Here is a 56,549-nt window from a genome sequence, read left to right on the forward strand (position 1 = left end):
TCCGGGCCGTCCTGCAGAAACTGAACCTGCGCGACCGCGTGCACGCGGTGATCCACGCGTACGAGAACGGGCTTGTGGGTCGCAACGATCTGCCTAACTGAATTCCATCCTGCCGGGTGGTCCCGTCTCACCCCTTAGGGTGATGTCGGCCGGTGACGCCCGGCCTAGGTTCGACGTCGTGTCCTTTCCACGTCTGTGCCTTCCGCTTGTGATCTCCCTGCTCGCGCTCGCCGTGCTGCTCGGCTGGACGGCACCGACCCTTGCCGGTGGCGAACGGCTGGTCGACGACTACCGCTCCGTCTACGGCACGCCGGGCGTCGCGGCGGCTGTCATCAACGGGTCGTCGGTCGAGAAGATCGTCCGCGGCCGGGACGGGGACGGCAACGCGGTGACGGCGGGACCCGGTTCCGGATCGCGTCTATGAGCAAGTCGATGACGGCGACGGCGATCATGCTGCTGACGGACCGATTCTCCGTGGACGACCCGGTCGTCAAGGTTCTCCCCGAGTTCAAGATGGCCGATCCGCGCTACACCAAGATCACCGTACGCTCATCGAGCTAGATCCTCGCGCCCGCACGAAACGAGGTCATCATGACTGCGTCCCCCACGCGCTCCAGTTCTGCCAGATCAACTATTATCGATGTCACGTGGTTTTTCGCGATCGCCGTCCTGCTGTGTTTCGCGCTGTCCGTTCCGATGGTCTTCCGGCTCGTCCCGACGGACTTCTACAACCTGATCACTCCGATCCTGCAACTGACCCCGCTGCTCGCAGCGATCATCATGTGGCTTGCCCGACGACCCGGAACGTTCCGAGAGACGTTCGCCACCAGGTGGCGCGGCACACCCAAGTGGGCCAGCATCGGCATCGGCCTCATCGCCGCGATCGCCGCGATCCAAACCGCCATCGCACTGGCATTGGGAATCTGGCAGCTCAACCCGCTTGACCAGATCTTCGCGGCGACCATGTGGATCGTTCCGGTCTTCCTCATGCAGTCGGTCTTCGCCATCGGCGAAGAGTTCGGCTGGCGCGGCTGGCTGGCGACGCGTGCCGCGTCATGGGGATTCTGGCCGCTGACCCTTGTCAGCGGTCTGGTCTGGATCGTCTGGCACCTGCCGGTCCTCGCCGTCATCGGTGATCGACCACCCTGGGACATCGTTATCTACTTCGCGGGCATGCTGCCATGGGCGCCGCTGTTGCTCGCACTTCGCTGGCAGTCGGGGAGTGTCTGGCCCGCGGTTTTGACGCACGGAGCGATCAACAGCGTCCGGGTGTACCTGCTGCAATCCGTCCCCAACGCAACGGATCACCTGCTCATCGAAGTGATCGGCTGGGTGCTCACGCTCGCCGCTGCCGTGTGGCTGATGCGCCCGAGCCAGGCGCAGTTCGTCCGCCGCGGAAGGCCTCGGGGGTGAGGCCGCCCTTCTCCATCAGGTTCGCGAGGTGCAGGCGTTCGGCCAGCTCGCGCGGCGGCGTGCGGTTGACCACCCTGGCGGCGCCGCTCTGGCTGTCGGCCACGTAGCGCGACAGCTCCTCGACGGCCACCCGTGCCGCACTCTCGAACTCCTCGATATCCCACATATGGCCATAATCAGGTCAGCGTGCGACGGCTGGCCAGCGTGCCCGAAACGTCAATTTCGGCCGCCCACCAGCTGGCTCGTCGATCCGCCGCGCGTGTTCGCCCTGGAGCTCCATGTGAAGATGTCCGCCATGACCCTTCGGATCAGCACCCTGGCCGAGCGGCCGGACCTCGCGGACACCCTGTGGGACATGCCGAACCCGTGGCCCGAGTTCATGCTCAACGACCTCCTCGCAGGGCTCTACTACACGGTCGCCACGAGCGACTTCGCCGACCACGTGCTCGTCGCGGTCGACGAGGACGAGCCAGGCACCATCGTGGCCAGGGCGTTCGCCGTGCCGTTCGAGCGGCCCGACGGCGACCTGCCCGACGGCGGTTGGGACACGGCGGTCCGCTGGGGAACGACCACCCGCAGGAGGGGAGCCACTCCCAACGCGATCTCCGCGCTCGAGATCACGATCAGGGAGGACCTCCAGGGCGGCGGCCTGTCCAAGCAGATGCTGGCCGCCATGCGGGCCAACGCGGCCAGGCTCGGGTTCACCGAGCTGCTCGCGCCGGTCAGGCCCAACCAGAAGCATCTCGAACCGCGCACGCCGATGGCGGAGTACGCCTTCCGCACCCGCGAGGACGGCCTGCCGTACGACGCGTGGCTACGGGTCCACGTGCGGGCCGGAGCGAAGATCGTGAAGGTGGCGCCCAGGTCGATGGTGGTGCCCGGCACGCTCGCCGAGTGGCGCGAGTGGACCGGGCTGCCCTTCGACCGCAGTGGTCCCGTCGAGGTGCCGAGGGCGCTCGCGCCCGTCCACGTCGACCTCGACCAGGACCACGCCGTCTACGTGGAGCCGAACGTCTGGGTCAGCCACCCACTGTGATCTGCTCGCCCGGCTTCAGCAGGCGCAGCCGGTCGGACAGGCCCGCCCGCTCGAAGGCCTCCACGAGGGTGTCGGGCCCCTGGGTGAAGTGCTGCCAGTGCTCGAAGTGCAGCGGCACCACGTCACGGGCGCCGAGGATGCGCGCGGCCTCGGCCGCGTCGGCGCTCGGCAGGGTCAGGTAGGCGTCGCCGAGGAGCGGCGTCCGCGCGCCTCCCACGAACAACACCGCCACGTCGATCGCGCCGACGCGGGCGCTGATGGCCCTGACCACGTCGAGCGAGGCGTTGTCGCCGCTGATGTACACGGTGGGGAGGCCGTCGCCCGACAGCACGAACCCGGTGACCTCGCCCACCAGGTGCTCGGTGCCGTCCGGCCCGTGCTGGGCCGGGACACCGGTGACGCGCAGCGCGCCGACTTCGACGCTCTCCCAGTTCGGCAGGGCCCTGACGGCGCCGCCGAGCCGTCCGGCGGCCTGTCCCGTCGACAGCACCAGCGGGACGGTCCCGAGGTAGGCCCTGCCCGCCGTGTCGAGGTTGTCGGGATGCTGGTCGTGTGAGAGCAGCACCAGGTCGGCGGGCTCGGGCCCGAAGGCGGGTCCCGCCGTCTTGGTGAGCACCCGCTCACCGATCGGGTACTCACCCGGCGGATCGAATGTCGGATCGACGACCAGCCGCACGCCGCCCAGCTCGATGACGGCGGTCGGGCCGCCCACGTAACGCATCTCCATGGCCTACAACGACATTCACCGGCTGGCGGCTATTCCCCCGAGCACGGTCACGATGAAACGATCCTCAGTCGCAGCGCTCCAGGAGCCGCCTCCGGTACGGCGGGCCGCTTCGGCGCGATCGGTGTGATCTTCACGTAGGCCGACCCCGCGGCCGGCCGCGGATCGGGCTCGCCGGCGTTCGGCCAGAACGCCATGGCGCGCTCGGCCTGCGCGGTGATGGTGAGCGAGGGGTTGACGCCGAGGTTGGCCGAGATCGCCGAGCCGTCCACGACGTGCAGCCCCTCGTAGCCGTAGACCCTGTGGTAGGGGTCGATGACCCCGCTCTCGCGGGAGTCGCCGATGGCGCAGCCGCCGAGGAAGTGCGCGGTCGCGGGGGTGTCGAACAGGTCCAGCCACGACCCGCCCGGCACGCCGCCGATCTCCTTCGCCGCGTGCCGTACCGCCTCGTGGCCCGCGGGGATCCACGTCGGGTTCCTGCCGCCCTCGCTGCGCAGGCCGAACAGCGACCTGCGGGTGGTGATGGCGTTGTGGTTGGCCTGCATGACCAGCGCGATGATCGTGCGCTCGGACCAGCGACGGAGGTTGAGCAGGCGCAGCGCGGTCAGCGGATCCTCGGCGACCTGGCGCAGGAACCCCCGCCACCTGGAGCGGTCGCCGTCGACGAGCAGGGTGCGCAGCAGGCCCATGGCGTTGGAGCCGTCGCCGTAGCGGACGGGCTCGATGTGGGTCTCGGCGTCGGGATGGATCGAGGAGGTGATCGCGACACCGCGGTTGAGCTTGTCGCCGCCGGTGGCCAGCCGCTCGAAGCCGAGCAGCGCCTCGGAGTTGGTGCGGGTCAGCGCGCCGAGCCTGGGCGAGAGCCGCGGCAGCGCGCCGGCCCTGAGCCGGTGCAGGAGCCGCTGCGTGCCGTAGGCGCCGGCCGCGAAGATCACCTGCTTCGCCCGGAACGTACGGCGCTGCCACGGGGCGCCCGTCCGGTGCGCGGTGACCAGGTAGCCGTCACCGTCGGGCCTGACCGAGACCGCCGTGCACTCGGGGTAGACCTTCGCGCCCGCCCGCTCGGCCAGGTAGAGGTAGTTCTTGGTCAGCATGTTCTTGGCGCCGTGGCGGCAGCCCGTCATGCATTCGCCGCACTCGACGCAGCCCTGGCGGACGGGGCCCGCGCCGCCGAAGTACGGATCCCGCCCCGAGGGCCCGAAGTAGACGCCGACGGGGGCCAGGCGGAACGTCTCCTCGACGCCCATCCTGGCCGCGACCTTCCTCATGACCTCGTCGGCGCGGGTGAGCGTCGGGTTCACGACCACGCCGAGCATGCGTTTGGCCTGGTCGTAGTAGGGAGCGAGCTCCGCCTTCCAGTCGGTGATCGCCGCCCACTGCGGATCGGCGAAGAACGGCTCGAGCGGCTCGTAGAGGGTGTTGGCGTAGACGAGCGAGCCGCCGCCGACCCCCGCGCCCGCCAACACCATGACCCGGGTGCCCTTCGCGCCGCCCAGCACGTGGATGCGCTGGATGCCCTTGAACCCGAGCCATGGCGCCCAGAGGAAGTCGCGCGCCCGCCAGGAGGTCTTCGGCAGCGTCGACTCGTCGAACCTGCGGCCCGCCTCCAGGACGCCGACCTTGTATCCCTTCTCGGTCAGGCGCAGGGCGGACACGCTGCCGCCGAAGCCCGAACCGATCACCACGACGTCGAAGCTCACTTCAGCCGCAGCCTCTTCATCGTCTTGAGCAGGCCCGACAGCAGGTCGGCGTACTTGTCGTACGGCATGCCCATCGGCGGGTCGAAGCCCAGCCACGAGGCCTGGCTGGCGACGTTCTGCACCTCGGTGAACTTCAGCAGCCCCTCGACCCCGTGCCTGCGGCCAAGGCCCGAGGCCTTCATGCCGCCCATCGGCGCGTCGTAGGAGGCGTAGGCCGAGCCGTACCCCTCGTTGATGTTGACGGTGCCCGCCTTCACCCGCGCGGCCAGCGCCCGCCCGCGCGCGGGGTTTCCCGTCCAGATGGAGGCGTTGAGCCCGTAGATGGTGTCGTTGGCCAGCGCCAGCACCTCCTCCTCCGAGGAGTACGGGTACAGGCTGACGACAGGGCCGAACGTCTCGTCGCGGCAGAGCGCCATGTCCTCGGTGACGCCCGTCAGCACGGTCGGCTCGTAGAACAGCGGGCCGAGGTCGGGGCGGGCCCTGCCGCCGGTCAGCACTTTGGCGCCCTTGTCCACCGCGTCGGTGACGTGCGCGACCACGCCGTCGAGCTGCCGCCGCGAGGTCAGCGAGCCCATCTGGATCGACCAGTCGCGGCCCGCGCCGAGCTTCATGCCCTCGACCTGGCGCACCAGGCGGTCGGCGAAGGCGTCGAAGATCGACTCGTGCACGTAGAGGCGCTCGATGGAGATGCACAGCTGGCCCGCGTTGGTGAAGCAGGCGCGGATCGCGCCCTGGGCCGCGACGTCGAGGTCGGCGTCGTCCAGCACGATCATCGGGTTCTTGCCGCCGAGCTCGAGCGAGCAGCCGATGAGCCGCTTGGCCGACTCCTCGGCGATCTTGCGTCCGCCGCGCGTCGACCCCGTGAAGGCGACGTAGTCGGCGCCGTCCATGAACGCGTCGCCGATGTCGGCGGGCTCGCCCAGCACGACCTGCCAGATCTCGCGCGGCATGCCGAGCTCGGTCAGCAGGTCGATGGTCCACAGCGTCGACTGCGAGGTCTGCGTGTCGGGCTTGTGCACGACCGCGTTCCCCGCCAGCAGCGCGGGCACCACGTCGCCGACGCCGAGCGAGAGCGGGTAGTTCCACGGCGAGATCAGCGCGACCACGCCCTTGGGGTGGCGCAGCTCGACCACGCGCGTGGCCATGGGGAAGATCCCCTTGCGGGCCTTCGGCGCGAGCAGCCCCGCGGCGCGGCGGGCGTAGTAGAGCGAGCAGCCCGCGACGTCGAGCACCTCCTCGAAGGCGTGCCTGCGGGCCTTGCCCGTCTCCTGCTGGACCACGTCGAGGATCTCGGCGCGCCGGTCGAGGATCGCGTCGTGCAGCCGCAGGAACGGCCTGGCGCGTTCGGCCGCGGGCAGCGCGGCCCATGCCTCCTGCGCGGCGCGGGCCCTTTCGTAGGCCGCGCGGACGTCGTCGGGGGTGGAGATCGGCATCGCGGCCAGTGGTTCGCCGGTGAACGGGACGTTGATCTCCTGCGTCCTTCCGCTGGAGACCACGTGGCTGAGGCTTTGCGGCATACCTGGAAGAATATTCGGTAGCGCAACCGTTATGGCGGCGCGAGAGAATTTCAGATGTGCCGTCCTTCGATCCGCTCAGGTCAGGAGACCCGGCCAGTCTCGGTGACTACACGATCGTCGGCAGGCTCGGCGACGGCAGCCAGGGCGTCGTCTACCTCGCCGCCGACCGCGCGGGCGCGCGTGTCGCGATCAAGTGGCTGCGTTTCGGCGACGCCGTCAGCACCGAGAGGTTCCTGCGCGAGGTCCGGGTCGCCCAGCAGGTCGCGCCCTTCTGCACCGCCCAGGCGCTGGCCACGGGCGCCGAGCACGACAGGCCCTACATCGTCAGCGAGTACATCGAAGGCCCCACCCTGCACGACGTCGTCAGGGAGCAGGGTCCACGCACCGGGCCGGCCCTGTACCGCCTCGCGATCGGCACCGCCACCGCGCTGGCCGCCATCCACCAGGCGGGCATCGTGCACCGCGACTTCAAACCGGCCAACGTCATCATCGCCCCCGACGGGCCCCGAGTGATCGACTTCGGCATCGCCAAGGCCCTCGACGCCACCTCCACGATCAGCACCTCGCCGGTGGGGACACCGTCGTTCATGGCGCCCGAGCAGTTCCTCGGCCACCAGGTGGGGCCCGCCGCCGACCTGTTCGCCTGGGCCTGCACGATCGCCTACGCCGCCTCTGGCAGGGCCCCGTTCGGCAGCGACACGATGCCCGCGGTCATCAACAGGATCCTCAACGCGCGACCCGACGTCTCGGATCTCGACGAGCCGCTGTCCGGGGTCGTGCACGCCTGCCTGTCCAAGGACCCCGCCCAGCGGCCCGACGCCGAGCAGGTCATCATGCGGCTGCTGCGGCACCCGGTGGCCCCCGGCGGCATGCTGCGGGAGGCCGCCGCCGCCTCCATGGTGGGCTCCACCTGCGCCTTCCCCGGCCGCGACCCTCCGCGCTCCCAGAGCTCAGGTGTGGGAGGACCTCCGCCGCGAGGCCCCGCCGAACCGCCATGGGGAACCGGGCACGGATGGGCGCCGCCCGCCGCCCATCCCCCGATGACCCGTCCGACGCCGCTCAGGAAGAGCAGGAAAAGGCTGGTCGCCGGGTTCGCCGCGGCGCTCACCGCACTGCTCCTCGTCGTGGTGGCCGTCGCCGTACCGTGGGGGCGGATCTTCGGCCGGGTCACGCCCTCGGCTTCGCCTGCCGTACCCACCCGCCCGGCCGTGCCCACGCGGGGGCTGGCCGAGCAGCGGCTGCCCGGCACGCAGGCCACCCTCTTCGAGCACCCCGACGATCCGATCATGCTCACGTCGTACGACCTCTACGACAAGAGCACCAAGGAGTGGGTGAACTACGCCAGGGACACGCTGACGAGCCCGTTCCGCCTCTACGGCGGTTACGCGGAGACCATGCTCTCCCCCGACGGCCGCTACCTCGCCAGACGCAGCAAGAACTACACCTCCGACCGCTACGACTCCATCGAGATCGTCGACGCGAGGACCCGCGGGAAGAAGGCCGCCGTCAAGACCGTCAAGGAGCCGCTGGTGAGCAGCATCAGCGCCTGGTCGAAGGACGGCTCGAAGATCCTGCTCAACGTCGAGCAGGTGAAGGGCGAGAACACGCTCAGCCTGGGCTTCGCCATCGTCGACGTGGCGGCGCGGAAGGCGAGCGTGGTCACGATGGCGGGCAAGGACGACAGCTCGTTCGGATGGGATGGCCAGACCCGGGGCGTGGTCCGCCTCTACGGCTCCGACCTGCGCTTCTTCGACGCCGCGGGCAACAAGCTGCGCGACGCCCTCGACGTCGGCGAACTTCCCATCGGCACGCAGGACATCTTCTCCCCCTCGGGAAGGTCGTTCGCCACGAAATGCCCCGGAGGCGATGACGGCGAACTGTGCCTGTGGGACAGCGAGTCGGGCAAGAGGCTGCGCAGTCTCACCACCTTCTGCGACAAGTTCCTCGGCTGGTACGACGAGACCCATCTGTACTGCTGGGAGCAGGACAACGCCCCCAAGCACCGCGTCCAGGTCGTCGACTTCGCCGGCAGCGAGGTCCGCACCCTGCTCGACATCCCGGACGGCGACGGCTTCAGCCCCAACTTCGTCAGGACCACATGAACCGTTCGGCGTCCTTCCGCCGGAGACCGCCTGGCTGAGGGCTTCACGACACTCCTGGAAGAATATTCGGTGGCTCAACCGTTATGGCGACCCGGGAGAATTCCCTCTATGCCGCCCTACGATCAGCTCAGATCTGGAGACCCGGCCAGACTCGGCGACTACACGCTCCTCGGCAGGCTCGGCGAAGGCGGCCAGGGCGTCGTCTACCTCGCCGCCGACAGGACGGGCGCGCGTGTCGCGATCAAATGGCTGCGTCCGGGCGACACGGTCAGCGCCGAGAGGTTCCTGCGCGAGGTCCAGGTCGCCCAGCAGGTGGCGCCCTTCTGCACGGCGCAGGTCCTGGCCACGGGCGCCGAGCACGACAGGCCCTACATCGTCAGCGAGTACATCGAGGGCCCCTCCCTGCAGCGCGTGGTGCAGGAGCAGGGCCCGCGCACCGGGCCCGCCCTCCATCGCCTCGCGATCGGCACCGCGACCGCGCTCGCCGCGATCCACCAGGCGGGCATCGTGCACCGCGACTTCAAGCCCGCCAACGTCATCATCGCCCCCGACGGGCCCCGTGTGATCGACTTCGGCATCGCCAGGGCGCTGAACGCCACCTCCACGATCAGCTCCTCGCCCGTGGGCACGCCGTCGTTCATGGCTCCCGAGCAGCTGCTCGGCCACCAGGTGGGGCCCGCGGCCGACCTGTTCACCTGGGCCAGCACAATCGCCTACGCCGCCTCTGGCAGGGCCCCGTTCGGCAGCGACACGATGCCCGCGGTGATCAACAGGGTGCTCAACGCGCCGCCCGACGTGTCGGGCCTCGACGAGCCGCTGCGCGGGGTGGTGCACGCCTGCCTGTCGAAGGACCCGTCCCAGCGGCCCACGGCCGAGCAGGTCATCATGCGGTTGCTGCAGCACCCGGTGACCCCCGGCGGCATGCTGCAGGAGGCCGCGGCGGCCGCCTCCATGGCGGTCCCGCCGCACGCCTTCTCCGCCCCCGGTGCGCCGCACCCGCAGGTGTCTCATCCCGGCTTCGCCCCGCACGGCCACACAGGCCCGCCGCCTCCCCCGGCGCAGTGGGCGCCGCAGGGCCCGCAACAGGGATGGGCGCAACCCCCGACCCATCCGGCGGGCGCCTACCCTCCTCCGCCGAAGAAGAGCAGAACGGGGCTGGTCGTCGGGCTCGCGGCGGGCGCCGCCGCGCTGCTCGTCGTCATCGCGGTCATCGCGGTGCCTTGGGGGAGGCTGTCCGGGCGCGCCACGCCCTCGCCGTCGTCAGCCGCGCAGACGCGCGCGTCCACCCCTTCGGTCACGCCCTCGCCCACGGGCGTGCCCACGCAGGGGCTGGCCAAGCAGCGGCTGCTCGGCACGCAGGCCACGGCCTACGAACACCCCGACGACCCGATCACGCTCACCTCCTACGAGGTCTACAACAAGAACTCCAAGGAGTGGGTCAACTACGCCAGAGGGGCGCTGAAGGGCCCGTTCAGCCGTTACGGCGGCAACTGGGAGACCCTGCTGTCCCCCGACGGCCGCTACCTCGCGGGACGCAGCAAGAACTACACCTCCGACCGCTACGACTCCGTCGAGATCACCGACCGGGAGACCGGCAAGAAGACCTCGATCAAGACCGTCAAGGAGCCGCTGATCAGCAGCGTCCGCGCCTGGTCGAGCGACGGCTCGAAGATCCTGCTCAACGTCGAGCAGTCCAAGGGCGACGACTGGCTCTACCTGGGATTCGCCATCGTCGACGTGGCCGCGAAGAAGGCGGATGTGGTCAAGGTGACGGGCAAGAGCTCCTACGGCTGGGACGGCGAGAACGAGGGCGTGGTCAACCTCTTCGGCTCCGACCTGCGCTTCTTCGACGCCTCCGGCCACAAGGTGCGCGACGTCGTCAACGTCGGCGAGCTGCCTGCGGGCACCCAGGACATCTTCTCCCCCTCGGGCCGGTCGTTCGCCACCCGCTGCCCCGATGGCGACTCGGGTGAGCTGTGCCTCTGGGACAGCGGCTCGGGAGACCGGGTGCGCAAGATCTCCTCCTCCTGCGACAAGCTCCTCGGCTGGTACGACGAGACCCATCTCTACTGCTGGGAGCTCGACAACGCCGCAAAGGACCGCATCCAGGTCGTCGACTTCGCCGGCAAGGAGGTCCGCACCCTGCTCGACATCCCGGACGGCGTCGGCTTCAGCCCGACCCTCACCAGGACCTCATGAACCGTTCCGCGCGCCCGCCCGTGTAAGGGGTCATGAAGACGTTGATCCGGACGGCACTCACCGCCGCCGCCCTCGCGACGGCGGCCGCCGCCTGCTCCGCCTCCGTCGCCCCACGCGCATCGGCGCCACTCGACCTGAGCGACGTGAAGCTGGTCTCCTACAGCAGCTGCGACGACATGCTGTCCGGGCTGCGCGAGAACACGGCCAAGAACGTCTCGTCGTGGGGCCTCGGCGGGCCGCCCATCATGTACATGGAGCGCTCGGACGTCGCGGGCAAGGCCGTCCCCCAGGCGACGGCCGACGGCAAGGGCGCCGAGCATTCCACCACGAACGTGCACGAGCAGGGCGTCGACGAGCCCGACCTGGTCAAGACCGACGGCAAGCGGGTCATCACCGTCAGCCACGGCAAGCTCCGCGTCATCGACGCGGCCACCAAGAAGGTCACGGGCACGCTCGAACTGGCCAAGGAGAACTGGGTCGCGGGCGACCTGCTGGTGTCGGGCGACAGGGCCCTGGTGCTGTTCAACGGCGGCGGCATCCCGTTCGGCGCCGTCGCCAAGCGCGCCTTCGCGCCCACCGGCGGCCCGCAGTACGTGCTCGTGGACCTGTCCGGCGAACCCAAGCTCCTCGGCACCATCGAGCCGAACGGCATGCACGTGGACGCCAGGCTCGTGGGCTCCACGGTACGGCTCGTCGTGCGCAGCCAGCCCGACATCACCTTCCCGCAGCCGCGCGAGGACGTGCCCGAGGCCGAGCGCATCAAGGTCAACCAGGCCGTCGTACGGCAGGCGCCGATCTCGGCGTGGCTGCCGAAGTTCACCATCACCGACGCGGCGGGCAGGTCGCGCGCGGAGGCGGTGAAGTGCGAGCAGGTCAGCCACCCCGACGAGTACACGGGGACGTCGCTGCTGACGGTCCACTCCATCGACCTGACGCAGGACCTGGCGGCCTCGGCGGCCAACCCGATCGCCGTGGCGGCGGACGGCGACACCGTCTACGGGACGGGAACCAGTCTGTACGTCACGAGCAACCCGCGCTGGTGGTTCCCCGTGCCGATCGAGCCGATTCCGGTGGCGGACACGCCTGTGCCGTCGGCCACCGAGTCCGGAGCGGGCACGTCCGCGCCCTCCGACCCGCCCTCCGACCCGCCCTCGAACGCGCCGTCGGACGCGCCGTCGGCGACCGCCTCCGCCCCTCCGGCCTCCGCCGACACCTCCACCAGCTCGTCGGGCTCGGTGCTCGCCCCCATCGACGAGCCGACTCCCACGGGATCCGCGGCGCCGCCGACCAGCCCTGCCGTCCCGCCGGAGGAGACCGAGGTCCACCGCTTCGACATCAGCCGGCCGGGCGCGCCCAAGTACGTCGCGTCCGGCAAGGTCCCCGGCAGACTGCTGAACCAGTACGCCATGTCGGAGTACGAGGGCAACCTGCGCGTGGCCACCACCACGGCCGATCAGAAGACCAGCTCCAGCGGTGTCTACGTGCTGCGCGCCGACACCCTGGCCAAGATCGGCGAGGTCGGCGGCCTGGGCAGGAACGAGCGCATCTACTCGGTCCGCTTCATCGGCCCCGTCGGGTACGTGGTGACCTTCCGGCAGGTCGACCCGCTCTACACCCTCGACCTGCGCGACCCCGCGGCGCCGAAGGTGACGGGCGAGCTCAAGATCACCGGCTACTCCGCGTATCTGCACCCGGCGGGCGAGGGACGCCTCATCGGGCTCGGCCAGGAGGCCAGCGAGAAGGGCAGGACGCTCGGCACCCAGGTCTCGCTGTTCGACGTCAGCGACCCTGCCAACCCGCGGCGGCTGTCGCAGCTGTTCCAGAAGGACTCGGGGTCCGAGGCCGAGTGGGACCCGCACGCGTTCCTGTACTGGCCCAAGACCGGGACCGCCGTCATCCCCGTGTCGAGCTACAAGAACGGGCAGTCCGAGTCGGGGGCGATGGTGCTGAAGATCACCGACAGCGGGGTGAGCGCGGCGGGCACGATCAAGCACCCGCGGGTGAAGGAGGGCGACTACACCTACGAGCCGAACATCCAGCGTTCTGTGGTGATCGGTGACTCGCTGTGGACGGTGTCGCCTTCGGGGATCAAGGTCAACGACCTGAACACGCTGGACGAGCAGGCCTGGATCCCGCTCACCTGACCCTCGGCCGCTCCCGGATCCCCGGTCTCTCGTCTCTCGAGGGGCCGGGGATCGGCCGTACCTCGTGGACTCGTCAGGGGCGGGTGTGTGTGGGGAGGGCGACGGGGACGATCTCCGGCGCGCCCAGGCGGATCGCGTCGGCCTCGTGGTCGGTGTCCTGCTCCTGGGAGAGCCGCTCGGCCTCCACCCGCTTGCAGAAGTACTCGACCTCCCTCTTCACGTGATCGTCGTCCCATTCCAGCGGCCCCGCCATCAGCTCGGCCGCCTCCTGCGCCACGGCGAGCCCCCGGTGGAAGGTCTCGATGGAGATGTGGGTCCGCCGGGTCAGCACGTCGTTGAGGTGCCTGGCCCCCTCATGGGTCGCCGCGTAGACGATCTCGGCGCGCAGGTAGTCGTCGGCCCCGTTCAGCGGCCTGGCCAGCGAGCGGTCCTCCTCGATCAGCTCCAGCACCTCGTCGATGAGCGAGCCGTACCGCTGAAGTAGGTGTTCGATGCGCGCCACGTGCAGACCCGAGCTGCGGGCGAGCCGGTGACGGGAGTTCCACAGCGCCGGGTATCCCTCGGCCCCCACCAGCGGGACGCGGTCGGTGCAGGAGACGGGCACGCGCTGGTCGAGGCCGTGCGCGACCGCGTCGACCGCGTCCTTGGCCATCACCCTGTACGTGGTGTACTTTCCGCCCGCGATCATCACCAGGCCCGGGACCGGGTGGGCGACCACGTGCTCCCTGGACAGCTTGGAGGTCTCCTCCGACTCCCCGGACAGCAGCGGGCGCAGCCCGGCATAGACACCCTCGACGTCGTCCCTGGTCAGCGGCACCGACAGCACCGCGTTGACGTGGTCGAGCAGGTAATCGATGTCGACCCGCGAGGCGGCGGGGTGCGCCCTGTCGAGCGTCCACTCGGTGTCGGTGGTGCCGATGATCCAGTGCCTGCCCCACGGGATCACGAAGAGCACGGACTTCTCGGTGCGCAGGATGATCCCGGTCAGGGAGTGGATGCGGTCGCGCGGGACCACCAGGTGGATGCCCTTGGAGGCGCGCACGTGGATCTGGCCCCTGCCGCCGACCAGTTCCTGGATGTCGTCGGTCCACACCCCTGTGGCGTTGACGACCTGGCGGGCCCTGATCTCCACCTCGGTGGAGCTCTCCAGGTCGCGCACCCGCACGCCGGTGACCCGCTCGCCTTCGCGAAGGAAGCCGACCACCTGCGCCCGCTGTGCCACGTGCGCGCCGTAGGCGGCCGCGGTGCGGAGCATGGTCATCACGTAGCGGGCGTCGTCGACCTGGGCGTCCCAGTACTGCACGGCGCCGGTGAAGGAGCTGCGCTTCAGCGCGGGGGCCAGCCGCAGCGCCCTGCTCCTGGACAGGTGCCTGTGCCCCGGTACGCCACGGCTGAGGCCCGAGGCGAAGCCGAGCGTGTCGTAGAGGGCCACGCCCGCCCCGACGTAGGGGCGTTCCCATCCGAAGTGGGTCATCGGAAAGAGGAACGGCACCGGCCGTACCAGGTGGGGGGCGATGCGCTGGAGCAGCAGCGCCCGCTCCTGCAGCGCCTCCCTGACCAGCTCGAAGTTGAGCTGCTCGAGGTAGCGCAGGCCGCCGTGGATCAGCTTGGAGGATCGGGAGGAGGTACCCGAGGCGAAGTCGCGCGCCTCGAGAAGCCCGACGGACAGGCCGCGGGTGGCGGCGTCGAGCGCCACACCCGCGCCCACGACGCCGCCGCCCACGACGACCACGTCAAGCTCTCGTTCCGCCAGCGCGGCCAGCGCGGCCGATCTCTCGGCGGGGCCGAGCCTGGAGGCTCCGATGTTCGCCGTCATGAAACGAAACGTACCCGCTTTCGTCTTGGTCGAGCGTTAACGGACTTTGAGCTGCGCCACAACATTGGCGTGCCCGCTCACGCGCGGATGACCTTCACCCCGGCGTCCGCGAACCCGCTCGCCATCTCGTCGGACAGCCGCTCGTCGGTCACGAGCGTGTCGATCTGGTTGATGGGGCAGATCCTGGCGAAGGCCCGCTTGCCCAGCTTGGAGGAGTCGGCCACGACCACGACCTGGGCGGCCCTGCCGATGAGCAGGCTGTTGACCGAGGCCTCGCCCTCGTGGTGCGCGGAGGCGCCGAGCTCAACGTCGAGCGCGTCGACCCCGAGGAAGGCCACATCCAGTGTCACCTGTTCGAGCACGCCGCCGGCCAATGGTCCGATGAGCTCGTACGACTGTGGCCTGGCCACCCCTCCCGTCACCACGATCTTCACGTGCTGGCGGACGGTGAGCTCGGAGGCGATGTTGAGCGCGTTGGTGACGATCGTGAACCCGGCCTCGAGCGTCGAGCGGGTGGCCAGCGCGCGGGCCAGTTCCGAGGTGGTGGTGCCGCCGTTCATCCCGACCACGGCCCCAGGGGAGACCAACTCGGCCGCGGCGGACGCGATGCGGTGCTTCTCGTCGGCGTGCCGCGCGGTCTTGTAACGAAGGGGCAGGTCGTAGCTGACACTCTGCGCGACGGCGCCGCCGCGGGTGCGCATGAGCATCTGCTGCTGAGCGAGTTGGTCGAAGTCACGGCGGATGGTCGCGGTGGAGACGTCGAGCGCCTGGGCCGCCTCCTCGACCGAGAGCCGTCCCTCCTCTGCGAGCAGCTCAAGGATCGAGTTCCAACGGTCATAACGGCTCATGGGGGCAAGCGTGGCACATCCGATGACCGACCTACTAGCACTGCACAGTCATGCTCTTTTCTGATATAAAAAGAGCAGAAACAAACACAATTGGGAGGAAGCCGTGACCACCCACACCGAGGCCGAGATCGCGTCTCAGCCCGACTGCTGGCGTCGTGCCGTCGAGAGCATCCCGGCCGACGCCCTGCCCAAGCCGGGCGAGCGGGTCGCCGTGGTCGGCTGTGGCACCTCCTGGTTCATCGCGATGGCCTACGCCACCCTCCGCGAGCAGGCGGGCCTGGGCGAGACCGACGCCTTCGCCGCGTCGGAGGCGCCGCTCGGCCGTACCTATGACAGGGTGCTCGCGCTGACGCGCTCGGGCACCACCACCGAGGTCCTCGACCTGCTCGGCAAGGCAGCCGAGGCCGGCACCAGGACCACGGCCATCACCGCCGACCCCGGCACCCCCGTCATGACGCTGGCCGACGAGGTCATCGTCCTCGACTACGCCGACGAGCGGTCGGTCGTGCAGACCCGCTTCGCCACGACCCAGCTCGCGCTGCTGCGCGCCAGCCTCGGCGAGGACCTCACCAAGGCCATCGCCGACGCGACGGAGGCCGTCTCCGCCCCCCTGGGCGCCGAGTTGATCGAGGCCGAGCAATTCAGCTTCCTCGGCACCGGCTGGTCGGTCGGCCTGGCGCAGGAGGCGGCGCTGAAGATGCGCGAGGCCTCCAGGTCGTGGACCGAGGCGTACCCGGCGATGGAGTACCGCCACGGTCCGATCAGCATCGCGGGACCCGACCGCGTCACCTGGATGCTCGGCACGGCCCCCGAGGGCCTGCGCGAGCAGGTCGAAGTCACCGGCGGCACGTTCTTCGAGACCTCGCTCGACCCGATGGCCGAGCTGATCCGCGCCCAGCGGGTCGCGGTCGCGCGCGCCTTCGCCCGCGGTCTCGACCCCGACGAGCCGATGCACCTCACGCGATCTGTGATTCTTTCTTCATGAGCCTTACTCTCGCCGACGCCCGTATCGCGACTCCCGAGGGAGTTCACGACGGGTGGCTGACCATCGAAGACGGCCGCATCACGCATGTCGGTCACGGACCCGCCCCCCGAGCGGGCCACAGCCTGGCCGGGCGGCTGGTCGTGCCCGGCTTCGTCGACATCCACAACCATGGCGGCGCGGGCGGGTCCTTCCCGACTGGTCAGCAGGACAAGGCGCGCGACGCCGTCGCGCTCCACGAGAGTCATGGCACCACCACGATGGTCGCGAGCCTGGTGACGGGGACGATCGAGGACATCGCCGCCGCCACCTCGTCCCTCGCCGACCTGTGCGAGGAGGGGATCCTCGCCGGCATCCACTTCGAGGGTCCCTACATCTCCAGGGCGCGTTGCGGCGCGCACAACCCCAGGCTGCTGCGCGAGCCCGACCCGAAGGAGTTCGGCGAGCTGGTCAAGGCGGGGCGCGGCCACGTGCGCATGCTGACCATCGCCGCCGAGCTGCCGGGAGCGCTCGACACCATCCGTACGGCGGCCGCCGAAGGCGTCATCGCCGCCCTCGGCCACAGCGACGCCACCTACGAGCAGACGATCGCCGGCATCGACGCGGGCGCGAGCGTCGCCACCCACCTGTACAACGCGCTCCCGCCGCTCGGGCACCGCATGCCCGGCCCCATCGCGGCCCTCCTGGAGGACGAGCGCGTCACCGTCGAGCTGATCAACGACGGCGTCCACGTCCACCCCGCCATGCTGCGCCTCGCCTACACCGTCGCGGGCCCCGAGCGCACGGCGCTGATCACCGACGCGATGGCCGCCACCGGCATGGGCGACGGCACCTACGTGCTCGGCTCCATGCAGGTCGACGTCAGCAACGGCGTGGCCCGCCTGGCCGAGGGCGGTTCCATCGCGGGCAGCACCCTCACCATGGACGTCGCCTTCCGCCGCGCCGTCCAGCAGGTCGGGCTCTCCATCGCCGAGGCCGTCGAGATCTCCTCGCTGACCCCCGCCCGCGTGCTCGGCATCGCCGACGAGGTGGGGTCCATCGCCGCGGGCAAGGTCGCCGACCTGGTCGTTCTCAACGATTCCTTCAAGGTCGCCGGCGTCATGAAGCGCGGCGGCTGGATCACGGAGCCCTGATGATCCTCACCGTCACGCTCAACGCCGCCCTCGACGTCACCTACCAGGTGCCCGACGCCGACTGGGACGGGGTGAACCGGGTCTCCTCGGTGCACAGGCGTGCCGGTGGCAAGGGCGTCAACGTCGCGCGGGTGCTCGCCGCCCTCGGCCGCGAGGTCGTGGTGGCGGGCCTCGCGGGCGGGCCAACGGGCGAGGCCATCCGCGCCGACCTGGACGCCGCGGGCCTGCCCTCCGCGCTCACCCCCATCTCCGGCGACTCCCGCACCACGCTGGTGATCCACTCGGGCACCACGGCGCTGTTCAACGAGCCGGGCCCGCTCGTGACCGGCGACGAACTCGACCGCTTCCTGGCCGGCTTCGAGCACCTGGCCAAGGACGCCGAGGCCGTCGTGATCTCCGGCAGCCTTCCCCGGGGCGTCCCCTCCGACCTCTACGCCACGCTCGCCGCCATGAGCGGCGCGCCCACGATCGTCGACGCCGACGGCGAACCGCTGCGCCACGCGCCCAAGGGCCGGCCCTCGATCGTCAAGCCCAACAAGGACGAGTTGGCCCGCGCCTTCCCTGACGGCGGCGCCGAGGCCGTCCTGGCCGAGGGGGCGGGGGCGGTCGTCGTGTCCATGGGCGAGGAAGGGCTGCACGCCATCACGCCTGCGGGAACGTTTCGCGCGCGCATGCCGTACCGGGTGGAGGGCAACCCCACGGGCGCGGGTGACGCGCTGGTGGCGGGGCTCGCCCTGGGCCTGGTAGAGGACCTGCCGTGGCCCGACCTGCTGCGCAGGGCGGCCGCGCTGGGAGCAGCCGCCGTCGCCGCGCCCGTGGCGGGCGACTTCGATCGTGGCGTGTTCGACGCCATCCACTCCGAGATCGTCATCGCCTAGAAACGCTTAGAAGGAGCCCCATGCCTCTCGTCGGCATCGCAGAGATCGTCAGCAGCGCGAAGGCGGGCGTCGGCGCGTTCAACGTGATCCAGCTGGAGCACGCGACCGCGATCGTCGCGGGCGCGGAGGCCGCGGGCGCGCCCGTGGTGCTGCAGATCAGCGAGAACGCCGTCCGCTACCACGGCGCGCTCGAACCCGTCGCCCTCGCCACGCTCGCCGTCGCCAGGCGCGCGGCCGTGCCCGTCGCCGTCCACCTGGACCACGCCACCGACAGGGCGCTGGTCGAGGAGGCCGTCGCGCTGGGCCTCGGCTCGGTCATGTTCGACGCCTCCGCGCTGCCCGACGAGGAGAACGTCGCCGCCACCGCGCAGGTCGTCGCCCACTGCCACGCCCACGGCGTCTGGGTGGAGGCCGAGCTCGGCGAGGTCGGCGGCAAGGACGGCGTCCACGCCCCCGGCGCCCGCACCAAGCCGCACGAGGCCGTCGACTACGTCGCCCGCACCGGCGTCGACGCCCTGGCCGTCGCCGTCGGCACCTCCCACGCGATGACGACCAAGGACGCGGTGCTCGACCTGGCGCTGATCGCCGAGCTGCACGCCGCCGTGCCGGTGCCGCTGGTCCTGCACGGCTCCTCTGGGGTGTCCGACGACAACCTGCGCGACGCCGTACGGCACGGCATGAAGAAGATCAACATCGCCACGCACCTCAACAAGGCCTTCACCGGGGCCGTCAGGGAGTACCTGGCCAACGATCCCAAGGTCGTCGACTCCCGCAAGTACCTCAAGGCCGGCCGCGAGGCGGTGGCGCGCGAGGTCACCCACCTGCTCGGCGTCCTTTCCTGAACCGGAGACGCGCCCGTCACGTGTGAAAGGGCATGCGCCTACTAGCCGCCCTCGCCTTGATCGCCGCCATCGTCCTTGTTCCCGCCGGTACGGCCTGCGCCTGCGACTGCGTCGCCTTCGTGCCGAAGGAGGGCATGGAGAGGGCTGCCGCGGTGTTCACGGGAACGGTGAAGGACACGAGGCGGCCCACGGGATCGCCCCTCGGCCCCCCGCCGCCCTACGTGGTCACCTTCGTGGTGGACCAGGTCTACAAGGGCGAACGCGTGGCGACGGTCGAGGTGGCGACCAACGCCGACGAGGCCTCGTGCGGGTACCGGTTCGCGGTGGGGGCGCGCTATCTGGTGTTCGCGTCGTCGGGGCCGCGGGAGAGCGGACTGTTCTCGACGGATCCCGGCACATCGCTCTACTCGTCGCTGTGCGCGGGCAACGTGGCGCTCAGGCCGGGGAGCGGCCCGCTGCGCAGGGGTGACGAGGCCGCCGCGCCGGGGTTCGCCGGGCAGCCGATCACGAAGGAGCTGCTCGCCACCCTCGGCACGCCTACCCCCGCCCCCTCGGCCATGTCACCGGAGAGCGGCCCTCCCCTGACCCCCGTCGCGGCCTCCTCGCATGGAGCCGGCCTCCCGTGGGGACCGATCACCGGCGGCGCGGTCGTGGCGTCGGGCGCGGGAGCGCTGGCGTGGCTCCTGCTCAGGCGGCGCCAGGACCGCTGACGCCTATGCGCCGTCCAGCGCCCGCAGCACTCGCTCGACCTGCCGCCGGAAGGTGCCAGGCGGGTTGCGCGGGCCCTCCCCCGACAACAGGAACAGCCACGTCAACGCCTGCAGCCGGCGGCACTCCCGCATCCTGGAGGCCTCGTCCCTGTCGAGTTCGACCGAGGCCAGCACGTCCACCTCGCCGTCGACCCACGCCGACACGTGCTCTGCGAGCTCGGCCAGCTCGAAGGCCCGGTCGGAACGGCCCGAGTCCTCGAAGTCCACGACGCGCACCCGCTCGCCGTCCCAGAGGAAGTTGGCGAGGTTGCCGTCGCCCGCGCCGAACGCCGGCCGTACGCCGGCCGTGCTCGGCCGCCAGCCGTCCAGCCATCTGGCGCCCTCCTTCACCGCCCGATCGGCCAGGCCGCCCCTGGGCCGCCACCCGGAGCACCAGGCGCGCACCTGCGCGGCGAGCTGCGCGGTCTGCCACGGCCGTTCGGGCAGGTCCCGCAGGACCCGCGGGGGCACCGCCGAGTGCATCGCCCCGAGCGCCTCGGCCAGCCCCGCGAGAGGCGCGGGCGCCGGCGTCATGCCGCGCAACGAGGCCCCCGCCAGCCTGGACATGACCACCACGCCGGGCTGGAAGTCGATCGGCGCCGGTGCGAGCCCTGGCGCGTGCTCGGCCAGCAGGGTGAGCGCGCGCCACTCGCGCTCGGCGCCGCCCGCTTTCCCGTCGGTGAACCGTTTGGTGACCACCTCGCCCTCGAACGAGACAGCGTGGGTGTTCTGAAGATCGGCCATCACAGCCGTGCAGTCTAGGTGTAGGAGGGCTGGACGTTCGTGACACCTCGCTGGAGTTGTGAAGCGGGTGGCTGGCCACCGGCACCGCTGTGTGGCCGGTGGTAGTTGTAGTGGATGTTCCATACCGCGATCGCGGCTGATCGTGCATCCTCGCTGGTGAACTCGTGGGCGTAGAGCAGTTCCTCGGCAAGATCCGCTGGTATCGCTCGACTTTGCCGTTGTGCCGAGGGGTGTAGGGCTTGGTCTTCTGATGCCGGGTCTGGCTGCCGATGATTCGAGCGAAGTCGCCGGATCGGTAGCAGGCACCGTTGTCGGTGATGACCCGGTGGATGTGAGTGATGCCATGTGCGGCGAACCAAACCTTCGCCCGAGCGAGGAAAGCAGCTGCGGTGGCGCCCTTCTCGTCGGCCAGAGGTTCGGTGTAGGCAAGACGGGAGAAGCCATCGACGATGGAGTGCAGATAGACGTAGCCGCGCTTGGCGCCCGCAGACTTCGCTCGGCCGGCGAACTTGGCCTGGTCGCTGCCGCGACCGTGGATGCGCCAGCCGCCGCCGTCCGGGATCCGGCCTACCTTCTTCACATCGAGGTGCGCCATGTGTCCGGGCCACCTGGCGATGATCTTGCCCGGCTTGCGGTTGTTCTCGCCGTTCGGATCGATGAACCTGCGCTGTCCAAGGCCGAGTCGAGCCAGATGTCTGGTGACCGTGCGGCGATGGATGCGGACCCCGGTGGCGAGTAGTTCGTCGGTGATCCGCTGGGCGGACCACTTCTTCTCTCGTCGCCAGGTTTCGATCCGTTCGATGACCTCTGACGGTGTTGCGTTCGGGCTGGAATGCGGGGTCGAAGGCCGGTCCTGGAGCCCGACCTCACCGTGGCGACGCCAGCGATTGACCCACTTGCTGGCGCAGGCCCGCGAGATCCCCATCTCGGCGGCGACATGAGCGATTGGACGGGTTCGGCAGCGCTTGATGAGTCGTCGACGTCCCTCGATGCTCAGTGGAGCGTTCGCGTGGGTCATCGGATCGCCTGACCGACGCGGGGTGTAATGAATCGCAGGAGCGGCAGGGCGATGAGCAGTGCGATCGCAACCAGGAGGCCACTGACCCATACCGGGCCGAGATCGCCAGCATTGGCCCCGAGCGCCGTTGCTGCAACGACGGGGCCGCCAGCAGCACCGATGTTGAGCGCCGCGGTCGCATACGACCCTCCCATGGTGGGGGCGCCTGCTGCCTCATAGAGCACCCGGGCGATCAAGGTGCTGCCCAACGCGAAGGAAAGCGTGCCCTGCACGAACACGAGGAGCAGAAGCGCCGCGGGCTGGGCAGCCAGGGCCGCCAACGCGACCCAGCCGAGCAACAGCAACGGGCCACCGACTGCGATCACGATGCCCGGATGCTGATCGGAGAGCCGTCCCGCAAGGGTGACGCCGACGAAGGACCCAACACCAAAGAGCACCAGTACGACCGAGACCCACAGCTCGCCTAGGCGGGCGGTGTCTGTCACGATCGGTGCCAGGAAGGTGAACGTGGCGAAGGTGGCAGCGTTGACCAGGGCACCGAGCAGCATGACCACGAGCAACCTGGGCATCGCGAGCTGGGCGATCTCGTCCCGAAGAGACGAGCCGGCCGGAGTGTCCTGAGGGGTCTTTCCGGCACGGGCCGGGATGCCCTTCACGACGCCGAAGGCGGCGGGAAGGCAGAGCAGTGCGATCACCCAGAAGGTTGCCCGCCAGCTAAGCAACGTGCCGAGCAGCGCACCGCCGGGAACTCCAGCGATGGTGGCCACCGTCGTCCCCGAGAGCAGCACCGCCAGTGCACGCCCCTTCTGATCAGGTGCGACGAGCGTGGCCGCCGTGCTCAGTGCCACAGCCAGGAAGCCCGCATTGGCCAGGGCAGCGATCACCCGCGTGACCAGCAGAACCGCGAAACTCGCCGTGAGGGCACCCACGACGTGGGCCACGGCGAAAACCAGCACGAAGCCCAGCAGACTGGCCCGGGCAGGCCACCGGCGCGCAAGCGCCGCCATCAGCGGCGCGCCGACGATCATCCCGACAGCGAACGCCGAGATCAAAAGCCCGGCGGCGCCGACCGACACGTCGAGGCTTGTGGCGATGTCCGGCACCAGGCCGGCGAGCATGAACTCCGAGGTGCCCATGGCGAAGACCGCCACGGCAAGCAGGTAGAGCGGCAGAGGCATCACGAGCTCCGAGGTGAGAGAGAACGAGAAGGAGACGTCTCGTCACCGCGGCCAGCGACCCAAGGGTGCGCACAAATATCCCACGCAGCAAAAACTGCTGGGAAGCGGACTAAGAACTCAGCGGTTCAGGGGGCTGACGGCGTGACCGAAAGCCCCCACCTTGGATGCCTCAGGGCTCGACATGACGCAAACGCTACTCAAACCACAGGTCATCAAGCAACCGGGTTCCGGAGGGCGAGCGTCGTCAACCTCGTGCCCCGCAACATCTAGGCAACGGCACCCTCAGCCGGGGATCAACCGCTCGACCGCCCGCACGACCAGCTCCTCAGCATCCTCCGCCGAGAACACCTCCGGCAGCGTCAGCCGCTCCACGATCAGCCAGTTCAGCGCCAGGTAGAGCAGCTTCACCGTGGTCGCGTCGCCGGGCAGCCCCGACTCCAGGTGGTACTTCACGTTCATGTCCACGTCGGCGCGGATCCGCTCGGTCAGCACGGCCCGCAACTCCGGCCTGCGCGTCGCCTCCAACCGCAGCTCCAGCAGCGCGAGGTACCCGGTGGAGTAGGCGGTGATCCGCCCCACCATCGCCTTGAGCAACTGGATGGTCCTGTCCTGGTCGCGCGGCCCTTCCATGGTGAGCGCCATGGTCGCCTCGTCGGGCTGGAGCCGCTCGTAGATGCGCCCTCCCGCCTGGGTCAGCAGGTCGTCACGGCTGGAGAAGTAGTTGGAGGCCGTCCCCGTCGGCACCTCCGCCTGCGCGTCCACCGCCCTGAACGTCAGCCCCCTCGCGCCTTCGCGTGCCAGCACCTCGATGGCGGCATCGACGAGCGCGGCCCGCCGTTCGCGGTTCTTCCTCACTTGACACCACTCCAGATGTAGTACTACGTTGAGACCACTTCAAGCAGAGTACTACATACGGAGTTCCTACTGATGCGAAAGCTCGTGTACTACGTGGGCGTCTCGATCGACGGCTACATCGCGGGACCCGGCGGCGAGTGGGACTTCTACCCGCTGGCCGACGACATGATGGCGTGGATGAACACCGAGCAGCCCGAGACGGTGCCCGCGCACATCCGCGCGATGATCGGCCTCGACGCTGCCGCGCGCCGCTTCGACACGGTCGTGATGGGCCGCGGCACCTACATGCCCGGCCTCGACGCCGGCGTGACCAGCCCTTACAGCCCGCTGCGGCAGTACGTCGTGTCCACCACACTGCCCGACAGCACCGACCCCGAGGTCGAGATCGTCCGGGGGGAGCCGCTCGAGCTGATGCGGCGGCTGAAGAAGGAGGACGGCATGGACATCTACCTGTGCGGTGGCGGCGCGCTCGCCGCCGCCGTCCTGCCCGAGATCGACGAACTGATCATCAAGCACTACCCGGTGGTCGCGGGGACCGGCATCTCCGCCTTCTCCGGCGAGTTCAGGCCCACGCTGTTCGCTCCCACAAAGAGCGAGACCTTCAGCAACGGCGCCAGGGTCACCTGGTACAGCAGGGCGTGATCGCGGCGGACGCGAAAGACCCGCACCGCTGGACGGCGGTGCGGGTCTTCCCGTAGGTCGAACGTCAGCGCTGGACCGGCGCGACGACCACCTCGACGCGCTGGAACTCCTTGATGTCGGAGTAGCCCGTCGACGCCATCGTCCGCTTCAGCGCGCCCATCAGGTTCATCGACCCGTCGGCGACGCTGGAGGGCCCGTGCAGGATCTGCTCCAGCGTGCCCACCGTCCCGAACTGCATCCTGCGCCCGCGCGGCAGGTCGGGGTGGTGCGCCTCCGAACCCCAGTGGAACCCGTGCCCCGGAGCCTCCGTCGCCCGAGCCAGCGGCGAGCCGACCATCACCGCGTCCGCGCCGCAGGCGATCGCCTTGGCGATGTCGCCCGAGGTGCCCATGCCGCCGTCGGCGATCACGTGGACGTAGCGGCCCCCGGACTCGTCGAGGTAGTCGCGTCGCGCCGCCGCCACGTCGGAGATCGCCGTGGCCATCGGCACGGCGACGCCGAGCACGTTGCGCGTGGTGTGGGAGGCGCCGCCGCCGAAGCCGACCAGCACGCCCGCCGCGCCCGTGCGCATCAGGTGCAGGGCCGCGGTGTAGGTGGCGCACCCGCCCACGATCACCGGCACGTCGAGCTCGTAGATGAACTGCTTGAGGTTCAGCGGCTCGGCCTTGCTCGACACGTGCTCGGCCGAGACCGTCGTGCCGCGGATGACGAAGATGTCGACGCCCGCGTCGATGACCGTCTTGTGGAACTGCACCGTGCGCTGCGGCGACAGGCGGACCGCGGTCGTCACGCCCGCGTCGCGGATCTCCTGGATCCTGCGCCCGATCAGCTCCTCCTTGATCGGCGCCGTGTAGATCTCCTGGAGCCTGCGCGTGGCCGCCTCGGTGTCGAGCGCGGCGCACTCCTCCAGCAGCGGCCTCGGGTCCTCGTAGCGGGTCCACAGACCTTCGAGGTCGAGCGGCGCCAGGCCGCCGAGCCTGCCGATCGCGATCGCCGTGGCGGGCGACACGACGCTGTCCATCGGCGCCACCACCACGGGCAGCTCGAACCGGTAGGCGTCGATCTGCCAGGCGATCGAGACCTCCTCCGGGTCACGCGTACGCCGCGAGGGCACCAGCCCGATCTCGTCGAGCGCGTAGGCACGGCGGCCGGTCTTGCCGCGGCCGATCTCCACCTGAGTCATCAAAACAATTACCTTCTGTGATAGTTCGGAGCTTCGACCGTCATCTGGATGTCGTGCGGGTGGCTCTCCTTGAGCCCCGCCGACGTGATCGGCATGAGCTGGCTGCGCTCGTGCATCTCGTCGATGGTGCGGCACCCGGCGTACCACATGCCCTGGTGGAGGCCGCCGATGAGCTGGTAGGTGACCGCCGAGACCGGGCCGCGGTAGGGGACCTGGCCCTCGATGCCCTCGGGGATGTACTTGTCCTCGGAGCTGACCTCGCCCTGGCCGTACCGGTCCTTGCTGAAGGAGGTGCCGCCGCGCTCCCGGTTGCGGACCGCGCCGAGCGAGCCCATGCCCCTGTAGGACTTGAACTGCTTGCCGTTGATGAAGATCAGGTCGCCGGGCGACTCCTCGCAGCCGGCGAGCAGGGAGCCGAGCATGACGGTGTTGGCGCCGGCGGCGATGGCCTTGACGATGTCCCCCGAGTACTGCAGGCCGCCGTCGCCGATCAGCGGGACGCCCGCTGGGCCGCAGGCCAGTGACGCCTGGTGGATGGCGGTGATCTGCGGCGCGCCCACGCCCGCGACCACCCGGGTGGTGCAGATGGAGCCGGGGCCCACGCCGACCTTGACCGCGTCGGCGCCCGCGTCGATGAGCAGCTGCGCGCCCGCGCGGGTGGCGACGTTGCCGCCGATGACGTCGATGCCGTGGCTGTTGGCCTTGACCTTGGCGATCATGTCGCCGACGCCCTTGGAGTCGCCGTGGGCGGTGTCGACGATGATGACGTCGACGCCCGCGTCGATGAGGGCCTGGGCGCGCTGCTCGGCGTCGCCCGCGACGCCGATGGCCGCGCCGACGACCAGGCGGCCGTCGGCGTCCTTGGTGGAGAGCGGGTACTGCTCGCTCTTGGTGAAGTCCTTGATGGTGATGAGGCCGCGCAGCCTGCCCTGGGCGTCGACCAGCGGCAGCTTCTCGATCTTGTTGGTCTTGAGCAGCGCGAACGCGTCGTCGCGCGACACCCCTACCGGCGCGGTGACCAGCGGCATCGGGGTCATGACCTCGCGCACGGTCCTGCCCTGGTCGCTCTCGTAGCGCATGTCGCGGTTGGTGACGATGCCGACGAGCACGCCGTCGGCGTCGGTGACCGGGGCGCCGGAGATGCGGTAGTTGGCGCAGAGCCGCTCGACGTCGGCGAGGGTGTCCTCGGGCGAGCACGTCACGGGGTTGGTGACCATGCCGGCCTCGGAGCGCTTGACCAGGTCGGCCTGCTGCGCCTGCTCCTCGATCGACAGGTTGCGGTGGAGGATGCCGATGCCGCCCTGGCGGGCCATCGCGACGGCCATGCGCGCCTCGGTCACGGTGTCCATCGCCGCCGAGACCAGCGGGATCGACAGCGTGATGCCGCGCGAGAGCCGGGTGCCCGTGTTGGCATCACCCGGCTGCATGTCCGAATAAGCGGGAACGAGCAACACGTCGTCAAACGTGAGCCCCGTCTCAGTGAACTTGGACATGCCGTGACCCCTCCAGCCGCCATACCTGCTTGTGACAGCAAGTTTAGTGGGTGCGGCCAAAAGGATCAGGGCGGGGATGGAGGACGATGACCCCCACGGTCCGTCGTCCTCCACGCATCGAGAAGTGCTCCACGCATCCAGAAGTGCCGGAGAACCGGGGCGGTCGGTGATCCGCCCCGGTTCCCCGGCCACCGGCAGCCTCAGATGAGGCGCGAATGCCACCGAACCCCCCTCCGCGTCCAAGTGGCGGCGCTGCTCATCTTCCGGGTGCCGACGCTGGGTTAATGCTGCGTTACGCGATGGAACATCGCAATGTGAAAACGTGCAATTGCACGAAGTTGCACCCCGGGCAGAAGAGTCGGCGCAAGGGCAGGACAGGGCCGGGCGACGGGGTTATCCTCGCGGCACGCCCGTGTCCCCTCTACGGAGCACCGCACATGCGCAATATCTCCAGCACCATGTCAGACCCGCTCGAGACCCTCGGCCTCGATCCGGCACAGACCGCGCTGTACACGGCGGTGCTGAGGCTGCACAGGGCCACGCTGGCCGAGCTGGCCGCGGCCATGGACGGCCCCACCGACACCGTCGGCAGGCAACTCGACGACCTCGTACGGCTGGGCGTCGTCGACGAGCAGTCAGGTCACTACCTCGCCCGCCATCCCGCCGCCGCCCTCGGCAGGCTCATCGCCCAACGTCTCGACCTGCTGGCGGAGGAGAGCCGCCGCATCGACACCGCGCTCAGCTCCATCCGCCACCTGATCCGCGACTACGACGCGGGCCGCGACTACCAGAGCGGCCCCTTCCCCGTCGAACTGGTCAGCGGCGCCGACATCCTGTACGAGAGCGTCGTCGGCATCGCCGTACAGGCGCCGCCGATGGAGCTGCTCACCGCCATCCCCGACGAGCGCACGATGCTCGACTTCGCGAGGAAGTTCGCCGATCCGTGGGTCGACGCGCAGCAGCGGGAGCTGCTGTCCATGCGCGCGATCATCCCGGTGTCGACGCTGACGTTGCCGGGCGTGCGGGACCAGCTGGGCCGCTTACTGGCCAGCGGAGGGCAGGTGCGCACGCTCGACAAGGTGCCGAGCTGGTTCATGACCGCGGGGCCCGGCGTCGCGGGGCTGCCCGCCGCCTGGGGAGGCAACCTGCCCGACCACGCCTACAACTTCTACGTCGTCCGCGCGCCGATCGTGGTGGGAGTGTTGCGCTCGCTGTTCGAGGAGCTGTGGGCGCGTGCCGTACCCCTGCCGTGGGGACGCAAGAGCGACGGCATGGTGCAGGTGCTGCGCCTGGCCGCTCAGGGCATGTGCGACGACTCCATCGCGCGCCACCTCGGCGTGTCGGTCCGCACGGTCCGCGCCAGATTCGCCGACGCCATCGCCGAACTGGGCGCCCAGTCGCGCTTCCACGCAGGCGTGGAGGCCACGCGGAGGGGATGGCTCACCTGAAGCACCCCATCGGTCTTATGGTGGGAAGGTGCTGGAAGATGTGCCACAGGACCCGTTCGCGGACGACCCGAACGACCCGAGCTCGGCGCTGGGCGATCTCGACGACGCCGAGCCGCTGACGGCTGCCGAACGCGACGAGGCCATCACCGACCTCGCCGACGTCGAGGTCTTCCGCTCACTGCTGGAACCGCAGGGCGTGCTCGGCCTGGTCCTCGACTGTCCCGAATGCTCGGAACAGCACTTCTTCGACTGGGAGCTGCTGCGCGGCAACCTCCGCCAGATGATCGAGAACGGCCAGCCGCAGGTGCACGAGCCGGCCTTCCACCCCGACCCGTCCGACTATGTGAGCTGGGAGTACGCCAGAGGCTACGTCGACGGCGTCATCGACACCGAAGAGCGGCACTGACCGACGTCTTCGACCAGCGCCGCGAGCAGCCTGGCGGCCGGATCCCACGCGGGCGGCGGCTCACCCCGTGACAACGCGTCGAGGAGCGCGTCGCTTTCGTCTTCGGTCAAGCGATCGACTCCAGCTCGGCCATCTGCCGCAGCCTGGCCAGCGCCCGATGCTGGGCGACCCTCACGGCACCTGGTGTCATGCCGAGTACATTACCCGTCTCCTCGGCCGACAGCCCCGAGACCACCCGCAACAGCAGCAGTTCGCGCTGGTTGTCCGGCAGCCGCGACAGCAGCCTGCGTGCCTGCTCCACCTCGATGTAGCGGACGACGGTCTCCTCGGGCCCCGGCCCCTCATCGGGGCCATCGGGCAGATCCTGCGTCGGTACGGCCGAGCGCACCGAACTGCGCAGCGCGTCGGCCACCTTGTGCGAGGCGATCCCGAACACGAACGAGGCGAACGGCCGCCCCATGTCGCGATAGCGGGGCAGCGCGGACAGGACGGCGATGCACACTTCCTGAGCTACGTCATCGGCAATGTGATATTGCCCTGAAACCCTCCCTAGGCGCGCACGGCAATAGCGCACCACCATCGGGCGGAGCTCCCCGATCAGAGATTCGATCGCACTGCGATCCCCCTGGACGGCGAGGCTCGTCAGTTCCCGAAGGTCGGACTCATCCGATCTTGCCGGAAGTCTCGACGCAAGCCTTACCCCAATTTTGGCGTCGGCGACGCTTCCCTCGCTCACGTTAGGCATGATGCCCGCACTGATCCTGCCTGTCGTCATAGCGAACGGCTACGGATTGGTCACATTGAAGCGACGATAACGGGGCGTAATCAACCGACCACACTAAGGCTTTCAAGGTGCTATGATATTTCAAGCCATTTGCGGAAATGCACGAAACATGTCGGACGCGTAGACGCTTTACGAACGTGTTCGGTTTACCGGGAAATAACCTCCTTTCCGGACACCTTCGCCCTCAGACCCCGCACCTTTCCTCCAACTCTCCGTGACCACCCCCCACCCGCCCGGCACCCTCCCACCGAGCGACCGACCCCCCTGCGGCACGCAGTCAGCCTCTCACCAACCTCCCGGCGACCCTCCCCCACAGTCAGCGTCCGCCCTTCAGCGTCAGCCAGCGCTCTCACGACATCCACCCACCCGACCTCACCGGCTCGGACACCCCCTCCTCACCCACACCCAGCGATCAACCATCCGGCGGCCCAGCAGTCGGGCCTCACCGCCCTCCAGCCCCTCACGCTCAACCGCCACCCGCACGGCTGAACGAACGTCCTCGTACGGTCCCGAATGTTCCCGAACGTGCGCGGCCTGTTCCCCCAGACCCCAACCAACCTGACCCCCGAACCCGGGAGCCGCCCCCGCCCACCAGACCGATCCTGCAGAGAAGCCCGTCAAACGCCTCCCGGGCGGTCCCCCCACCACCCCTCTGACCCCGAGCGCGGAAGGCGCCCCCTCCGCCACGCCGGTTCCAGGGGAGAGGGCCGCGAAGGTCAGTGGGGCGTCCCACTGCGCGGTGGCGGGTCGTACCCCATGGGCGCGGGCCGAGACCCGCGCGGAGGCGGGCCGCATCCCATGGAAGCGGAGGCATGCCGTATCCCAGAGAAGGCGGAGGCGGGCTGTATCCCATAGAAATCCCGTAAGGCGGAGGTGGGCCGCCTATAAGAACGTCAGGCCAGCGGGAACGGGATCCCGTGCTCGGCGGGCGGTCGGGGGCCGTGGATGCGGCGGTCCGCCTCGGTGATCGGCACGTCGTTGATGCTGGCTTCGCGCCTTCGCATCAGCCCCTCGCCGTCGAACTCCCACAGCTCGTTCCCATAGCTCCGCCACCACCTACCCGACGACTCCCGCCATTCGTACTGGAAACGCACCGCGATCCTGTCGTCACCGAATGCCCACAGCTCCTTCCGCAACGCGTAGTCCAACTCCCGCGCCCATTTCTCGGTCAGGAACCGCTCGATCTCCTGCCTCCCCGTGACGAACGTGTCCCGGTTCCTCCAGAGCGAGTCGGGCGTGTACGCGAGAGCCACTCGCGCCGGGTCGCGGGTGTTCCACGCGTCCTCGGCGGCCTGGACTTTGGCCAGGGCGTCTGCCTCGGTGAAGGGCGGAACGGGCGGACGAGTCATGACATATCTCCTTTGGTGTCAGGGATCTCGATGTATGCGATGCGTTCTGCCATGACTCCATGCTGCCGACCCGGGCCGTCTCGCAGCCATGTCTATCAGGACTACTATCCCTCACATATGGACATCGTGATTCTGGCCTACGACGGGGTGCGGCTGCTGGACGTGACCGCGCCGCTGGAGGTGTTCGGCACGGCCGCGGGGTTCGGCGGGCCGTACACGGTGCGGCTCTGCTCACCCACCGGCGCGCCCGTGACGACCTCGACGGGCGTCCGTCTCGAAACGACGGCGCCGGTCACGCGCGCCCACACCCTCGTCGTGCCCGGCTCGCCCGACCTGCCAGGACGGCGACCGCCGAGTGAGGTCGTCGAGATCGTCGCCTCGTTCACGGCGAAGCGGGTGGCGTCGGTGTGCACGGGCGCGTTCGTGCTGGCCGAGGCGGGGCTCCTGGACGGCAGACGGGCCACCACCCACTGGCGCCACACCGCCACGCTGGCCGGCCGCCACCCCGCGGTCGAGGTCGAGCCCGACGCCATCTACGTGCGGTCGGGCGACGTGCTCACCTCGGCGGGGGTCAGCGCGGGGATCGACCTGTCGCTGGCCATGGTCGAGCAGGACGCGGGCGCCGAGCTGGCCAGGGAGGTCGCCCGCGACCTGGTGGTGTTCCTGCAGCGGCCGGGCGGCCAGTCGCAGTTCTCCGTCGCCTCGCGTACCCCTCGCCCCGCCCACGACCCGCTGCGCGAGCTGCTCGACGGGGTGGCCGCCGACCCCGCGGCCGATCACTCCCTGCCCGTGATGGCCGCGCGGGCGGGCGTCAGCGTGCGCCACCTGACGCGGCTGTTCCACGAGCGGGTGGGATGCACGCCCGCCGCCTTCGTGGAGTCCGTACGGCTGGAGGCCGCCCAGTCGCTCCTCGACTCCGGCGAAACGGTCACGGGGGCGGCGACGCGTTCGGGCATGGGGAGCGACGAGTCGTTGCGGCGAGCGTTCCTCCGCCACCTGGGCGTGACGCCCTCGGCCTACCGTGCCAGGTTCAGGACGTCGGCCCAGGGCGCCTGACGTGACGGCGGCCCGCCCCGTCCCGCTGGAGTGGCGTGGCAGGACAGAGCCCGGCCTCGCGCCTGCGGTGGGCTGTCGGGTGCTTGCCTTACAGGCCGGAAGACCCCCGGAGAACACGAAAGGCCCGCGTCCCCGGACGGGGGCGCGGACCTTCGGGTCGACCCAGATCAGTGGCCGTGGCCGTGACCGTGGCCGTGACCACCGGCGGCCGGGGCCTCCTCCTCGGGCTTGTCCACCACGAGGACCTCGGTCGTGAGCAGCATGCCGGCGATGGACGCGGCGTTCTGCACGGCCGAGCGGGTCACCTTGACGGGGTCGATGACGCCCTGCGCCACCAGGTCACCGTACTCGCCGGTCGCGGCGTTGAGGCCGTGGCCGACGGGCAGCTCGGAGACCTTGTGGGTGACGACGTAGCCCTCGAGACCGGCGTTCTCGGCGATCCAGCGGGCCGGCTCGACGAGCGCGCGGCGCACGACGCCCACGCCCGTGGCCTCGTCGCCGGACAGACCGAGGTCGTCCAGCTCCTTGGAGACGTGGATCAGCGCGGAGCCACCGCCGGAGACGATGCCCTCCTCGATCGCGGCGCGGGTCGCGGAGATCGCGTCCTCGAGGCGGTGCTTCTTCTCCTTGAGCTCCACCTCGGTGGCAGCGCCGACGCGCAGCACGCAGACGCCACCGGACAGCTTCGCGAGGCGCTCCTGGAGCTTCTCGCGGTCCCAGTCGGAGTCGGACTGCTCGATGGCGAGCTTGATCTCCTTGACGCGGTCCTCGATCGCCTGCGGGTCGCCGGCGCCGTCCACGATCGTGGTGGCGTCCTTGGTGACGACGACGCGGCGGGCGCTGCCGAGCACCTCGAGGCCGACCTGGTCGAGCTTGAGGCCGATCTCCTCGCTGACGACCTGGCCGTTGGTCAGGATCGCGATGTCCTGCAGCATGGCCTTGCGTCGGTCACCGAAGCCGGGGGCCTTGACGGCCACCGAGGTGAAGGTGCCGCGGATCTTGTTGGTCACCAGGACGGCCAGGGCCTCGCCCTCGACGTCCTCGGCGATGATCAGCAGCTGCTTCTTGGTCTGGGCGACCTTCTCGAGCAGCGGCAGGAAGTCGGCGATGGACGCGATCTTGCTCTGGTGGATCAGGATGTACGGGTCCTCGAGCACCGCCTCCATGCGCTCGGGGTCCGTGACCATGTAGGCCGACAGGTAGCCCTTGTCGAACTGCATGCCCTCGGTGAACTCGAGCTCCATGCCCATGGCGTTGGACTCTTCGACGGTGATGACACCGTCCTTGCCCACCTTGTCGAACGCCTCGGCGATCAGCTCGCCGATCTTGGCGTCCTGAGCGGAGATCGTCGCGACATTGGCGATCTCCTTCTTGTCCTCGACGGGGCGCGCGGTGGCCAGCAGCTTCTCGCTGACGGCCTTGGCGGCCAGGTCGATGCCGCGCTTGAGCGACAGCGGGGAAGCGCCCGCCGCCACGTTGCGCAGGCCCTCGCGGACCATCGCCTGGGCGAGGACGGTCGCCGTGGTGGTGCCGTCACCGGCGATGTCGTTGGTCTTGGTCGCCACTTCCTTGGCGAGCTGGGCGCCGAGGTTCTCGTAGGGCGCCTCGAGCTCGACCTCGCGGGCGATGGTGACACCGTCGTTGGTGATCGTCGGCGCACCGAACTTCTTGTCGATGACCACGTTGCGGCCACGCGGGCCGAGGGTCACCTTCACTGCGTCCGCGAGGGCGTTGACACCGCGCTCGAGCGCGCGCCGTGCGTCCTCTTCGAACTCCAGGATCTTCGGCATGGAAAGTCCTCTCAGCGTCGAAAGCCCCGGGCACTGACGGCCCGGGGCTTTCTCACGGCTTACTTCTCGATGATGGCGAGAACGTCACGGGCGGAGAGCACGAGGTACTCCTCGCCGCCGTACTTGACCTCGGTGCCGCCGTACTTGCTGTAGAGGACGATGTCGCCCTCGCTGACGTCAAGCGGAATCCGCTTGTCGCCGTCCTCGTCCCAGTTGCCGGGGCCCACCGCGAGGACTTTGCCCTCCTGCGGCTTCTCCTTGGCGGTGTCCGGGATGACCAGGCCGGAAGCGGTGGTCTGCTCCGCCTCAAGCGGCTGGACCACAATGCGGTCGCCGAGCGGCTTAACGGGAACCTTAGTGGCGGTCGTCACGATCGGACCTCCCCTTCAGATTTGGTTGATCTAGAAGAGGCGACCAGCTGGGCCTGCCGTCGCGGGTGTCAGACCTGCCTCGTCGCACGTTGGCACTCTCAGTAGGAGAGTGCCAAAACGAAACAGTATGCAAGCAGGCCGTGCCCGTCAACACGAACCGCCCGGCTCAGCTCACAGCGGATACGTAGGACCCCTCGACGAGCTCGGTCAGAGCGCCGGGACGGCCGGGCTCCCACCCCAGTTCCTCCTTGGTACGGCGGGCGCCCGCCCGCTGGCTGAGCGCGAGAGCGTCGGCGAACGGCCCGCCGAACACCTTGGCCGCCTCCTCCACGGGCCACGGCTCGGCGCCCTCCCGCACGCCCGCCGCCTTCGCCGCGGCCTTGGCCACCTCGGCCACGGACACCGCCTCCTCGGCGACCCCGTGGTAGACCGCTCCTGGCCGCCGAGTCCGCGGACGTGGTCTCCGGCCTGACCCGCGCCTCCCGGCTGCTCGAACGCGGCCTGAAGGAGTACTTCAGCGCCCACGGCCTGGAGCCGTGGGAGTTCGACGTGCTGGCCACGCTGCACAGGGTCGGCGGCCACTCCTGCATGACGGACCTGTCCAACGCCCTCCTGCTCAGCCCCGGCGCCGCGACCAACCGCATCGACCGGCTCGTCGCCAAGGACCTCGTGAGCCGCGAGACCGCCCCGGGCAACCGCCGCATGATCATCGTCACCCTGACCGACGAGGGACTCGGCCTGGTCACCGACCTCAAGGGCGGCCGCAGCACCACCGAGCGAGCGCTGCTGTCGGGGCTCGCGCCCGACGAGCGGTCCACCCTTCGCGAACTGCTCGGCAAACTCCTCGTCTCCCTCGACGACACAGAGCCGTGGTGCGCGTCACGCTACGATGCGTGATGTGATCGTCACGAACAACGGCTCGCGGGACGCGCTCGCCGACTGGCCGTACCCACCGGAGGACGGGTAGAGGGCCGATGATCTCGACCTGCTCCCTCAGGACGGGCCCCGTGGCGAGCCTGACCTCTTCAAGCACGCCCAGCTCGTCGACGGGACCTTCACCTTCATTTCGCCCCAGAGCCGCTTCCACGATGTCGTGATCCGGCACCTCGCCGACGCCCTCGAACGACAGGCCCCCACCGGCGGTGGAGTCGCGGCCCACATGGACGTCACGATCGCGCCCAGACAGCGGCCGCGCCCCGACCTCCTCGTGATCGACGCGTCCATCGCGGCCGACATGAGGCGCACGACCTACACCCCCCATGAGGTCCATCTGGTGGTCGAGGTCGTCTCCCCGCGTCCGATCACGTCAAGCCCAGGATCTATGCCGCGGCCGGCATCGAGCACCTCTAAATCGTGAAGGACGAGGACAGCAGACCCGTCGTCCACACCTACGAACTCGACGAGGCCGTCGCCTCCTACGTCGGCACCGGCCTCCACCGGGACCGGGTCAAGGTCTCCGTGCCCTTCCCCATCGACATCGAGCTCGACACCCTGCACTAACGTCGTATGGCGTGGACCACGACGCCTTCCTCGAACTCCTCACCCCTCGCGGGCAGAAAGCCCTCGCCGAGGCCGTCGAGCTGGCAGGTGCCGATCCCGTCGTGGCCGCGACCAGGTTGCGCAGGACCTACGACGCCGCCCTCACCTCCGCCGCCCTCACGCAGGCGAAGCTCAGGGAGCGGGGCAGGGCGAAGTTCGGTGACGACGCGGCGCTGATGTACTTCACGCCCCACGGCGTCGAGCAGGCCACCCGCCGGGAGGTCGCCGAACACCGGGCCCGCAGGCTCACCCTCCTCAACAGCGAAGGTCCGCGGGTGGTCGATGTGTGCAGCGGCATCGGCGGCGATCTCATCGCGCTGGCTCGCGCCGGCTGCTCCGTGGACGCCGTCGACACCGATCCGCTGACCGTCGCCGTCGCGCTGGCCAACGTCGACGCGCTGGGGTTGTCGGACAGGGTCACGGTTCGTACGGCCGACGCCGCCGACGTCGACCCGGCCTCCCACGACGTGCTGTTCGCCGATCCCGCCCGCCGTACCGCGAGGGGGAGGACCTTCGACCCGAACGCCTACTCCCCTGCCTGGCCCGTCATCCTCGGCCTGCTCGATCGCGCGCCCGCCGCGTGCCTGAAGGTCGCGCCCGGGATCCCGTACGAGTTCGTCCCCGAGGGCGCCGAGGCCGAATGGGTGTCCTTCAGGGGCGAGGTCAAGGAGGTCACGCTCTGGACGGGCGCGCTGGCGAGCGCCGTCGAGCCCGGCGCCGCGGGGTTCACGCGGAGGGCGACGTTGCTGCCCGGCGGAAGCACGCTCACCGCGACCGGCGCGCAGGCGCCCGTCGGTCCGATGGGGCGCTACGTCTACGAGCCCGACGGCGCCGCGATCCGGGCGCACCTGGTCGCCGAGGTGGCCGCGATGGTCAACGGACGGCTGGCCGACCCGCTGATCGCCTACGTCACCGGCGACGACCCCGTCGAGACCGCATGGGCATCGCGGTACGAGGTGGATGAAGTCATGCCGTTCTCCGTCAAAAAGCTGAGAGCCGCACTTCGCGCACGCCAAGTCGGAAACGTGACTATCAAGAAACGCGCCTCGGCGGTCGACATCGAACGCTTGCGAAGCGATTTGCGATTGTCCGGCGACAAATCAGCAGTTGTCATTCTTACCCGAATCGCGGACCGCCCTTCCATGCTTATCTGCACCCCGCTCGAACTGGGTAAATGACAAATCGGGGCGATACATCGACAACCACGATCTTTTAAAGTCGGCACCGAAAGATCTTGATGGACTACTAAGGTGGCCGGGCGGGAGTTCTCCCCTAACGATTCTGAATACACACCGCTGCGCGGCAGACCGTCGGCGAGTGAAGGAGCTTTCGGTGGATCACTCCAACCACACCACCCTTCTCCAGGCAGGCAGCCAGACCGCCATCTCCGACAGGATGCGCGAGCTGCTCGCGCGGGCCGCCCAGGACCACGTCTACGAGCAGCGCACGCAGGGCGCGGTGCTCGACGAGATCCGCCAGCGGCTTGAGGGCATGGAGTGGCTGATGCGCGAGGTTCGCGAGCGCGAACTCGGCGGCCTCACCGGCACGCTCGAGACGGTGAGCGGCCGCCTCGACGACATCACCACCAGGCCACCCTCGTGGGCCGAGGGGCTGGCCCAGCACGTGGAGGCGGTGCGCGACCACGTCGACGCCGTCGGCGAGCAGGTCGGCAACGTCGACGCCCGCGTCGAGTCGGTCAGCGAGCGGGTCAGGCCGGTGGTCGAGCTGCCCGGCCTCTGGGCCGACGTCGCCACCGTGAGCGAGACCCTCGACGAGGCGCTCAAGCGGATCGAGTCGGTCATCACCAGCACCGACGGCATCGCCAAGCGCCTCGGCGACTTCGCGGGCAAGCTCGGCCAGCTCAGCGCCAGCATGGACGCCGCGGCCACCCGCTTCACCAGGCTCGACAAGTCGATGGCCGAGCTCACCGCCCGCACCGACCGCGTCGAGAGCGGTGTGAAGGGCATGCCGGAGATGTTCGAGGTGAAGCTCAAGGCGGTCGACGGGTCGCTGGCCGCGTCGACGGAGCTGCTCTCCGCCGCGATCGAGGAGGTCGGCGCCAAGGTCGACTCCACCGAGACCAGGCTGACGGGCCGCCTCGACGGCGTCGAGAGCAGGGTCGACCGCGTCGACGGCAGGCTCCTCGGCGTCGACAGCCGACTGACCAGCGTCGACGGCCACATCGAGACCGCCGACCAGTGCCTGGCCGACATCGACACCCGCCTCGACGGCGTCGACGGCCGCCTCGGCGGGCTCGACTCGCGCCTCGTGGGCGTCGACCAGCGCCTGGGCACCCTCGACGGCCACCTGAGCCGCCACGACGACCGCTTCGACGGGCTCGACGGGCGCGTCGACGGCCGGTTCACCGCGCTCGACGAGCGCATGGCGGGCACGGCCGGCCACCTCGCCGAGACCGCCACCCGCACCGAGGGCCGCTTCAACGACCTCGACACCCACCTCGACACCCTCGACGAGCGACTGGCCGAGGTCGAGGAGCGCGTGGTCACCAGGTTCGACGGCGTCGACGCCACGCTCACCGGCATGTCCACCACCGCCGACAAGGCCGGCGAGCACCTCGAGGCCATCGACGACCGGGTGGAGGCCGTCAACCAGCGCGTGGGCCAGCTGCCTGTCACGCTCAGCATCAGCGAGCGGGTCGGCGAGCTGCTCGACACCCAGACGATCGAGCACGTCAAGCGCCTCGACGCGATCGACGAGCGGCTGACCGCCGCGGCCGCCGCCCTCACCGACGCCGTCGCCGCCCGCCCCGACCGGGTGGAGCTGGCGGAGAGCTTCACGGGCATCATCGAACCCGCCACGACCGACCTGACCAAGCGGCTCGGCGCGCTGGAGGAGACCATGCTCGCCCTGGCCGAGGCGCTCCTGCGCCCCAGCCGTAACTCCAAGGACTAGGTCGCGGGAACGACGAACGTCGCAGACCCCCGGACGCCGCACCCGGCGTCCGGGGGTCCTGGTCTCCAGGGCGTGGATCGCGAGGGATTCCCCGCGACCCATGAAGTGACGGTTACCGGCTCAGCCGCAGGGTGACCAGTTCGAAGGGGCGCAGCGACAGGGACACCGCGCCCCCCTCGTGCGGCCGGTCGGCGATGGGCCGCTCCAGCAGGTCCGTCGCCGCGACACCGGTGATCGGGAAGCCCGCCGTCAGGGTCGCCCTGGCCCTGCCGCCATGCGCCTCGTGGAAGCGCACGATCACGTCCCCGCTCTCGTCGTCGGCCAGCTTGACGGCGGTCACGACGACCGCCTCGTTGTCGATCGTGACCAGCGGGGCGACCTCGGCGTCGCCGGGAAGAGCGCGCTCGGGCAGGTTGACGAAGTAGCCCTCGCGGACCGCGTCGCCGATCGTCGCCCCCGGCACGAGCGCGTGATGGAAGCGGTGCACGCCCTGGTCGGTCTCGGGGTCGGGGAAGCGGGGGGCGCGGAGCAGGGAGACCCTGAGCGTGGTGGTCGTCCCTGAGTCGGCGGCGCGAACCGTGCGGGTCACGTCGTGGCCGTAGGTGGAGTCGTTGACCAGGGCCACTCCCCAGCCGGGCTCCTCCAGGTGCACGAAGCGGTGGTTGCACGCCTCGAACTTGGCGGCCTCCCAGCTCGTGTTGGTGTGGGTGGCACGGTAGGCGTGGCCGTACTGGCTCTCGGAGGCGTAGCGCTCGGCGTGCACGTCCAGGGGGAAGGCCAGTTTGAGGAACTTCTCGGTCTCGTGCCAGTCGACCTCGGTCCGGATGTCGAGCCGCTTGGCGCCTGGCGGGAGGGTGAGCACCTGGGTCACCTTCGAGCGGCCGAACGAGCGGACCACGCGGACCGAGCCCGGCTCCGCACCGGGTGCCACCTCGTCGGCGGCCACCAGGTCGGTGACCGTGTTGCGGTAGAACTCGTCCACGTCCCACGCGTCCCACATGTTGGGGAAGTCGGGGTGGATCTGCAGCAGGTTGGCCGCCTGGCCCGGCGCGACGGTCTCCCGCCCCGCGGCCGGGTCGTACACCGATCTGACGAGGCCGTGCTCGTCGATCTCCACGCGGAGCAGGCCGTTCTCGAGCAGGTATCCGCCCCCGTCGCGGGGGCGGAGGCCCGTGGCGCCCTCGGCGGGTACGGCGGAGGCGCCGCCCGCCAGGACGCCGCGGCGGGTGTGCGGGGCGGCGTTGAAGACGAGCCGCGTGCCCGCCGCGGCGTCACCGGCCAGGGCGCGCTGCGCCGCGTCGATGAGGCCGCTTAGTTCCTCGGCCACGGCCGCGTAGGTCTTCTCGGCCTCGCGGTGCACCCAGGCGATGGACGAGCCGGGCAGGATGTCGTGGAACTGGTGGAGCAGCACCGTCTTCCAGATCCGGTCGAGCCGCTCGTGGGGATAGGGGTGGCCGGCCCTGACGGCGGCGGTCGCGGCCCACAGCTCGGCCTCGCGCAGCAGCGACTCGCTGCGCCGGTTGCCCTGCTTGGTCTTGGCCTGGCTGGTGAGCGTGGCGCGGTGCAGTTCGAGGTAGAGCTCGCCGACCCAGACGGGCGGGTTGGGGTATTCGGCCTCGGCCTTGGCGAAGAACTCGGCAGGCGTCTCCCACGTGACGGTGGCCGAGCCCTCCAGGTCGCGCATCCTGGCCGCCTTGGCGACCATCTCGCGGGTGGTGCCGCCGCCTCCGTCGCCCCAGCCGGTGGGAGCGAGGGAGTGCCGCGCGACGCCCTTGTCCTTGAAGTTGCGCGCCGCGTGGGCGATCTCGCTGCCCTTCATCGAGCAGTTGTAGGTGTCGACGGGCGGGAAGTGGGTGAAGATCCGGGTGCCGTCGATGCCCTCCCAGAGGAAGGTGTGGTGCGGGAACTTGTTGGTCTGGCTCCACGAGATCTTCTGGGTGAGCAGCCGCTTCGACCCCGCGGCCTTGATGATCTGGGGCAGCCCGGCCGCGAACCCGAACGTGTCGGGCAGCCACACCTCGTCGTTCTCGATGCCGAACTCGTCCAGGAAGAACCGCTTGCCGTGCACGAACTGGCGGGCCATCGCCTCCGAACCCGGCATGTTGGTGTCTGACTCCACCCACATGCCGCCCGTGGGAACGAACCGCCCCGCGGCCACCGCCTTGGTCACCTTGGCCCAGACCTCGGACCGGTGCTCCTTCACCCAGGCCCACTGCTGCGCCTGCGACATGGCGAAGACGAAGTCGGGCTCGTCCTCCAGCAGCGCGGTCATGTTGGACGTCGTGCGGGCCACCTTGCGGACCGTCTCGCGGAGCGGCCAGAGCCAGGCCGAGTCGATGTGCGCGTGTCCGACGGCGCTGATCCGGTGCGCGGACGGCTGCGCGGGAGTGGACAGGACGCCGGCGAGCCGTTCGCGGGCGGCGGCCGCGGTGCCGTTCACGTCCTGCAGGTCGACCGCGTCGAGCGCCTTCTCCACGGCGCGCAGGATCTCCCAGCGGCGGGCGCCGTCGACCGGCAGCTCCCTCATCAGCTCGCCGAGCACTTCCAGGTCGATCACCAGCTGCCACACCGTCTCGTCGAAGACGGCCAGGTCCATGCGGGCCAGCCGGTACTGCGGCGCGCTGCCGGCCGTCTCCTTGTCGCCGAGCGTGGTCGGCAGGAAGGGGTGGTAGTCGAGGATGACCGGGTTGGAGGCCGCCTCGATGTGCAGCCGCACCTCCTCGCCGCCCTCGACCGGCGCGCCCACGCGGATCCACTGGTTGCGCGGGTTGAGCCCCTTCACGGGGGTGCCGTCAGGACGGTAGACGAGCCCTTCGCACTGGAAGCCGGGCATGTTCTCGTCGAATCCGAGATCCAGGATGGCTTCGACGCTTCTGCCCGCCCACGCGGCGGGCACCGTGCCGGTGACGGTGAACCAGCTGGTGCCCCACGGGGCGCCCCACTGGTCGCCGACCGCGATGGGCGCGGGCGCGGCCGACAGGCCCTCGGCGACCGGGACCGGCTCGCCCGGCGCGTGCCAGACGGCCACGTCGAGCGGCACCGACTCGGGGTAGACGGCCGGGCGGATGCGCTCGTCGAGGACGCGCTTGAGGCGGGCTTCGACCAGGTCGCGGTCGTCATGCATGGGGAAACTCCCTGGTGGTGTGGACCGTCACCCCTTGATCGCGCCTTCCTCGACGCCCCTGAAGAAGAACCGCTGGAGCGATGCGAACACGATCACGATCGGCACGAAGGAGATCATCGTGCCTGCCGCGATGAGCCGGGGGTTGGCGCTGAACGTGCCGTTGAGGTACTGCAGGCCGACGGTGAGGGTGTAGTTCTCGGGGTTGGTCAGGACGATGAGCGGCCACAGGAAATCATCCCAGGCTCCGATGAAGGCGAAGATCGTGATGACGCTGAGCATGCCGCGCACGTTCGGCAGGCCGATGTGGCGCAGCCGCTCCCAGGCCGTCGCGCCGTCGATGATGGCGGCCTCGTCCATCTCGGGCGGGATCGCCTGGAACGCGGTCCGCATCAACAGCACGTTGAGCATGCCGATGGCACCCGGCAACGCCACGCCCAGGAGGGTGTCGGCCAGGCCGAGGCTGCGGATGGTGACGTACTGGGAGATGATCGTCACCTCGCCGGGCAGCACGAGCGTCGCCAGGAACAGGCCCAGCAGCAGCTTCGCGCCCCGGAAGCGGAGCTTGGCCAGGGCATACCCCGCGATGGTGGCCCCGACGGCGTTCCCCGCGATCACGATGGCGGCCACGATCAGCGAGTTGACGGCGTAGGACCAGACGGGGACGGTCTCGGCGACCTGGGCGTAGTTGTCGAGCGTGGGGTGCTCGGGCAGGAAGCTCGGCGTCTGGGTGTAGATGTCCTCCTCCAGGCTCTTGAGCGAGGTGGAGAGCTGCCATAGGAACGGGGAGACGGTGAGCGCCAGCACGAGCAGGAGCAGCGCGTAACGCAGGACCTTCTCGCCGGTGGTGATCGTGCTGAAGCCGCCGCGCCGTCCGGACTTGGCGTGTGCCGCCACCTCAGGCCGCCTTCCTGTTGAGCCGCAGGAGCAGGAGCATCGGGCCGACGGTGATGACGAGCAGGACGATGCTGAGCGCCGAGGCGTACCCGAGGTGGCCGGTGAAGCCGCGGCTGTAGAGCTGGATGAGCATCACCACCGACATGTCCCGCCCGCCGGGTCCTCCGGTGCCGTTGGACAGCACGTACAGCTCGGAGAAGACCCGGAGGGCGGAGACCGAGACCAGCACGGAGACCAGGAGCATCGTGTTGCGCACGCCCGGCACGGTGACGCTCCAGAACCGGCGCACGGCGCCCGCGCCGTCGACCGCGGCGGCCTCGTGGAGCTCGCGCCTGACGTTCCCGAGGGCCGAGAGATAGATGATCATGTAGTAACCGAGCCCCTTCCAGACGGTCAGGCTGATCGCGCTGAACAGCAGCAGCCAGCGGTCGGTCAGGAACGGGACCGGTTCGGTGACGACGCCGAGCCATTGGGCGAAGCCGTTCACCAGGCCTCTGTCATCCAGCACCCAGCCCCAGATGAGCGCGACCACCACGGCGGAGGCGACCACCGGGGTGTAGAAGGCGGTCCTGAAGAACATGATGCCCGGCAGCTTCTTCTCCACCAGGACCGCGATCAGCAGCGGCAGCATGGTGAGCAACGGCAGGCAGACCAGCATGAACACGACGCTGTTGAGCAGCGCGTCGGCCAGCTGGTCGTCGTCCAGCACCCGCGCGAAGTTGTCCAGCCCGGTGAAGCGCCCGCCGCCCAGCGGTTTGGCGTTGGTGAACGCCAGGACCACCGTGTTGATCGATGGCCAGACGTTGAACACGAACAGCCAGACCGCGGCGGGCGCCACCAGCAGCCACGGCGTGAACCAGCGTCGATGCGTCATCAGTTCTTGAGGAGCTCGTCGCACTTGGCCACAGCGGCGTCGAGGGCCTCCTTGGAGGTCGTCTCACCGCTGATCGCGAGCGCGAACTGCTGCCTGATGAACTTGCTCATCGCCTCGGTGACCTCGACCGGCTGGAGCATCTTGGCCTGGGCGAGCGAGGCGAACGCGATGACCTTGGCGTCGCCGGCGTTGCTGCCGTCGCTCTTGCTGAAGAACGGGTCGTTCGCCGAGGCCTTGGTGCTCGGAAAGATGCTCACCAGGTGGGCGAAGGCGGCCTGGTTCTCCGGGCTGGTCACCCAGCGGGCCAGGGCGACGGCCGCGGGCGCGTTCTTGGTCTGCTTCGACACCGACAGGCCCTGCACGTACAGCGGCGGCGTGCCCATCGCGGTCGACGGCACGACCTTGGGCGCGAGCGACGGGTTGTCGGTGGCCAGGCTGGTGATGTAGTTGCCGCCGGCCGTCGTCCACGCCGCCGTCTTCTCGTTGAAGAGCTTGGTGTTGCCCGCGTAGGTGTCGGTCAGCACGTCACGCGGCAGCAGCCCCTCCTTGAAGGCGTCGCGGTACTTGTCGAGCAGCGCGGCGGCCTCCGGCGTGTTGAAGGTGAAGCTCTTGCCGTCGTCCGCCATGAGCTTCACCCCGGCGTTGGCCAGGTCGCCCAGCTCCGGTCTGCGGCTCATCAGGTAGGCCTTGCCGCCGGACTTCTCCTTGACGGTCCTGGCCTGGGCGACGAGCTCGTCGAAGGTGGTCGGCGGCTTCTTGGCGTCCAGGCCGTACTTGGTCATCAGCTCGGAGTTCCAGTAGTTGACGTCCGTGTTGAGGTACCACGGGTAGCCGTAGACGCCCTGGAATCCGGCGTACGAGTAGGCGGCGAGGCCTCCGGCGACGTACTCGTCGGACAGCTTCTGGTCGGCCTGGGAGACGTCGAGCAGCAGGCCCTGCTTCACCAGCGGGAGCGCGAAGTCCGGCGGCAGGTTGGTCACGTCCGGCAGGGTGCCGCCGGCGGCCTGGCTCAGCACCTTGTCGGAGTAGCCGTCGCCTGGCTGGTCGAGCCACTCGACCTCGACGCCCGGGTACTTCTTCTCGAAGGCGTCGATGACGCCCTGCACGTAGTCGGTGAACTTGGGCTTCAGCGCCCACGTCTGCAGGCTGACCTTGCCCTTCACCTCGCCCGTGGCGTTCGCGCTCGGGGCCGCCTGCGGCTCCTGCTCGCCCAGCCCGCAGCCCCCGGCTACCATCGTGGCCACCACGGCCAGCCCTGCCCAGTACCTTCGCATGACGCTCTCCTTCGGGCACTAAACCGCTCTAGTTGCGGGACTATCCCCCTGGCTAGACTTCCGTGTCAATAGATGAGATGAACTCGTGAAGGAGCCAGTCGTGGGCCGACCGACCATCGCCGACATCGCGGAGCGGGTCGGGGTGTCCAAGGGCGCGGTGTCGTTCGCGCTCAACGGGCGTCCAGGGGTCGCCGAGGCGACGCGGGCCCGCATCCTCCAGGTGGCCAAGGAGATGAACTGGCGGCCGCACAGCGCCGCCAGGGCCCTGGGCGGCGCCAGGGCGGAGGCGGTCGGCCTGGTGATCGCCAGGCCCGCCAGCACGTTAGGCGTGGAGCCGTTCTTCGCCCAGCTCCTGTCCGGCCTGCAGGCCGGGCTGTCGGCGCAGTCGGTGGCGATGCACCTGCTGATCGTCGAGGACGTCGCGGCCGAGATCGAGATCTACCGCGACTGGGCCTCCGCGCACACGGTCGACGGGTTCATCGTGGTCGACCTCAAGGTCAGCGACCCCAGGATCGAGGTGCTCGAAGAGCTCGGCGTGCCCACCGTGGTGCTGGGCGGCCCTGGACGGCACGGCTCGCTGTCCAGCGTCTGGGCCGACGACAGGGAGGCGATGCTGTCGGTCGTCGAGTACCTCGCCGCGCTCGGCCACCGGCACATCGCGCACGTCGCGGGGCTGCCCGCGTTCCGGCACACCCAGCGCCGCATGCGCGCGCTGCGCGACTCCACCCGCCGCCTCGACCTGGTCGACGCGGTGTCGCTGGCGACCGACTTCAGCGACTCGGAGGGCGCGGCGGCGACGAGGGCGCTGCTGTCGCGCGCCCGCAGGCCGACCGCGATCATCTACGACAGCGACGTGATGGCCCTCGCCGGTCTCGGCGTGGCGGGGGAGATGCGCGTACGGGTGCCGGACGAGCTGTCGATCGTGGCCTTCGACGACTCGGTGCTCACGCGGATCGCGCACCCCGCCATCACCGCGCTCTCGCGTGACACCTTCGCGCTGGGCGGCCAGGTGGCCGAGGCCATGCTGGCGCTGATCGCCGCCCCCGACGCGCGGCAGGACCTCAGAACCGCCACGCCTCGCCTGGTCGTCAGGCGCAGCACGGCGGCGCCCGGGGCTTGGCAGGGGTGACTAAATCGGTTTAGGGTCCGGTGAGATCGACTCACCGCTCGGAGGACGCGTGCCCGTGCCCCACCCCATCCGTTTCGGCGCCAACTACGTGCCTCCGGCAGGCTGGTTCTACAGCTGGCTCGACCCCTCGCCGGACGCCACCCGCCGTGACTTCGAGGACCTTGCAGGGATCGGGCTCGACCACGTGAGGGTGTTCCCGATCTGGCCGTGGATCCAGCCCAACCGCACGCTGATCAGGCAGCGCGGGATCGACGACCTGCTCCGGCTGATCGACGTCGCCGCCGAGTTCGACCTGTCCGTGGCCGTGGACCTGCTGCAGGGGCACCTGTCCAGCTTCGACTTCCTGCCGTCCTGGGTGCTCACCTGGCACGAGCGCAGCCTCTTCACCGACCCTGCCGTCCGCGACGGCATCGCCGCCTACGCCGACCGGCTCACCCGCGCCGTCGCCGGGCGGGACAACGTGTTCGCCGTGACGCTCGGCAACGAGGTCAACAACCTCTACCCGGCCAACCCGACCACCCCCGAGGCGTCCGCCCGCTGGGCCGCCGAGCTGATCGACGTCGTCCGCGCCGCCGCGCCGCACCTGCTGAGCCTGCACTCGCTTTACGATGCCACCTGGTACGACCCCGACCACCCGTTCCATCCCGCGGACAACGTGGACCTGGGCGACCTGACCACGGTCCACTCGTGGGTGTTCAACGGCGTCTCGGCCATCGACGGCCCGCTCGGGCCCGCCACCGTCACGCACGCCGACTACCTGGTCGAACTCGCCGCCGCCACCTCGCTCGACCCGGCCCGTCCTGTCTGGCTGCAGGAGGTCGGCGTGCCCCGCCCCGACGTCCCCGAGGCCGACGCCTCCGCGTTCGTCCGGGGGATGCTCGACACGGTCACCGCGAACCCTGCGCTGTGGGGCGTCACCTGGTGGTGCTCGCACGATCTCGACCGCGCGCTGGCCGACTTCCCCGAGCGCGAGTACGACCTCGGCCTGTTCACCGTCGACCACCGGGCCAAGCCCGCGGCCAAGGAACTGGCGGCCGTCATCAAGGAGCGGCGCCGTACCGCCGTGAACAGGCCCGCGCTGGTGTGCGACGTGGACCTGCGGTCCGCGCCCGAGCGCAGGGCCGAGGTCGCTCCCGGCAGCGCCTTCCACACCGAGTGGGTACGGCTGCGCCAGGCGGGACCGCTGGCCGTCGTCGCCGCCGACCGCGCCGCCGACACCGGCTATCTCACAGCTCGGGGGATCAACACCGTCCTGGCCCAGGCCTGAGAGAAGGAGATCAGATGCGACGGACGTTATTACCCCTGCTGTGCGGGGTCCTCGCCGCGGCCGCCCTCGTCACGACCCCCGCGCAAGCCTCCCCCGACCCCGCCCCGGCCGCCGCCGGCGGTGGCGACCAGCCGTACGCCTCCTACTGGCACCCGAGCACGATTCTCAGCTGGGACCCGGCGACCGACCCCGACGCCCGGTTCAACCGCTCGCGGGTGCCGCTGCGGCCCCGTGCCTCCGACCCGGCGTTGAAGGCGAACGCGAACGCCCGCGCCGGCGAAGGCCGCGTCGCCTCGCTGGTGTCGTTCGGGCCCACCTCGGGCAACCCCTCGCAGGGCGCGCTCGACCCCAACTACTACGCCTTCACCCACTGGCAGTACGTCGACACCCTGGTCTTCTGGGGCGGCTCGGCGAGCGAGGGACTGATCCTCGCCCCCAACGCCACCGTGATCGACGCCGCCCACCGCAACGGCGTCAAGGTCTACGGCACCGTCTTCTTCCCGCCCACCGCGTACGGCGGCCAGATCCAGTGGGTGCGCGACTTCGTCACGAAGTCGGGCTCCTCCTACCCGGTCGCCGACAAGCTCGTCCAGGTCGCCCGGCACTACGGCTTCGACGGCTGGTTCATCAACCAGGAGACCGCCGGCGGCGACGCCGCCCTGGCGACGGAGCTGCGGTCCCTGATGAAGTACGCCAGGGCCAAGGGCCCGGTCGAGTTCATGTGGTACGACGCCATGACCGAGAGCGGCTCGGTCTCCTGGCAGGACGCGCTCACCACGGCCAACGACGCCTTCCTGTCCGATCCAGCCAGGGTGTCCGACTCGATGTTCCTCGACTTCGGCTGGACCGCCGCCAAGCTGAGCTCCTCACGCGACCTGGCCCGGTCGCTCGGCCGTGACGAGCACGAGCTGTACTCCGGCATCGACACCGAGGCCAACGGCTACAACACCGGCGTGCCGTGGGACGCGGTGTTCCCCACCGGGCAGCCGCACGTCACCTCGCTGGGCATCTACCGCCCCGAGTGGACGTGGAAGTCGTCGACGGGGCCCGCCGACTTCCGTACCAAGGACTCCCGCTTCTGGGTGGGCGCCAACGCCGACCCGTCCAACACCTCGACGTCCTCGGCGTGGAAGGGCCTGGCCAACTACATCGCGGAGTCGACCCCGGTCACCGCGAAGCCGTTCGTGACCGGCTTCAACACCGGGCACGGCGACTTCTACAACGTCGGCGGCGTCCGCGTGCGCGGCGGCGGCTGGAACAACCTGTCCGTCCAGGACGTCCCGCCCACCTACCAGTGGGTCGTGTCGTCCACCGGCACCAAGCTGACCCCCTCCATCGACTACGGCGACGCCTACGAAGGCGGTTCGTCCCTCCGCCTCACCGGACGCCTCGACGCGACCAACACGGTGCGGCTCTACCAGACCCGCCTGCCGGTGGCCGCCGACACCAAGCTGTCCGTCGTGGTCAAGACCCCCGCGGCGGGCGCCACCAACCTGAAGGCGGCGGTCGCCTTCACCGACGCGCCGACCACCTTCACCACGATCGACCTCGGCGCCACCAGCGGCACCGGCTGGGAGCGCAAGACTCTCGACCTGTCCGCCCACGCGGGCAAGACGATCGCGCAGCTCGGCCTGCAGGCCGCCGGCACCGCCGCCTCCTACGACGTCAGGGTGGGCCAGCTCGCCGTCTACGACGGCACGGTCGACACCGTCGCCGCCCCGACCGGGCTGACCGTGCTCGGCGCCACCGACGTGTCCGCCACCCGCAAGTCGCTCCGCCTCGCGTGGACGGGCGCGGAGCAGGCCCACCACTACGACGTCTACCGCCGCAACCCCGACGGCACCCGCACCTACCTGGGCGCCACGCCGAACGACGCCTACTTCGTGCCGCAGCTCGACAGGAACGGCACCGAGACCACCACGACGATCGAGGTCGAGGCGGTCGGCGCCGAATACGGCCGCTCGGCCGCCGCCACGGCCACGGTCTCCTGGTCCGGCACCCCTCCGACCGACACCAACCTCGCCCTCAACCGCCCCGCGAGCGCCTCGGGCCAGTGCAACGCCAACGAGGGGCCGGCCAAGGCCGTCAACGGCAGCGTGAACGGCGGCAACACCGACAAGTGGTGCGCGACCTCCGCCACCAAGTGGCTGGAGGTCGACCTCGGCTCCGCCAAGTCGCTCAGCCGGTTCGTCGTCAAGCACGCCCAGACCGGCGGGGAGTCCTCGAGCTGGAACACCCGTGACTTCACCATCCAGGTGCGCGCCACCACGTCCGACGCGTGGACCACGGCGGTGACCGTCACCGGCAACACCGCGGCCACCACCACACACCCGGTCACCGTAACGGCCCGCTACGCCCGGTTGACGATCACCAAGCCCACGCAGAACTCCGACCCCGCCGCCCGCATCTACGAGTTCGAAGCCTGGGGCAGCTGAGCCGCGGCCCCGCCACCTGGCCGGCCTCCCTGCTCCGAAGCCTGGGACGCGAACCGCATTGTCCTCAGGCCCGCACGATCAGGGAGGCCGCGCCGGCACCTCGCCGGTGGCCGTACTCGTCGGCTTGTCGTACGGATCTCCGTACCGCGACACCGAACCGGTGGACGATGACGTCATGGACCACAGGCGAGTGCTCGGCGTCGACGGATGCAAGCAGGGTTGGATAGGCATCGCCGTCGGTGAGGAACCCGTGCGCGCGTACTGCGCGGCCCGGATCGATGAGCTGGTCTCCTTGGCGGCCATGGACGGTGAGCTCGAGGTCGTGGCCGTCGACATGCCGATCGGCCTGCCCGATCGCGGACGGCGGGAAGCCGATGTCCTGGCTCGGCGAGCAGTGGGCGCACGCTGGCCCTCGGTGTTCATGACGCCGACGCGGCCCGCGCTGGAGGCCGAGGACTACGCGACAGCGGTCGCGATCAACCAGGAGTTGACCGGTGAAGGAATCTCCCGGCAGGCGTTCGCTCTGCGGGAGAAGCTCCTGCAGGTCGACCGGTGGGTTCGCCAGACGAGTCAGCGTGTCGTCGAGGTCCATCCCGAGGTCTGCTTCGCCCAGTTGGCAGGCGCTCCCCTTCCGGTCCGCAAGACCACCTGGGCAGGCGTGGAGCACCGACGTGCTCTCCTCGAAGGCGCCGGCATCGTGGTTCCCCGAGAGCTTGGCGGGGCCGGCACGATGGCGGGCGTCGACGACGTCCTCGACGCGGCCGTCGCCGCCTGGACAGCGCGACGCGTCGTCACCGGTCAAGCCGGCTCCATACCCTGGCCGCCCCAGACCTTCACCGACGGCATCGCCTGCGCGATCTGGGCTTGACCTGATCGAGGACAACATGGAGACGCTGCTCCCGAATCAGCTCGATCACCCGCCGGGTGATGGCCATTCGTTCTCCAACTCGGCGATCCGTCGTCGCCGCGGTGACCAGCTCGGCCACATCACCCGAGGTGATGCCGGTTCCAGAGCCGCATCGATGCGGTCCTGCTTGCGCCAATCGTAGATCGTCTGGTCGCTGTGGCTGCCCACCTGCGCTACGCCCCTCTCGGGATACCGAGACGCGTGGTCAACGGAAACGGGAGCGGGGCGGGAGCCCCGAGGGAAGGCCGGCCCCGAGCCGTAGGCGAGGGATCGAGCTCTTCTACACGTGCACCGTCGTGATCGGCAGGGACGAGTCGGCGGGGATCTCCAGGGACGACGGCGCGATTCCCGCCGCGACCAGGTCGGATCCCAGCGTCGCCACCATCGCCCCGTTGTCCGTGCACAGCCCAGGACGTGGCACGCGCAGCCGTACGCCGGCCTTGTCGCACCGCTCCTGGGCCAGCGCCCGCAGCCGCGAGTTGGCCGCGACGCCGCCGCCGATGAGCAGGTCGTGCACGCCGTACTTCTTGCACGCCTGCAGCGCCTTGCGGGTCAGCACGTCGACGACCGCCTCCTGGAAGGAGGCCGCCACGTCGGGCACGTGGATGGACTGGCCCGAGACCTCACGGGCCTCCACCCACCGCGCGACCGCCGTCTTGAGCCCGGAGAAGGAGAAGTCGAACGTGCCGTCGTCGATCTTCCCGCGCGGGAAGGTGATCGCCGTTCCGGACCCCGCGACGGCCGCCTTGTCGATGTGCGGGCCGCCGGGGAACGGCAGTCCCAGCACGCGGGCCACCTTGTCGAACGCCTCACCGGCGGCGTCGTCCACGGTGGAGCCGAGCGAGACGACGTCCTCGGACACGTCGGGCACCAGCAGCAGCGAGGAGTGCCCGCCCGAGACCAGCAGCGCGATGCACGGTTTGGGCAGCGGCCCGTGTTCGAGCTGGTCGACGGCGACGTGGGCGGCCAGGTGGTTGACGCCGTAGAGCGGCACGCCGAGGCCGAGCGAGTAGGCCTTGGCCGCGGCGACGCCGACCAGCAGCGCGCCCGCCAGTCCAGGGCCCGCGGTGACGGCGATGGCGTCGATGTCGGTGAGCTTCACGCCCGCCGTCGCCAGTGCCGACTCGATGGTCGGCGTCATCGCCTCCAGGTGTGCTCTGGAGGCGACCTCCGGCACCACGCCGCCGAAGCGGGCGTGCTCTTCCATGCTGGAGGCGATGGTGTTGGCCAGCAGCGTGTGGCCCCTGACGATGCCGATGCCGGTCTCGTCGCAGGAGGTCTCGATGCCAAGGACCAGGGGTTCGTCAGCCATCCAGCTTCCTCTTCATCATGATCGCGTCGGTGCCGTCGTCGTAGTAGCGGCGGCGCACGCCAATCTCCTCGAATCCGAACCGTTCGTAGACCGACCTGGCGCGAGGGTTGTCGGCGCGTACCTCGAGGAAGATCTCCTGGGCCGCCCGCCGCCGCGCCTCGTCGAACAGCTCGGTGAGCATGGCGCTGCCGATGCCCTCGCCCTGCCGTTCGGTCAGCACCGCGATCGTCTGCACGTCGGCCTGGTCGGCGGCGACGGCCAGTCCCGCGTAGCCGACGATCAGTCCGTCGTCGACGGCGACGACGTAGTGCCTGGTGCGGGGCTGGTCGGCCAGCTCACCGCGCATCATGCCCTCGCTCCACGCGTCGAGGGGGAACGTCGCCCGCTCCAGCGCCATGACCGCGGGCAGGTCCGCCTCGGTCATCTGCCTGAGCTTCACGCCGTCACCTTTTTCGGTGGCTTCGGGATCACCGCGTCGGGTCTGCGCAGGTAGATCGGCCGCGGCTCCTCCATGGGGAGGCCGGCCGCCAGCCGCTCGGCGGCCAGCGCGGCCATGAACCCGCCAAAGGGGTACGGCGGCGCGTCCGACTCGCCGAGGATGTCGGGGTAGAGCGCGGCCCCCGCCCCCACGACCGGAAGTTCGCCGGTGCGCGGCACGTCGGCGGGCCTGTCGACGAAGGGCCCTTCCAGGCGGGTGCGCGCGTCGGCGTAGCGGGCCCAGAAGACCTCCTTACGCCGGGCGTCGGTGGCAGCGAGGAACTCGGTCGTGAGCCCGCTGCCGTAGGCGACGGCGTCGAGGCTGCAGATGCCGTACGCGGGCGCGCCGATCGCGGTGGACAGCGCCTGCGCGGTCATCAGGCCCACTCTCAGCCCCGTGTAGGGGCCGGGGCCCGAGCCCGCGACGATCGCGGTGACGTCCCTGAGCGAGGCGCCCGCCTCGTCCAGCACCTTCTCGATCGTGGGAACGAGCAGCTCACCGTGGCGACGGGCGTCGACCACGGTGGACTCGGCGAGCACCCTCGCGCCGTCGTGCAGCGCTGCTGTGACGGCGGGGGTCGCGGTATCAAAGGCCAGGACCAGCACGAACATTTAGCCTAGTGCGTCCCCGCCGATGCTGCCCGACGCACGATCACGCTCACCCGATCGCGGCCGGCGCGGGAAACTCAGCCCCAGCCCGTCCTGTGACGCAGCCACGCGAGCGCCTCGACGCCCTGCGCCCGCTGGAACGCCCTGACCGTCGGCAGCCCCGGCGGGTCGGGCAGGCTGCCGTTCCTGACGAAATAGCCGGTCAGCGCCGCGAGCACCGCGGTCACGGCCGGGTCCTCGCCGTCGAGGAGGTCCTGCGGCGGCGGCCCGCCCTGCATGCAGACCGACGGCAGCATGCACACCAGGTCGATCCACGGTGCGCCGACCGACGCCCACGGCCAGTCCACGACGTACACCCGGTCGTCGGTGAGCAGCAGGTTGTCGGCCCTGAGGTCGGCGTGCACGAGCGAGTCGCCCTCGGCCGCCGCCTGCCAGCCCTCCTCCAGCGCGGCCAGCGCCTCCAGGTTGCGCAGCGCCCACGGGTCCAGGCCCGTGGTGTCCTCGTGGAGCAGCGTCCGCCAGCCGGTGAAGCTCATCTCGTGGGTCTCGGCGAAGGTCCGCGCCTCGATCGGCGCGGGGGTGAGCGCGGCCGACAGCCCGTCCACCGCGTCGAGCACGCGGCGCAACTCGTCGTCGCGCCACGGCATGGCGGGGTGACGTCCCTCCACGTCCTCGAAGACCAGCGCCACCCAGTCGCCGGTGTCGAACGAGGTCAGCAGCCTCGGCGCGGGCACCTGGCCGGGCAGGGCGCCCGCGATCCTGACCTCCTCCCGGTAGATCTCGATCGAGCGGGGGTTCGGGGAGGAGCCGCAGGCCTTGACGAAGGCGCGCCTGCCGTTGTCCAGCTTCAGCCGTACGGCCGCCGCGGGAGAGAAGCCCCCCGTCTGGGTGACCGCCTCGACCACGCGCCCGCCGAGGAAGTCCGCGACCTGGCGGCGCAGGTCGGCGGGCACCTGCTCCCACGGCAGGCGCACCCCCGAGGCCGGCGGGTTCGACTCGTCGCTCATGCCCACCATCCTCCCGACGCCCGCAAGCGGATTTCCTCAGGCGAGTCTCACCGGCGAGGCGTAGACGATGATGTTGTCCTCGTATTCGTGCCTGGCATAGTCGAAGTTGCCGCCACACGTCACGAGCCGCAGGCCGGCCTCGGTGTAGACGCGCTCGGCGGGGAAGCGGTCCTTGCCGACCTGCTCGACCGAGTCGACCTTGTACTCGGCGACCTTCCCGTCGCTGCGGGACACCTTGACGAGCTGTCCCTTGCGCAGCTGCCTGAGCTTGTAGAACACCGCGGGCGCCGTCTTCGTGTCGACGTGCCCGATGATCACGGACGCGCCGCGCTCGCCGGGCACCGCGCTGTGCTTGAACCACCCCGCGACCTTCGGCTTCTCGTACGGCGGCAGCTCCACCTCGCCGCCCTTGGTCAGCCCGAGCTTCATCAACGGCGCGTCGAGGTCGATGGCCGGAACCTCGATGCTCTCGGGCACGACGGACGAGGACGTGGCCTCCTCGTCCCGCACCTGCAGGGTCCTGCCGAAGGCGACCAGCACGAGGCCGGTGGCGGCCCCCGCGAGGATCACCCGTGAAAACCGGGCCATGTGTCAGCCGCGGCGACGCCGCAGCGCCAGACCGACGCCTCCGGCCAGAGCCAGTCCGAGCAGCACTCCAGCGGGGCCGAGCGGGAGACTCGACTCGTCCGCGGCGTCCTTGGCGAACGTGCCGCCGCCGCCCGCGCCAGGGGCCTTGGTGGGCACGACGGTCCTCGTGGACGTCGGCTCGGCGGTCGGACCCGCGGCGACCACGCGCAACGTGGCCTTGCCGGTGTCGTTGGTGCCGTCGCACTTGACGTTCACGGGGTAGCTGCCGCGCTTGACGGTGCCGGAGATCTGGGCGTCGCCGCGCACCCACGGCACGGGGGCGGGGGTGGCGGTGCTGCTGGGCGTGGCGGTCGGCGTGGGCGGCGGCACGGGGTCGAGCGTGACCGCGGCCAGGAACGCCTTGGACGTGGCGGTGCCGCTGTGCTCGGGGCCGTCGTTCGGCACGGGGCAGTTGGCCAGGATCCACACCGTGGAGGTGTCACCGGCCGTCACCCTGTCGGGGTTGAGCCGCACGTCGATGTTCTGCCTGGTGGTGGTCGCCGTCGCCGTCGCGGTGGCCGTGGAGGTGGCGGTGGTCGTCGCTGTGCCTGACGGCGTGGCCGTCTCCGCCGAGGCCGAGCATCCCGCCACACCTAACAGGAGGAAGGCCCCCGCGTACGCGACTCGCCTGACCGTGAGCACCGCCGCACCCCACTTCGCCGTTTTCCATCCAGCATCCACCGGATCCGGAGGCTGTACCCCACCTGATACCCAGAAAATCTGGGTGAACCCATGAAGAAATGATCTCAGGCTTGACCGGGCCTTGGCGGAGATTTGCTCGTTAGGCGGGATCAGACGGCGTGTCGGCCCAGCGCGCGCCGATCCCTCTCAAGGTGACGCTGCGTGCGTCGTCACCGCCAGACCTGTCGATATGGACCTCGAGCCGCTCGTCGGACAGCCCTTCGACGAGCCCCTCGCCCCACTCCACGATCGTCACCGACTCCTCCAGCGAGGCGTCGAGGTCGAGGTCGTCGACTTCGAGATCGCCGCCGAGACGGTAGGCGTCGGCGTGAACGAGCGGAGGCCCGTCGGCGAGGGAGGGGTGGACGCGGGCGATGACGAAGGTCGGCGAGGTGATCGGGCCGCGCACCTTGAGCCCCTCTGCGATGCCCTGCACCAGTGTGGTCTTTCCGGCGCCGAGCGGCCCGGACAGGATGATCAGGTCACCGCCCCTCAGGTCGGTGGCCAGCCGTACGCCGAGGGCGCGCATCTCCTCGGCGGTCGCGACGACAGTCACAGCTCCACCCTCTTCACCAGGTCCCGCAGGGCGTCGTTGACCACGCTCGGCCGTTCAAGCTGGATGAGATGGGAGGTCTCCGGCACCTCGGTGAGCTGCGCCTTCGGCAGGGCAGCGGCGATCGCCCTGCTGTGCTCGGGTGGCGTCAGCCAGTCCTTCTCGCCGACCATGATCGCGGTCGGCACCTCGTCGAGGACGCCGAGCGCGGACAGCTTGTCGTGGTTCATCAGCGCCGGATAGAAGTCGGCGATCACCTCGGTCGGCGTCGAGCGGATCATCGACTCGACGAAGTCGACGAGGGTGGGGCTGACGTTCTTGGAGTCGCCGAATCCGAAGTGGCGCAGCACCAGGAAGGCCACGTCGTTGCCGGCGTGGCGGGTCTTGTCGACCAGCGAGCCGCCCCTGCCCAGGATGGAGACCGTCGCGGGGGCCACCTTGTGCAGGCCCTTGGCCACCAGGGCCGGCAGGCCGAGAGTGATCTCGGCCAGCTTGCCTGCGCTGGTCGCGATCAGCGCCACGCCCTT

At 70.0% G+C, this 56,549-nt stretch carries 53 protein-coding genes and 1 pseudogene (1 of these 54 running past the window's edge); 25 read left to right on the forward strand and 29 right to left on the reverse strand.

Annotated features, from left to right (window positions below; genetic code table 11):
• Positions 1–178: 178 nt before the first annotated feature.
• Genes AB0B45_RS42150 through AB0B45_RS42160 form a run of 3 tightly spaced genes read left to right on the forward strand, consistent with a single transcriptional unit; the run spans position 179 to position 1,413 of the window.
• Positions 179–424, forward strand: coding sequence for a hypothetical protein (locus tag AB0B45_RS42150; RefSeq protein WP_358143096.1), 246 nt, complete (start codon positions 179–181; stop codon positions 422–424).
• A complete protein-coding gene (locus AB0B45_RS42155; RefSeq protein ID WP_358143098.1) occupies positions 421–561 on the forward strand; it encodes a hypothetical protein in 141 nt (46 codons plus the stop codon). Before AB0B45_RS42150 ends, AB0B45_RS42155 begins: the two co-directional genes overlap by 4 nt.
• 30 nt (positions 562–591) lie before the next feature.
• Positions 592–1,413: a CPBP family intramembrane glutamic endopeptidase gene (locus AB0B45_RS42160; RefSeq protein ID WP_358143100.1), complete on the forward strand. Its 822-nt coding sequence runs from the start codon at positions 592–594 to the stop codon at positions 1,411–1,413.
• Here AB0B45_RS42160 and AB0B45_RS42165 read toward each other — a convergent pair.
• Positions 1,337–1,579 (reverse strand): hypothetical protein, encoded by a 243-nt coding sequence (locus AB0B45_RS42165; protein ID WP_358143102.1) that lies wholly within the window; start codon positions 1,577–1,579, stop codon positions 1,337–1,339. The genes AB0B45_RS42160 and AB0B45_RS42165 overlap by 77 nt on opposite strands.
• A gap of 129 nt (positions 1,580–1,708) precedes the next feature.
• Between AB0B45_RS42165 and AB0B45_RS42170 the strand changes: the two genes are divergently transcribed.
• Entirely contained in the window at positions 1,709–2,449 is a 741-nt protein-coding gene (locus AB0B45_RS42170) for an N-acetyltransferase (RefSeq protein WP_358143104.1), read from the forward strand.
• Here the strand turns inward: AB0B45_RS42170 and AB0B45_RS42175 are convergent.
• From AB0B45_RS42175 to AB0B45_RS42185, 3 genes are read right to left on the reverse strand one after another with little or no spacing between them, the layout of a single operon-like run.
• Positions 2,433–3,176 carry an MBL fold metallo-hydrolase gene (locus AB0B45_RS42175; RefSeq protein ID WP_358143106.1) on the reverse strand — a complete coding sequence of 248 codons (744 nt, stop codon included), beginning with the start codon at positions 3,174–3,176 and terminating at the stop codon, positions 2,433–2,435. The two genes, AB0B45_RS42170 and AB0B45_RS42175, sit on opposite strands and share 17 nt — an antisense overlap.
• Before the next feature lie 47 nt (positions 3,177–3,223).
• On the reverse strand, positions 3,224–4,873 hold the full coding sequence (locus tag AB0B45_RS42180) for a GMC family oxidoreductase (RefSeq protein ID WP_358143108.1): 1,650 nt from the start codon (positions 4,871–4,873) through the stop codon (positions 3,224–3,226).
• Positions 4,870–6,390, reverse strand: coding sequence for a succinic semialdehyde dehydrogenase (locus tag AB0B45_RS42185; RefSeq protein ID WP_358143110.1), 1,521 nt, complete (start codon positions 6,388–6,390; stop codon positions 4,870–4,872). Before AB0B45_RS42185 ends, AB0B45_RS42180 begins: the two co-directional genes overlap by 4 nt.
• A gap of 56 nt (positions 6,391–6,446) precedes the next feature.
• Between AB0B45_RS42185 and AB0B45_RS42190 the strand changes: the two genes are divergently transcribed.
• The 3 genes from AB0B45_RS42190 (at position 6,447) to AB0B45_RS42200 (ending at position 12,835) form a co-directional block, all read left to right on the forward strand.
• Entirely contained in the window at positions 6,447–8,492 is a 2,046-nt protein-coding gene (locus AB0B45_RS42190; protein ID WP_358143112.1) for a WD40 repeat domain-containing serine/threonine protein kinase, read from the forward strand.
• 108 nt (positions 8,493–8,600) lie between these two features.
• A complete protein-coding gene (locus AB0B45_RS42195) occupies positions 8,601–10,691 on the forward strand; it encodes a protein kinase (protein WP_358143114.1) in 2,091 nt (696 codons plus the stop codon).
• A 32-nt stretch (positions 10,692–10,723) separates the two neighbouring features.
• A complete protein-coding gene (locus AB0B45_RS42200; RefSeq protein ID WP_358143116.1) occupies positions 10,724–12,835 on the forward strand; it encodes a beta-propeller domain-containing protein in 2,112 nt (703 codons plus the stop codon).
• A 73-nt stretch (positions 12,836–12,908) separates the two neighbouring features.
• Here the strand turns inward: AB0B45_RS42200 and AB0B45_RS42205 are convergent, their stop codons facing one another.
• Together AB0B45_RS42205 and AB0B45_RS42210 are read right to left on the reverse strand one after the other, a co-directional pair.
• Positions 12,909–14,651 carry a glycerol-3-phosphate dehydrogenase/oxidase gene (locus AB0B45_RS42205; RefSeq protein WP_358143117.1) on the reverse strand — a complete coding sequence of 581 codons (1,743 nt, stop codon included), beginning with the start codon at positions 14,649–14,651 and terminating at the stop codon, positions 12,909–12,911.
• 77 nt (positions 14,652–14,728) lie between these two features.
• On the reverse strand, positions 14,729–15,499 hold the full coding sequence (locus AB0B45_RS42210; RefSeq protein ID WP_358143119.1) for a DeoR/GlpR family DNA-binding transcription regulator: 771 nt from the start codon (positions 15,497–15,499) through the stop codon (positions 14,729–14,731).
• 103 nt (positions 15,500–15,602) lie between these two features.
• On the opposite strand from AB0B45_RS42210, the gene AB0B45_RS42215 reads away from it, so the two are divergent.
• Genes AB0B45_RS42215 through AB0B45_RS42235 form a run of 5 tightly spaced genes read left to right on the forward strand, consistent with a single transcriptional unit; the run spans position 15,603 to position 20,044 of the window.
• Entirely contained in the window at positions 15,603–16,484 is an 882-nt protein-coding gene (locus tag AB0B45_RS42215; protein ID WP_358143121.1) for an SIS domain-containing protein, read from the forward strand.
• Positions 16,481–17,614 carry an N-acetylglucosamine-6-phosphate deacetylase gene (gene nagA, locus AB0B45_RS42220; protein WP_358143123.1) on the forward strand — a complete coding sequence of 378 codons (1,134 nt, stop codon included), beginning with the start codon at positions 16,481–16,483 and terminating at the stop codon, positions 17,612–17,614. Before AB0B45_RS42215 ends, nagA begins: the two co-directional genes overlap by 4 nt.
• On the forward strand, positions 17,614–18,492 hold the full coding sequence (locus tag AB0B45_RS42225) for a 1-phosphofructokinase family hexose kinase (RefSeq protein WP_358143125.1): 879 nt from the start codon (positions 17,614–17,616) through the stop codon (positions 18,490–18,492). The genes nagA and AB0B45_RS42225 overlap by 1 nt, the downstream gene beginning before the upstream one ends.
• Before the next feature lie 20 nt (positions 18,493–18,512).
• Positions 18,513–19,334 carry a class II fructose-bisphosphate aldolase gene (locus AB0B45_RS42230; protein WP_358143127.1) on the forward strand — a complete coding sequence of 274 codons (822 nt, stop codon included), beginning with the start codon at positions 18,513–18,515 and terminating at the stop codon, positions 19,332–19,334.
• Between the two features lie 32 nt (positions 19,335–19,366).
• Positions 19,367–20,044, forward strand: coding sequence for a hypothetical protein (locus AB0B45_RS42235; protein WP_358143129.1), 678 nt, complete (start codon positions 19,367–19,369; stop codon positions 20,042–20,044).
• A 3-nt stretch (positions 20,045–20,047) separates the two neighbouring features.
• Here AB0B45_RS42235 and AB0B45_RS42240 read toward each other — a convergent pair whose 3' ends face one another.
• The 4 genes and pseudogenes from AB0B45_RS42240 to AB0B45_RS42255 form a co-directional block, all read right to left on the reverse strand.
• Complete coding sequence (locus tag AB0B45_RS42240; RefSeq protein ID WP_358143273.1) at positions 20,048–20,827, reverse strand: aminoglycoside phosphotransferase family protein; 780 nt, start codon at positions 20,825–20,827, stop codon at positions 20,048–20,050.
• A gap of 14 nt (positions 20,828–20,841) precedes the next feature.
• Positions 20,842–21,845 (reverse strand): annotated as a pseudogene (locus AB0B45_RS42245) (IS481 family transposase).
• Complete coding sequence (locus AB0B45_RS42250; RefSeq protein ID WP_358143131.1) at positions 21,842–23,023, reverse strand: Cmx/CmrA family chloramphenicol efflux MFS transporter; 1,182 nt, start codon at positions 23,021–23,023, stop codon at positions 21,842–21,844. Before AB0B45_RS42250 ends, AB0B45_RS42245 begins: the two are co-directional and overlap by 4 nt.
• A gap of 282 nt (positions 23,024–23,305) precedes the next feature.
• Positions 23,306–23,878 (reverse strand): TetR family transcriptional regulator, encoded by a 573-nt coding sequence (locus tag AB0B45_RS42255; protein WP_358143133.1) that lies wholly within the window; start codon positions 23,876–23,878, stop codon positions 23,306–23,308.
• A gap of 72 nt (positions 23,879–23,950) precedes the next feature.
• Between AB0B45_RS42255 and AB0B45_RS42260 the strand changes: the two genes are divergently transcribed.
• On the forward strand, positions 23,951–24,520 hold the full coding sequence (locus AB0B45_RS42260) for a dihydrofolate reductase family protein (protein WP_358143135.1): 570 nt from the start codon (positions 23,951–23,953) through the stop codon (positions 24,518–24,520).
• A 64-nt stretch (positions 24,521–24,584) separates the two neighbouring features.
• On the opposite strand, the gene AB0B45_RS42265 is transcribed toward AB0B45_RS42260, so the two are convergent.
• Together AB0B45_RS42265 and guaB are read right to left on the reverse strand one after the other, a co-directional pair.
• Positions 24,585–25,703 carry a GuaB3 family IMP dehydrogenase-related protein gene (locus tag AB0B45_RS42265; protein WP_358143137.1) on the reverse strand — a complete coding sequence of 373 codons (1,119 nt, stop codon included), beginning with the start codon at positions 25,701–25,703 and terminating at the stop codon, positions 24,585–24,587.
• A gap of 8 nt (positions 25,704–25,711) precedes the next feature.
• On the reverse strand, positions 25,712–27,196 hold the full coding sequence (gene guaB / locus AB0B45_RS42270; RefSeq protein ID WP_358143139.1) for an IMP dehydrogenase: 1,485 nt from the start codon (positions 27,194–27,196) through the stop codon (positions 25,712–25,714).
• Between the two features lie 458 nt (positions 27,197–27,654).
• Here guaB and AB0B45_RS42275 point away from each other — a divergent pair, with 458 nt between their 5' ends.
• Positions 27,655–28,644, forward strand: a complete 990-nt coding sequence (locus AB0B45_RS42275; protein ID WP_358143141.1) for a helix-turn-helix transcriptional regulator — start codon at positions 27,655–27,657, stop codon at positions 28,642–28,644.
• Between the two features lie 28 nt (positions 28,645–28,672).
• Positions 28,673–29,050, forward strand: a complete 378-nt coding sequence (locus AB0B45_RS42280) for a DUF5319 domain-containing protein (RefSeq protein WP_358143143.1) — start codon at positions 28,673–28,675, stop codon at positions 29,048–29,050.
• 106 nt (positions 29,051–29,156) lie between these two features.
• Here AB0B45_RS42280 and AB0B45_RS42285 read toward each other — a convergent pair whose 3' ends face one another.
• Together AB0B45_RS42285 and AB0B45_RS42290 are read right to left on the reverse strand one after the other, a co-directional pair.
• Complete coding sequence (locus AB0B45_RS42285; protein WP_358143275.1) at positions 29,157–29,795, reverse strand: sigma-70 family RNA polymerase sigma factor; 639 nt, start codon at positions 29,793–29,795, stop codon at positions 29,157–29,159.
• Positions 29,796–30,727: 932 nt separating this feature from the next.
• Positions 30,728–31,183 (reverse strand): nuclear transport factor 2 family protein, encoded by a 456-nt coding sequence (locus AB0B45_RS42290; protein WP_358143145.1) that lies wholly within the window; start codon positions 31,181–31,183, stop codon positions 30,728–30,730.
• A 117-nt stretch (positions 31,184–31,300) separates the two neighbouring features.
• Between AB0B45_RS42290 and AB0B45_RS42295 the strand changes: the two genes are divergently transcribed.
• Positions 31,301–32,239, forward strand: coding sequence for a helix-turn-helix domain-containing protein (locus tag AB0B45_RS42295; protein ID WP_358143147.1), 939 nt, complete (start codon positions 31,301–31,303; stop codon positions 32,237–32,239).
• 167 nt (positions 32,240–32,406) lie between these two features.
• Here the strand turns inward: AB0B45_RS42295 and groL are convergent, their stop codons facing one another.
• The 3 genes from groL to AB0B45_RS42310 all read right to left on the reverse strand — a co-directional run bounded on the left by groL (position 32,407) and on the right by AB0B45_RS42310 (position 34,803).
• Positions 32,407–34,029 (reverse strand): chaperonin GroEL, encoded by a 1,623-nt coding sequence (gene groL / locus AB0B45_RS42300; RefSeq protein ID WP_358143149.1) that lies wholly within the window; start codon positions 34,027–34,029, stop codon positions 32,407–32,409.
• A 59-nt stretch (positions 34,030–34,088) separates the two neighbouring features.
• On the reverse strand, positions 34,089–34,403 hold the full coding sequence (groES, locus tag AB0B45_RS42305) for a co-chaperone GroES (RefSeq protein WP_197093639.1): 315 nt from the start codon (positions 34,401–34,403) through the stop codon (positions 34,089–34,091).
• A 163-nt stretch (positions 34,404–34,566) separates the two neighbouring features.
• Positions 34,567–34,803 (reverse strand): hypothetical protein, encoded by a 237-nt coding sequence (locus tag AB0B45_RS42310; protein WP_358143151.1) that lies wholly within the window; start codon positions 34,801–34,803, stop codon positions 34,567–34,569.
• A 53-nt stretch (positions 34,804–34,856) separates the two neighbouring features.
• Between AB0B45_RS42310 and AB0B45_RS42315 the strand changes: the two genes are divergently transcribed.
• The 5 genes from AB0B45_RS42315 to AB0B45_RS42335 all read left to right on the forward strand — a co-directional run bounded on the left by AB0B45_RS42315 (position 34,857) and on the right by AB0B45_RS42335 (position 38,852).
• The gene (locus AB0B45_RS42315; RefSeq protein WP_358143153.1) at positions 34,857–35,297 is read left to right on the forward strand and encodes a MarR family transcriptional regulator; all 441 of its coding nucleotides are present in this window, start codon (positions 34,857–34,859) and stop codon (positions 35,295–35,297) included.
• 166 nt (positions 35,298–35,463) lie between these two features.
• A complete protein-coding gene (locus AB0B45_RS42320) occupies positions 35,464–35,757 on the forward strand; it encodes a Uma2 family endonuclease (RefSeq protein WP_358143277.1) in 294 nt (97 codons plus the stop codon).
• Positions 35,754–35,900, forward strand: coding sequence for a hypothetical protein (locus tag AB0B45_RS42325; protein ID WP_358143155.1), 147 nt, complete (start codon positions 35,754–35,756; stop codon positions 35,898–35,900). The genes AB0B45_RS42320 and AB0B45_RS42325 overlap by 4 nt, the downstream gene beginning before the upstream one ends.
• A gap of 11 nt (positions 35,901–35,911) precedes the next feature.
• Positions 35,912–37,117 carry an SAM-dependent methyltransferase gene (locus tag AB0B45_RS42330; protein ID WP_358143157.1) on the forward strand — a complete coding sequence of 402 codons (1,206 nt, stop codon included), beginning with the start codon at positions 35,912–35,914 and terminating at the stop codon, positions 37,115–37,117.
• Between the two features lie 154 nt (positions 37,118–37,271).
• Positions 37,272–38,852, forward strand: coding sequence for a hypothetical protein (locus AB0B45_RS42335; RefSeq protein ID WP_358143159.1), 1,581 nt, complete (start codon positions 37,272–37,274; stop codon positions 38,850–38,852).
• A 112-nt stretch (positions 38,853–38,964) separates the two neighbouring features.
• On the opposite strand, the gene AB0B45_RS42340 is transcribed toward AB0B45_RS42335, so the two are convergent.
• Genes AB0B45_RS42340 through AB0B45_RS42355 form a run of 4 tightly spaced genes read right to left on the reverse strand, consistent with a single transcriptional unit; the run spans position 38,965 to position 45,018 of the window.
• On the reverse strand, positions 38,965–41,976 hold the full coding sequence (locus AB0B45_RS42340; protein ID WP_358143161.1) for a glycoside hydrolase family 38 C-terminal domain-containing protein: 3,012 nt from the start codon (positions 41,974–41,976) through the stop codon (positions 38,965–38,967).
• A gap of 27 nt (positions 41,977–42,003) precedes the next feature.
• Entirely contained in the window at positions 42,004–42,870 is an 867-nt protein-coding gene (locus tag AB0B45_RS42345; protein ID WP_358143163.1) for a carbohydrate ABC transporter permease, read from the reverse strand.
• Between the two features lies 1 nt (position 42,871).
• On the reverse strand, positions 42,872–43,744 hold the full coding sequence (locus tag AB0B45_RS42350; RefSeq protein WP_358143165.1) for a sugar ABC transporter permease: 873 nt from the start codon (positions 43,742–43,744) through the stop codon (positions 42,872–42,874).
• Positions 43,744–45,018, reverse strand: coding sequence for a sugar ABC transporter substrate-binding protein (locus AB0B45_RS42355; protein ID WP_358143167.1), 1,275 nt, complete (start codon positions 45,016–45,018; stop codon positions 43,744–43,746). The genes AB0B45_RS42350 and AB0B45_RS42355 overlap by 1 nt, the downstream gene beginning before the upstream one ends.
• Before the next feature lie 100 nt (positions 45,019–45,118).
• Here AB0B45_RS42355 and AB0B45_RS42360 point away from each other — a divergent pair, with 100 nt between their 5' ends.
• From AB0B45_RS42360 to AB0B45_RS42375, 4 genes are all read left to right on the forward strand, one after another.
• On the forward strand, positions 45,119–46,147 hold the full coding sequence (locus AB0B45_RS42360) for a LacI family DNA-binding transcriptional regulator (RefSeq protein ID WP_358143169.1): 1,029 nt from the start codon (positions 45,119–45,121) through the stop codon (positions 46,145–46,147).
• 55 nt (positions 46,148–46,202) lie between these two features.
• Positions 46,203–47,414, forward strand: a complete 1,212-nt coding sequence (locus tag AB0B45_RS42365) for a glycosyl hydrolase (protein ID WP_358143171.1) — start codon at positions 46,203–46,205, stop codon at positions 47,412–47,414.
• Between the two features lie 14 nt (positions 47,415–47,428).
• Entirely contained in the window at positions 47,429–49,849 is a 2,421-nt protein-coding gene (locus AB0B45_RS42370) for a discoidin domain-containing protein (protein ID WP_358143173.1), read from the forward strand.
• Positions 49,850–50,024: 175 nt separating this feature from the next.
• Complete coding sequence (locus AB0B45_RS42375; protein WP_358143175.1) at positions 50,025–50,717, forward strand: DUF429 domain-containing protein; 693 nt, start codon at positions 50,025–50,027, stop codon at positions 50,715–50,717.
• A 319-nt stretch (positions 50,718–51,036) separates the two neighbouring features.
• On the opposite strand, the gene tsaD is transcribed toward AB0B45_RS42375, so the two are convergent.
• From tsaD to AB0B45_RS42415, 8 genes are all read right to left on the reverse strand, one after another.
• On the reverse strand, positions 51,037–52,068 hold the full coding sequence (gene tsaD, locus AB0B45_RS42380; RefSeq protein WP_358143177.1) for a tRNA (adenosine(37)-N6)-threonylcarbamoyltransferase complex transferase subunit TsaD: 1,032 nt from the start codon (positions 52,066–52,068) through the stop codon (positions 51,037–51,039).
• Positions 52,061–52,492 (reverse strand): ribosomal protein S18-alanine N-acetyltransferase, encoded by a 432-nt coding sequence (rimI, locus tag AB0B45_RS42385; RefSeq protein ID WP_358143279.1) that lies wholly within the window; start codon positions 52,490–52,492, stop codon positions 52,061–52,063. The genes tsaD and rimI overlap by 8 nt, the downstream gene beginning before the upstream one ends.
• Positions 52,493–52,503: 11 nt before the next feature.
• Positions 52,504–53,151, reverse strand: a complete 648-nt coding sequence (gene tsaB / locus AB0B45_RS42390; RefSeq protein WP_358143281.1) for a tRNA (adenosine(37)-N6)-threonylcarbamoyltransferase complex dimerization subunit type 1 TsaB — start codon at positions 53,149–53,151, stop codon at positions 52,504–52,506.
• A gap of 80 nt (positions 53,152–53,231) precedes the next feature.
• A complete protein-coding gene (locus tag AB0B45_RS42395) occupies positions 53,232–54,161 on the reverse strand; it encodes an aminoglycoside phosphotransferase family protein (RefSeq protein ID WP_358143179.1) in 930 nt (309 codons plus the stop codon).
• Positions 54,162–54,197: 36 nt separating this feature from the next.
• Complete coding sequence (locus AB0B45_RS42400; protein ID WP_358143181.1) at positions 54,198–54,749, reverse strand: class F sortase; 552 nt, start codon at positions 54,747–54,749, stop codon at positions 54,198–54,200.
• Positions 54,750–54,752: 3 nt separating this feature from the next.
• Positions 54,753–55,430, reverse strand: a complete 678-nt coding sequence (locus AB0B45_RS42405; protein ID WP_358143183.1) for a hypothetical protein — start codon at positions 55,428–55,430, stop codon at positions 54,753–54,755.
• A gap of 139 nt (positions 55,431–55,569) precedes the next feature.
• Complete coding sequence (gene tsaE / locus AB0B45_RS42410) at positions 55,570–56,025, reverse strand: tRNA (adenosine(37)-N6)-threonylcarbamoyltransferase complex ATPase subunit type 1 TsaE (RefSeq protein WP_358143185.1); 456 nt, start codon at positions 56,023–56,025, stop codon at positions 55,570–55,572.
• Positions 56,022–56,549, reverse strand: partial view of an alpha/beta hydrolase gene (locus tag AB0B45_RS42415; protein WP_358143187.1) — the 3' portion only. It continues 522 nt past the right edge of the window; the window shows 528 of its 1,050 coding nt (coding positions 523–1,050); the start codon falls outside the window, past its right edge — the gene reads right to left on this strand; the stop codon is at positions 56,022–56,024. The genes tsaE and AB0B45_RS42415 overlap by 4 nt, the downstream gene beginning before the upstream one ends.

Source organism: Nonomuraea sp. NPDC049152 (assembly GCF_040648355.1).
In the GTDB taxonomy this organism is placed as follows: domain Bacteria; phylum Actinomycetota; class Actinomycetes; order Streptosporangiales; family Streptosporangiaceae; genus Nonomuraea.

Bases quoted from the DNA above. Each gene is read 5' to 3' on its own strand.
- AB0B45_RS42400 (WP_358143181.1), bottom strand. From the start codon at position 54,749: ATGGCCCGGTTTTCACGGGTGATCCTCGCGGGGGCCGCCACCGGCCTC.
- AB0B45_RS42165 (WP_358143102.1), bottom strand. From the start codon at position 1,579: ATGTGGGATATCGAGGAGTTCGAGAGTGCGGCACGGGTGGCCGTCGAG.
- AB0B45_RS42285 (WP_358143275.1), bottom strand. From the start codon at position 29,795: ATGCCTAACGTGAGCGAGGGAAGCGTCGCCGACGCCAAAATTGGGGTA.
- AB0B45_RS42340 (WP_358143161.1), bottom strand. From the start codon at position 41,976: ATGCATGACGACCGCGACCTGGTCGAAGCCCGCCTCAAGCGCGTCCTC.
- AB0B45_RS42355 (WP_358143167.1), bottom strand. From the start codon at position 45,018: ATGCGAAGGTACTGGGCAGGGCTGGCCGTGGTGGCCACGATGGTAGCC.
- AB0B45_RS42370 (WP_358143173.1), top strand. From the start codon at position 47,429: ATGCGACGGACGTTATTACCCCTGCTGTGCGGGGTCCTCGCCGCGGCC.
- AB0B45_RS42195 (WP_358143114.1), top strand. From the start codon at position 8,601: ATGCCGCCCTACGATCAGCTCAGATCTGGAGACCCGGCCAGACTCGGC.
- nagA (WP_358143123.1), top strand. From the start codon at position 16,481: ATGAGCCTTACTCTCGCCGACGCCCGTATCGCGACTCCCGAGGGAGTT.
- AB0B45_RS42235 (WP_358143129.1), top strand. From the start codon at position 19,367: ATGCGCCTACTAGCCGCCCTCGCCTTGATCGCCGCCATCGTCCTTGTT.
- groL (WP_358143149.1), bottom strand. From the start codon at position 34,029: ATGCCGAAGATCCTGGAGTTCGAAGAGGACGCACGGCGCGCGCTCGAG.
- AB0B45_RS42200 (WP_358143116.1), top strand. From the start codon at position 10,724: ATGAAGACGTTGATCCGGACGGCACTCACCGCCGCCGCCCTCGCGACG.
- AB0B45_RS42290 (WP_358143145.1), bottom strand. From the start codon at position 31,183: ATGACTCGTCCGCCCGTTCCGCCCTTCACCGAGGCAGACGCCCTGGCC.
- AB0B45_RS42185 (WP_358143110.1), bottom strand. From the start codon at position 6,390: ATGCCGCAAAGCCTCAGCCACGTGGTCTCCAGCGGAAGGACGCAGGAG.
- rimI (WP_358143279.1), bottom strand. From the start codon at position 52,492: ATGACCGAGGCGGACCTGCCCGCGGTCATGGCGCTGGAGCGGGCGACG.
- AB0B45_RS42265 (WP_358143137.1), bottom strand. From the start codon at position 25,703: ATGACTCAGGTGGAGATCGGCCGCGGCAAGACCGGCCGCCGTGCCTAC.
- AB0B45_RS42230 (WP_358143127.1), top strand. From the start codon at position 18,513: ATGCCTCTCGTCGGCATCGCAGAGATCGTCAGCAGCGCGAAGGCGGGC.
- AB0B45_RS42240 (WP_358143273.1), bottom strand. From the start codon at position 20,827: ATGGCCGATCTTCAGAACACCCACGCTGTCTCGTTCGAGGGCGAGGTG.
- AB0B45_RS42175 (WP_358143106.1), bottom strand. From the start codon at position 3,176: ATGGAGATGCGTTACGTGGGCGGCCCGACCGCCGTCATCGAGCTGGGC.
- AB0B45_RS42275 (WP_358143141.1), top strand. From the start codon at position 27,655: ATGTCAGACCCGCTCGAGACCCTCGGCCTCGATCCGGCACAGACCGCG.
- AB0B45_RS42160 (WP_358143100.1), top strand. From the start codon at position 592: ATGACTGCGTCCCCCACGCGCTCCAGTTCTGCCAGATCAACTATTATC.
- tsaD (WP_358143177.1), bottom strand. From the start codon at position 52,068: ATGGCTGACGAACCCCTGGTCCTTGGCATCGAGACCTCCTGCGACGAG.
- AB0B45_RS42250 (WP_358143131.1), bottom strand. From the start codon at position 23,023: ATGCCTCTGCCGCTCTACCTGCTTGCCGTGGCGGTCTTCGCCATGGGC.
- AB0B45_RS42295 (WP_358143147.1), top strand. From the start codon at position 31,301: ATGGACATCGTGATTCTGGCCTACGACGGGGTGCGGCTGCTGGACGTG.
- AB0B45_RS42375 (WP_358143175.1), top strand. From the start codon at position 50,025: ATGGACCACAGGCGAGTGCTCGGCGTCGACGGATGCAAGCAGGGTTGG.
- AB0B45_RS42350 (WP_358143165.1), bottom strand. From the start codon at position 43,744: ATGACGCATCGACGCTGGTTCACGCCGTGGCTGCTGGTGGCGCCCGCC.
- AB0B45_RS42205 (WP_358143117.1), bottom strand. From the start codon at position 14,651: ATGACGGCGAACATCGGAGCCTCCAGGCTCGGCCCCGCCGAGAGATCG.
- AB0B45_RS42155 (WP_358143098.1), top strand. From the start codon at position 421: ATGAGCAAGTCGATGACGGCGACGGCGATCATGCTGCTGACGGACCGA.
- AB0B45_RS42210 (WP_358143119.1), bottom strand. From the start codon at position 15,499: ATGAGCCGTTATGACCGTTGGAACTCGATCCTTGAGCTGCTCGCAGAG.
- AB0B45_RS42395 (WP_358143179.1), bottom strand. From the start codon at position 54,161: ATGAGCGACGAGTCGAACCCGCCGGCCTCGGGGGTGCGCCTGCCGTGG.
- AB0B45_RS42170 (WP_358143104.1), top strand. From the start codon at position 1,709: ATGACCCTTCGGATCAGCACCCTGGCCGAGCGGCCGGACCTCGCGGAC.
- AB0B45_RS42260 (WP_358143135.1), top strand. From the start codon at position 23,951: ATGCGAAAGCTCGTGTACTACGTGGGCGTCTCGATCGACGGCTACATC.
- guaB (WP_358143139.1), bottom strand. From the start codon at position 27,196: ATGTCCAAGTTCACTGAGACGGGGCTCACGTTTGACGACGTGTTGCTC.
- AB0B45_RS42225 (WP_358143125.1), top strand. From the start codon at position 17,614: ATGATCCTCACCGTCACGCTCAACGCCGCCCTCGACGTCACCTACCAG.